The 57,149-nt window shown below is 73.1% G+C and carries 52 protein-coding genes and 1 pseudogene (1 of these 53 running past the window's edge); 24 read left to right on the top strand and 29 right to left on the bottom strand.

Going from position 1 to position 57,149, the window contains the following annotated elements; genetic code table 11:
- Positions 1–1,213, bottom strand: the 5' portion of a protein-coding gene (locus GA0070215_RS04865; RefSeq protein ID WP_167361483.1) for a cellulase family glycosylhydrolase. The gene continues 770 nt to the left of window position 1, outside the view; the window shows 1,213 of its 1,983 coding nt (coding positions 1–1,213); its start codon is at positions 1,211–1,213; the stop codon falls past the left edge of the window.
- Positions 1,214–1,555: 342 nt separating this feature from the next.
- Here GA0070215_RS04865 and GA0070215_RS28870 point away from each other — a divergent pair, with 342 nt between their 5' ends.
- Positions 1,556–1,963 (top strand): LacI family DNA-binding transcriptional regulator, encoded by a 408-nt coding sequence (locus GA0070215_RS28870; protein WP_244166861.1) that lies wholly within the window; start codon positions 1,556–1,558, stop codon positions 1,961–1,963.
- A gap of 55 nt (positions 1,964–2,018) precedes the next feature.
- On the opposite strand, the pseudogene GA0070215_RS29790 reads toward GA0070215_RS28870, so the two are convergent.
- Together GA0070215_RS29790 and GA0070215_RS04850 are read right to left on the bottom strand one after the other, a co-directional pair.
- A pseudogene (locus GA0070215_RS29790) lies at positions 2,019–2,195 on the bottom strand (Gfo/Idh/MocA family oxidoreductase); the annotation flags it as partial.
- Positions 2,196–2,482: 287 nt separating this feature from the next.
- On the bottom strand, positions 2,483–2,878 hold the full coding sequence (locus GA0070215_RS04850; RefSeq protein WP_091042267.1) for a hypothetical protein: 396 nt from the start codon (positions 2,876–2,878) through the stop codon (positions 2,483–2,485).
- 209 nt (positions 2,879–3,087) lie between these two features.
- On the opposite strand from GA0070215_RS04850, the gene GA0070215_RS04845 reads away from it, so the two are divergent.
- From GA0070215_RS04845 to GA0070215_RS28630, 11 genes are all read left to right on the top strand, one after another.
- On the top strand, positions 3,088–4,434 hold the full coding sequence (locus GA0070215_RS04845; RefSeq protein ID WP_091042263.1) for an efflux RND transporter periplasmic adaptor subunit: 1,347 nt from the start codon (positions 3,088–3,090) through the stop codon (positions 4,432–4,434).
- Between the two features lie 67 nt (positions 4,435–4,501).
- Complete coding sequence (locus tag GA0070215_RS04840) at positions 4,502–5,221, top strand: response regulator transcription factor (RefSeq protein WP_369754102.1); 720 nt, start codon at positions 4,502–4,504, stop codon at positions 5,219–5,221.
- Positions 5,214–6,779, top strand: a complete 1,566-nt coding sequence (locus GA0070215_RS04835; protein ID WP_208600287.1) for a sensor histidine kinase — start codon at positions 5,214–5,216, stop codon at positions 6,777–6,779. The genes GA0070215_RS04840 and GA0070215_RS04835 overlap by 8 nt, the downstream gene beginning before the upstream one ends.
- A gap of 75 nt (positions 6,780–6,854) precedes the next feature.
- Positions 6,855–8,012 (top strand): efflux RND transporter periplasmic adaptor subunit, encoded by a 1,158-nt coding sequence (locus GA0070215_RS04830; protein WP_091042260.1) that lies wholly within the window; start codon positions 6,855–6,857, stop codon positions 8,010–8,012.
- A complete protein-coding gene (locus GA0070215_RS04825) occupies positions 8,009–8,752 on the top strand; it encodes an ABC transporter ATP-binding protein (RefSeq protein WP_091042257.1) in 744 nt (247 codons plus the stop codon). The genes GA0070215_RS04830 and GA0070215_RS04825 overlap by 4 nt, the downstream gene beginning before the upstream one ends.
- Positions 8,749–9,981 carry an ABC transporter permease gene (locus tag GA0070215_RS04820; RefSeq protein ID WP_091042254.1) on the top strand — a complete coding sequence of 411 codons (1,233 nt, stop codon included), beginning with the start codon at positions 8,749–8,751 and terminating at the stop codon, positions 9,979–9,981. Before GA0070215_RS04825 ends, GA0070215_RS04820 begins: the two co-directional genes overlap by 4 nt.
- Before the next feature lie 10 nt (positions 9,982–9,991).
- A complete protein-coding gene (locus GA0070215_RS04815; protein WP_018788606.1) occupies positions 9,992–10,456 on the top strand; it encodes a hypothetical protein in 465 nt (154 codons plus the stop codon).
- Positions 10,457–10,800: 344 nt separating this feature from the next.
- Positions 10,801–11,787 (top strand): S1C family serine protease, encoded by a 987-nt coding sequence (locus GA0070215_RS04810; RefSeq protein ID WP_244166859.1) that lies wholly within the window; start codon positions 10,801–10,803, stop codon positions 11,785–11,787.
- A gap of 75 nt (positions 11,788–11,862) precedes the next feature.
- Complete coding sequence (locus GA0070215_RS04805) at positions 11,863–13,158, top strand: low temperature requirement protein A (RefSeq protein ID WP_091042247.1); 1,296 nt, start codon at positions 11,863–11,865, stop codon at positions 13,156–13,158.
- 80 nt (positions 13,159–13,238) lie between these two features.
- The gene (locus GA0070215_RS04800; protein WP_018788609.1) at positions 13,239–13,640 is read left to right on the top strand and encodes a hypothetical protein; all 402 of its coding nucleotides are present in this window, start codon (positions 13,239–13,241) and stop codon (positions 13,638–13,640) included.
- A gap of 186 nt (positions 13,641–13,826) precedes the next feature.
- Positions 13,827–15,608: a serine/threonine-protein kinase gene (locus GA0070215_RS28630; RefSeq protein ID WP_091042243.1), complete on the top strand. Its 1,782-nt coding sequence runs from the start codon at positions 13,827–13,829 to the stop codon at positions 15,606–15,608.
- 4 nt (positions 15,609–15,612) lie between these two features.
- On the opposite strand, the gene GA0070215_RS04790 is transcribed toward GA0070215_RS28630, so the two are convergent.
- Positions 15,613–16,707 carry a PP2C family protein-serine/threonine phosphatase gene (locus GA0070215_RS04790; protein ID WP_091042241.1) on the bottom strand — a complete coding sequence of 365 codons (1,095 nt, stop codon included), beginning with the start codon at positions 16,705–16,707 and terminating at the stop codon, positions 15,613–15,615.
- Entirely contained in the window at positions 16,700–17,440 is a 741-nt protein-coding gene (locus GA0070215_RS04785) for a potassium channel family protein (protein WP_091042865.1), read from the bottom strand. The genes GA0070215_RS04790 and GA0070215_RS04785 overlap by 8 nt, the downstream gene beginning before the upstream one ends.
- Positions 17,441–17,510: 70 nt before the next feature.
- Here GA0070215_RS04785 and GA0070215_RS28865 point away from each other — a divergent pair, with 70 nt between their 5' ends.
- The 3 genes from GA0070215_RS28865 to GA0070215_RS04775 all read left to right on the top strand — a co-directional run bounded on the left by GA0070215_RS28865 (position 17,511) and on the right by GA0070215_RS04775 (position 19,493).
- A complete protein-coding gene (locus GA0070215_RS28865) occupies positions 17,511–18,032 on the top strand; it encodes a MarR family winged helix-turn-helix transcriptional regulator (RefSeq protein ID WP_018788614.1) in 522 nt (173 codons plus the stop codon).
- Positions 18,033–18,531: 499 nt separating this feature from the next.
- Complete coding sequence (locus GA0070215_RS28860; protein ID WP_231394892.1) at positions 18,532–18,678, top strand: hypothetical protein; 147 nt, start codon at positions 18,532–18,534, stop codon at positions 18,676–18,678.
- Complete coding sequence (locus tag GA0070215_RS04775; RefSeq protein WP_018788616.1) at positions 18,675–19,493, top strand: formate/nitrite transporter family protein; 819 nt, start codon at positions 18,675–18,677, stop codon at positions 19,491–19,493. The genes GA0070215_RS28860 and GA0070215_RS04775 overlap by 4 nt, the downstream gene beginning before the upstream one ends.
- 42 nt (positions 19,494–19,535) lie before the next feature.
- Here the strand turns inward: GA0070215_RS04775 and GA0070215_RS04770 are convergent, their stop codons facing one another.
- From GA0070215_RS04770 to GA0070215_RS04760, 3 genes are read right to left on the bottom strand one after another with little or no spacing between them, the layout of a single operon-like run.
- Complete coding sequence (locus GA0070215_RS04770) at positions 19,536–20,183, bottom strand: class I SAM-dependent methyltransferase (RefSeq protein WP_018788617.1); 648 nt, start codon at positions 20,181–20,183, stop codon at positions 19,536–19,538.
- On the bottom strand, positions 20,180–20,854 hold the full coding sequence (locus GA0070215_RS04765; protein ID WP_091042238.1) for a TIGR04282 family arsenosugar biosynthesis glycosyltransferase: 675 nt from the start codon (positions 20,852–20,854) through the stop codon (positions 20,180–20,182). Before GA0070215_RS04765 ends, GA0070215_RS04770 begins: the two co-directional genes overlap by 4 nt.
- Positions 20,851–21,525 (bottom strand): glycosyltransferase family 2 protein, encoded by a 675-nt coding sequence (locus GA0070215_RS04760; RefSeq protein ID WP_018788619.1) that lies wholly within the window; start codon positions 21,523–21,525, stop codon positions 20,851–20,853. Before GA0070215_RS04760 ends, GA0070215_RS04765 begins: the two co-directional genes overlap by 4 nt.
- Before the next feature lie 144 nt (positions 21,526–21,669).
- Here GA0070215_RS04760 and GA0070215_RS04755 point away from each other — a divergent pair, with 144 nt between their 5' ends.
- On the top strand, positions 21,670–23,151 hold the full coding sequence (locus tag GA0070215_RS04755; protein WP_091042235.1) for a hypothetical protein: 1,482 nt from the start codon (positions 21,670–21,672) through the stop codon (positions 23,149–23,151).
- A 40-nt stretch (positions 23,152–23,191) separates the two neighbouring features.
- On the opposite strand, the gene GA0070215_RS04750 is transcribed toward GA0070215_RS04755, so the two are convergent.
- Positions 23,192–24,253, bottom strand: coding sequence for an NAD-dependent epimerase/dehydratase family protein (locus GA0070215_RS04750; protein ID WP_091042231.1), 1,062 nt, complete (start codon positions 24,251–24,253; stop codon positions 23,192–23,194).
- Positions 24,254–24,438: 185 nt separating this feature from the next.
- Between GA0070215_RS04750 and GA0070215_RS04745 the strand changes: the two genes are divergently transcribed.
- The 4 genes from GA0070215_RS04745 to GA0070215_RS04730 are packed head-to-tail and all read left to right on the top strand — an operon-like array spanning position 24,439 to position 27,790.
- On the top strand, positions 24,439–25,770 hold the full coding sequence (locus tag GA0070215_RS04745) for a molybdopterin-dependent oxidoreductase (protein ID WP_208600286.1): 1,332 nt from the start codon (positions 24,439–24,441) through the stop codon (positions 25,768–25,770).
- Positions 25,763–26,266 (top strand): hypothetical protein, encoded by a 504-nt coding sequence (locus GA0070215_RS04740; RefSeq protein WP_091042223.1) that lies wholly within the window; start codon positions 25,763–25,765, stop codon positions 26,264–26,266. Before GA0070215_RS04745 ends, GA0070215_RS04740 begins: the two co-directional genes overlap by 8 nt.
- A 46-nt stretch (positions 26,267–26,312) precedes the next feature.
- On the top strand, positions 26,313–26,900 hold the full coding sequence (locus GA0070215_RS04735) for a TlpA family protein disulfide reductase (RefSeq protein ID WP_091042219.1): 588 nt from the start codon (positions 26,313–26,315) through the stop codon (positions 26,898–26,900).
- Between the two features lie 2 nt (positions 26,901–26,902).
- A complete protein-coding gene (locus GA0070215_RS04730) occupies positions 26,903–27,790 on the top strand; it encodes a cytochrome c biogenesis CcdA family protein (RefSeq protein ID WP_018788625.1) in 888 nt (295 codons plus the stop codon).
- Between the two features lie 73 nt (positions 27,791–27,863).
- Here the strand turns inward: GA0070215_RS04730 and GA0070215_RS04725 are convergent, their stop codons facing one another.
- Entirely contained in the window at positions 27,864–29,093 is a 1,230-nt protein-coding gene (locus tag GA0070215_RS04725; RefSeq protein WP_167361482.1) for a trypsin-like serine peptidase, read from the bottom strand.
- Between the two features lie 375 nt (positions 29,094–29,468).
- Positions 29,469–29,714 (bottom strand): nitroreductase/quinone reductase family protein, encoded by a 246-nt coding sequence (locus tag GA0070215_RS04720; RefSeq protein ID WP_244166858.1) that lies wholly within the window; start codon positions 29,712–29,714, stop codon positions 29,469–29,471.
- Between the two features lie 141 nt (positions 29,715–29,855).
- Between GA0070215_RS04720 and GA0070215_RS04715 the strand changes: the two genes are divergently transcribed.
- The gene (locus tag GA0070215_RS04715) at positions 29,856–30,605 is read left to right on the top strand and encodes a maleylpyruvate isomerase family mycothiol-dependent enzyme (protein ID WP_091042212.1); all 750 of its coding nucleotides are present in this window, start codon (positions 29,856–29,858) and stop codon (positions 30,603–30,605) included.
- 57 nt (positions 30,606–30,662) lie between these two features.
- Here GA0070215_RS04715 and GA0070215_RS04710 read toward each other — a convergent pair whose 3' ends face one another.
- Together GA0070215_RS04710 and GA0070215_RS04705 are read right to left on the bottom strand one after the other, a co-directional pair.
- Positions 30,663–31,247: a hypothetical protein gene (locus GA0070215_RS04710; protein WP_091042208.1), complete on the bottom strand. Its 585-nt coding sequence runs from the start codon at positions 31,245–31,247 to the stop codon at positions 30,663–30,665.
- Between the two features lie 140 nt (positions 31,248–31,387).
- Positions 31,388–32,452 carry a lytic polysaccharide monooxygenase auxiliary activity family 9 protein gene (locus GA0070215_RS04705; RefSeq protein ID WP_026268648.1) on the bottom strand — a complete coding sequence of 355 codons (1,065 nt, stop codon included), beginning with the start codon at positions 32,450–32,452 and terminating at the stop codon, positions 31,388–31,390.
- 836 nt (positions 32,453–33,288) lie between these two features.
- On the opposite strand from GA0070215_RS04705, the gene GA0070215_RS04700 reads away from it, so the two are divergent.
- Both GA0070215_RS04700 and GA0070215_RS04695 read left to right on the top strand, forming a co-directional pair.
- Positions 33,289–34,794 carry a TldD/PmbA family protein gene (locus GA0070215_RS04700; protein ID WP_091042203.1) on the top strand — a complete coding sequence of 502 codons (1,506 nt, stop codon included), beginning with the start codon at positions 33,289–33,291 and terminating at the stop codon, positions 34,792–34,794.
- Complete coding sequence (locus tag GA0070215_RS04695; protein ID WP_018788632.1) at positions 34,791–36,164, top strand: metallopeptidase TldD-related protein; 1,374 nt, start codon at positions 34,791–34,793, stop codon at positions 36,162–36,164. The genes GA0070215_RS04700 and GA0070215_RS04695 overlap by 4 nt, the downstream gene beginning before the upstream one ends.
- Positions 36,165–36,185: 21 nt before the next feature.
- On the opposite strand, the gene GA0070215_RS04690 is transcribed toward GA0070215_RS04695, so the two are convergent.
- From GA0070215_RS04690 to GA0070215_RS04610, 16 genes are all read right to left on the bottom strand, one after another.
- Complete coding sequence (locus GA0070215_RS04690) at positions 36,186–36,974, bottom strand: hypothetical protein (protein ID WP_018788633.1); 789 nt, start codon at positions 36,972–36,974, stop codon at positions 36,186–36,188.
- An 11-nt stretch (positions 36,975–36,985) separates the two neighbouring features.
- On the bottom strand, positions 36,986–38,713 hold the full coding sequence (locus tag GA0070215_RS04685) for an ABC transporter substrate-binding protein (protein WP_091042198.1): 1,728 nt from the start codon (positions 38,711–38,713) through the stop codon (positions 36,986–36,988).
- Entirely contained in the window at positions 38,710–40,422 is a 1,713-nt protein-coding gene (locus tag GA0070215_RS04680) for an ABC transporter substrate-binding protein (RefSeq protein ID WP_018788635.1), read from the bottom strand. Before GA0070215_RS04680 ends, GA0070215_RS04685 begins: the two co-directional genes overlap by 4 nt.
- A gap of 49 nt (positions 40,423–40,471) precedes the next feature.
- Complete coding sequence (locus GA0070215_RS04675; protein ID WP_091042195.1) at positions 40,472–41,692, bottom strand: DUF885 domain-containing protein; 1,221 nt, start codon at positions 41,690–41,692, stop codon at positions 40,472–40,474.
- Positions 41,689–43,395 (bottom strand): ABC transporter substrate-binding protein, encoded by a 1,707-nt coding sequence (locus tag GA0070215_RS04670; protein ID WP_091042191.1) that lies wholly within the window; start codon positions 43,393–43,395, stop codon positions 41,689–41,691. The genes GA0070215_RS04675 and GA0070215_RS04670 overlap by 4 nt, the downstream gene beginning before the upstream one ends.
- Positions 43,392–44,729 (bottom strand): aminotransferase class V-fold PLP-dependent enzyme, encoded by a 1,338-nt coding sequence (locus GA0070215_RS04665; protein ID WP_018788638.1) that lies wholly within the window; start codon positions 44,727–44,729, stop codon positions 43,392–43,394. The genes GA0070215_RS04670 and GA0070215_RS04665 overlap by 4 nt, the downstream gene beginning before the upstream one ends.
- A gap of 361 nt (positions 44,730–45,090) precedes the next feature.
- The gene (locus tag GA0070215_RS04655; protein WP_018788640.1) at positions 45,091–45,744 is read right to left on the bottom strand and encodes an NHL repeat-containing protein; all 654 of its coding nucleotides are present in this window, start codon (positions 45,742–45,744) and stop codon (positions 45,091–45,093) included.
- Between the two features lie 65 nt (positions 45,745–45,809).
- The gene (locus tag GA0070215_RS04650; protein ID WP_091042187.1) at positions 45,810–46,712 is read right to left on the bottom strand and encodes a homocysteine S-methyltransferase family protein; all 903 of its coding nucleotides are present in this window, start codon (positions 46,710–46,712) and stop codon (positions 45,810–45,812) included.
- Between the two features lie 38 nt (positions 46,713–46,750).
- Positions 46,751–47,890 carry a trans-sulfuration enzyme family protein gene (locus GA0070215_RS04645; protein ID WP_018788642.1) on the bottom strand — a complete coding sequence of 380 codons (1,140 nt, stop codon included), beginning with the start codon at positions 47,888–47,890 and terminating at the stop codon, positions 46,751–46,753.
- A gap of 22 nt (positions 47,891–47,912) precedes the next feature.
- Positions 47,913–49,190, bottom strand: coding sequence for an aminotransferase class V-fold PLP-dependent enzyme (locus GA0070215_RS04640; protein ID WP_018788643.1), 1,278 nt, complete (start codon positions 49,188–49,190; stop codon positions 47,913–47,915).
- Positions 49,191–49,437: 247 nt separating this feature from the next.
- Positions 49,438–50,136, bottom strand: coding sequence for a winged helix-turn-helix transcriptional regulator (locus tag GA0070215_RS04635; protein ID WP_018788644.1), 699 nt, complete (start codon positions 50,134–50,136; stop codon positions 49,438–49,440).
- Positions 50,137–50,228: 92 nt separating this feature from the next.
- Positions 50,229–51,515 carry an ABC1 kinase family protein gene (locus GA0070215_RS04630; protein WP_091042183.1) on the bottom strand — a complete coding sequence of 429 codons (1,287 nt, stop codon included), beginning with the start codon at positions 51,513–51,515 and terminating at the stop codon, positions 50,229–50,231.
- A gap of 5 nt (positions 51,516–51,520) precedes the next feature.
- Positions 51,521–52,162: an NHL repeat-containing protein gene (locus GA0070215_RS04625; RefSeq protein WP_026268650.1), complete on the bottom strand. Its 642-nt coding sequence runs from the start codon at positions 52,160–52,162 to the stop codon at positions 51,521–51,523.
- Positions 52,162–53,058, bottom strand: coding sequence for a 50S ribosomal protein L11 methyltransferase (locus GA0070215_RS04620; protein ID WP_091042180.1), 897 nt, complete (start codon positions 53,056–53,058; stop codon positions 52,162–52,164). Before GA0070215_RS04620 ends, GA0070215_RS04625 begins: the two co-directional genes overlap by 1 nt.
- 128 nt (positions 53,059–53,186) lie before the next feature.
- Positions 53,187–54,389, bottom strand: coding sequence for a DUF6004 family protein (locus GA0070215_RS04615; protein WP_018788648.1), 1,203 nt, complete (start codon positions 54,387–54,389; stop codon positions 53,187–53,189).
- Positions 54,390–54,595: 206 nt separating this feature from the next.
- Positions 54,596–56,494 carry an AfsR/SARP family transcriptional regulator gene (locus tag GA0070215_RS04610; RefSeq protein WP_091042176.1) on the bottom strand — a complete coding sequence of 633 codons (1,899 nt, stop codon included), beginning with the start codon at positions 56,492–56,494 and terminating at the stop codon, positions 54,596–54,598.
- Positions 56,495–56,822: 328 nt separating this feature from the next.
- Here GA0070215_RS04610 and GA0070215_RS04605 point away from each other — a divergent pair.
- A partial coding sequence (locus tag GA0070215_RS04605; protein WP_036344621.1) for a Clp protease N-terminal domain-containing protein occupies positions 56,823–57,149 on the top strand: 327 nt, incomplete at its 3' end.

The following is a 57,149-nucleotide window of genomic DNA, read 5'->3' as shown; positions in this document are numbered from 1 at the left end:
CGAGCAGCAGGCCGCCGGTGTCGCCGGAGTTGGGATTGAGGCACCAGAAGGTGTGGTGCAGCTTGTACTCGCCCATCAGGTCCCGCAGCGCCTTGAGCCACTTGTCCTGCCGGGCGTCCTGGCCGAGCCGGCCACCCCACTCACCGATCAGCAGCGGCGCGGTGTCGTCCTCGTGCAGGTACAGCCAGTTCGGCCGCCACACGTCGTTCGTCAACGACGTCTTGTCGAAGTCGCCCTGGAACCACGGCTGCTCGTACACCAGCGGTCCGTAGTCGTGCGGCGAGTACACGAGCTGATCCTGGTTCGCGCCGAGGTCGACCGGGAACTCCCTCGCCCCGCGCAGGTTCCCGCCCCACCAGTTGTTGAAGTAGTTCGGGCTCAGGTCGGGGTTGGTCTTCGGCGACTCCCATGTCTTGCCGGGCCGGGGATACGTTTCGATCCCCTCACACAGGATCAGGACCTTCGGGTTGATCGCCAGGATCCGCCGGCCCGCCGTCTCACACGCGTGCTTGAAGTTGTCGACGTCCGTGCTGCCGTCCCACTTCGCCCGCGGGGACTCGTTCGGCTGGCCGTGCGGTTCGTTCTTGATGTCCATCGCGACGATGGTGTCGTTGGTCTTGTACCGGGCGGTGACCCATTCCCAGCCCTGGTAGAACTTCTCCGGGGTGATGGTGCCCTTCCACCACACCGGGTAGATGTGGCCGGAGTTGTCGGCCTCGGCGCTGTGCACGTCGAGCATGACCTTCAGGCCGTACTTCTCGCACAGCTCGAGCCAGTGGTCGAAGATCTGCAGGTTGTTCATCCCGGCCAGCTCCGGGTTGGCCGACAGGTTGACGTTCGGCATCACCGTCTGGCCGGCCTTCCACTCCAGCAGCAACTGGGTAGAGATCGGCACCCGGACGATGTTGATGCCGCGCTCGGCCATCTGCCGGGTGATGGTCTCGATGTTGCCGTTCCACAGGCCGTGGAAGACCCGCTCGGTGGCGTTGAAGCCGAACCAGTTGACCCCGGTGAGCCAGACCTGGTTGCCGGCCTCGTCGACGATCTTGTTGCCTTCGGTGTGCAGCCAGTCCTCGGTGGGTGCCGCGCTGTCGGCCGCCGGTGGCAGTGCCGCTCGGGGCGGGGGCGCCGCCGATACCGTTGCCGGGGCTGACAGCCCGACGACGACACAGGCCGCGAGCGCGACGACGCGCATGGATCTCTTCGCAGACATGCCTTGTCCTTTGGTGGTGGTGTTGGCGGTGCGATTGGGAGCGCTTCCATCGACAATCATACGCAGGATGTGGGTCGCCGCGTCCAGTCGTGTGACGCGCGGGCCGTGCCGTACCGCCGGGCCCGGGACGCCGGGTACCACCGGTCGAGGCCAGTCCTCGCCGGCCGTGCCACGCTTCGGTGATTCCGGCGGAGTCGGGCCACGCCCCGCCACCGGGACGTAAGCGCCCCGCGACGAGACCTGCGTCCCACCCTCTCCAACGCCGGGCTCGTCGCGCCGCGGACGCGCCCGCCTGTCCACGAACGGCGGCCGACCGCCCGGTACCCGACATCGAGCCGGAGCATGATGCGCGCGCAGCCGACCGTCCGACAGCACGGCCTGCGCAAGCCGCCGGTGGTCGCCCTGGTGATCTGCGAGCCGACCGCACGGGTGTTCGCCGACCCGTTCTTCGCGCGACTGGCCGCCGGCACGGAGGAGGAACTGTCCATACCCGGCTTCCCCATGCCGATCCTGACCGCGACGCGGGACGATCTGGCCGGCATCGAAAGCTACCTTCTCACCGGCGGGGCCGACGGCGTCCTCCTGGTCGGCGCGTCCCACCAGCGCCCAGAGGCCCGGGCGGTGGCCGCCTCCCCGGTACCGGTACGCGGTGTCGGCCGACCGGCCGGCCTCGACCCCGCCGGCCGAGTACACGTCGTCGATCAGCCGCTTCACCTCCCGGTCCCACGGCTGCCGGCCAGTTCTCGTTGACCACGAGCGGCACGCCGTGCCGGTGCGCCAGGTCCGCCAGCTCGGCGGCGGCCGCCACGGTCGGCGCGAGCGGCTTCTGGCAGAGCACCGGCAGCCCGCGGTCGACCGCGAGCCGGATCAGCTCGCCGTGGGTGGTCGGCGGCGTGCAGATGTCCAGGAAGTCGGGCCGGACCTCCGCAATCGCCGCTTCGAGGTCGACCCCCGGCCAGCTGACGCCGGCCTCGCGAGCCACCACCGCAACCCGATCCGGAGATGCCGGCCACGTCGTAGCCGAACTGACCGCCGGTACCCTCGGTCGCGGTGACCATGTCCCGCTCCCAACTCGCCGTCGAGCTGCCCAGGCAGGCCGCAGCGGTCAGGCCGGGACGGGTGATCCTTGACATGGAGATCCTTCCGGTACGGGGGTGATCGCCGCCCGGCCGGGTTCTGTCGGCCGGGCGGCTCGCAGACAGACACTCCGCGCCGTCGTGGAAGGTTTCGTCGCCCCGGCACTCATCTGCCCCGGCCCTGCGCCCGGGGTCAGCCCTCGCCGCGCCGGCCGCCCTGCGGACGGGAGCCCTCGCACGCCTGCTGGGCACTCGCCCAGGTGGCGTCGTCGACATCGGCCGGACGGAGCGCCTCCGGCCCGCCGCCCTGGCGGTTCCCGTCGCCCGGCTGACCGGAGGGCCGGGCGGAAGGCCGGGCGGAAGGCCGGGCGGAGGGCCGGGTCGTCGGTCGGGCGCTCGGGTCCGCCTGTCCGCTGCGGCCGGGCCGGGCCGAGGGCAGCTCCTCGGGTACGTCGATGCCCTGCTCGCGCAGGCATGCCGCGTACGCGGCCAGCCCGCCGACCGGCGGCTGGGCCGGCTGCGACTGCTCGGCCACCGGCTTGCCGCCGCAGCCGGCCGCGAGCGCGAGCAGGGTGACGCCGACCGCCACGGTCAGGGCCGGTCGTCGATGGATGCGGGGCATCTGACTCTCCTCGGGTCTCGGGTGCGGACCCACGCCCGCACGACGGGTCAGCAGAGACGACAAACCTCCGGCGCGGCTCCGACGGGCCTGGGAGTCACCTCGGAACACCGGGCTGTGAGGTAACTCCGAGGTACGGCCGAGCCCACTGTCAGGAAATGGGTCGACGATCGCCAGCCATGGGCTTCCACCTGCACGTGTGGCGGGCGATCCGGCGCCGGCCGGTACCCGCCGCCACCACCGCCGTACTGGTCGCGGTCACCGCCGCGGTGGGCGCGGCCGCGTTGTCCGGCGGGGCCGACCGGACCGCGGCCCCGGCGGCGACCGTACGGGTGGAACGGGGAGAGGTGACCTCGGCGGTCGCGGCGACCGGCTCGGTACGACCCTCGGCCGACCGTGGACTCGCGTTCACCGCGGCCGGCACCGTGACCGAGGTCCGGGTCCGTCCAGGGGTCGACGTCACCGTCGGTCAGGTGCTGGCGGTCCTCGACGACGGCGAGGCCCGCGCCGAGGTGACGCGCACGGAGCAGGCCCTGGCCGACGCGCGGGCCGCGCTCGACGACCTCGAGGCCGAGGAGGAGCCGGACACCCCCGCCTGCGCCACGTCGCCCGCCGCGGCCGCGCCGGGCGGCGGCGCGGGAGGTGCGGCTGCCGCCGCCGCGACGGGCGACACCGTCCGGACGACGTCCCCGGGCGACACGGGATCACCCAACCCGGGAACCGGCTCCGAACAGCCCTCGCACTCCCCCGCGCCGTCGGCCGACCCGGCTCCCACGGGATCGCCGGGCTCCCCCGCCGAGCCGTCGCCGGGCGGCACCAGGAACGGGCCGGTGGCCACTGCGACGGCTCCGGCTCCGGCGGATCCGGGCTGCCTGGCGCAGCCCGGTGGTTCGAGGCCGGGCGGCGCCGACGCGGGTGCCGACCCGCTGCTGCGGGCGCACCAGCAGGTGACCGCCGCGCAGCTGGCCCTCGCCGAGGCGGAGGACCGGCTGGCCGGTACGACAATCACCGCGCCGGTCGACGGCCGGGTGCTGTCGGTGGCCGGGCCGGTGGGAGCCCGGGTGTCAGCGGGTGCGCGCTTCGTCGAACTGGCGGTCGTCGACGGGATGCAGGTCACGGCGACCTTTCCGGAGGCCGACGCCGGGCGGATCGCGGTGGGGCAGACCGCCACGGTGACCCCGGCCGGGCGGTCCGGGACCGACCTGGCGGCCGAGGTGGTCCAGTTGGACCCGGTGGGCGCCAACGACGGTCAGGTGGTCCGGTTCGGGGTCCGGCTCGCGCTGGACGACGCTCCGGACGACCTGCTGATCGGGCAGAGCGCCGCCGTGCGGATCCGGATCGCCACCGTCACCGACGTGCTGCGCGTACCGGCCGGCGCGGTCCGGGTGCGTTCGGATGGATCAGCCACCGTCCTGCTCGCCGGGGCGGCCGAACCGCGCGCCGTCGTGACCGGTGTCCGGGGGGACCAGTTCGTGGAGATCAGGTCCGGTCTCGCCGAGGGCGACCTGGTCCTCGCCACCGGATGATCCCGCTCAGCTCGGGGACAGGTCGCTCCCAGCTCGCTCCGAGGTTGCCCGGATAGACCTGGCAACCGTGTCCGATCGCCGTACCCGTGTGCTCGTCGTCGACGACGAGGAGAACATCCGTGCCCTGTTGTCGGCGACGCTGCGACTGGTCGAGTTCGACGTCCGGGTGGCCGGCGGCGGCCATGAGGCGTTGACCATGGCCGAGGAGTTCGACCCGGACCTGGTGGTGCTCGACGTGATGCTGCCCGACCTCGACGGCTTCCAGGTCGCCCGGCGGCTGCGCGGTGCGGGCGCCGGGGTGCCGGTTCTGTTCCTCACCGCGCGGGGCACTGTGGAGGACCGCATCTCCGGGCTGACCGTCGGGGCGGACGACTACGTGACCAAGCCGTTCAGCCTGGAGGAGGTGGTGCTGCGGATCCGGGCGATCCTGCGCCGCAGCCGCGCCGACGACGCGCCGGCACCGGACGGCGTGCTGCGCTACGCCGACCTGGAGCTGGACGAGGACGCCCACGAGGTACGCCGGGCCGGCCGGGTGGTCGAGCTGTCGCCGACGGAGTTCAACCTGCTGCGGTACCTGATGGTCAACGCCGGCCGGGTGGTCAGCAAGGCGCAGATCCTCGACCGGGTGTGGAACTACGACTTCGGCGGCGACGGACGCATCGTCGAGTCGTACATCTACTACCTGCGCAGGAAGATCGACGTACAGGCACCGCCGCTGGTGCACACCGTACGCGGCGTCGGCTACACGCTGCGGTTGCCGCGTCCGGGACCGGACGACGGTGGGTAGCCGCCGCGCCGCCCGGCGGCGGTTGCGCCGGTGGGGACGCTGGACCCTGCGGTCCCGGCTGGTCGTGGTGGTGGCGGCGCTGACCGCGCTCGCGCTGGTCCTGGCGAACGCGGCCGGGCTGGTGCTGCTGCGCCGGACCCTCACCGACCGGATCGACGAGCAGCTCAGCACGGTCAGCCGGCCCTTCACCCGGGACGCCGCCCCGTCCTACGACCCGCACGAGCGCACCCGGGTGCTGCCGCGCGCCCGGCTCGGGCCGGAGCAGGTGGTGCTGCTGTACGGCCCGGACGGCAACCTGCAGGACGTCCGGCGCTCCGACGAGTCGGCCACGGTGCCGATGGTCGAGCCGTACGACAGGCTGGTCGCCCGGGCCGCCGGCACCCGCCCGTACACCGTCGGGGCCGCCGACGACGCGGCCGCCTGGCGGGTCCTGGTGGTCGAGCGCGGCGACGACCGGGGCATCGCGGTGCTGGCGGTGTCGCTGCGCGAGGTCGAGGAGACCACCGACCTTCTGCTGCTGATCGACGCGGTCGTGATCGTGGTCGTCCTGCTGCTGCTGGCGTCGCTCGCCGCGGTGGTGGTCCGGCTCGGACTCCGGCCGCTGACCCGGATGGAGCAGATCACGGCCCAGATCACCGGGGGAAACCTGTCCCGCCGGGTGCCCGACGCCGATCCGCACACCGAGCCCGGCCGGCTCGGCGGGGCGCTCAATCTTATGCTGGACCGGATCTCCACCGAGGTCGCCGCGCGCCGTGAGTCGGAGCGGCGGCTGCGGCAGTTCATCGCTGACGCCTCGCACGAGCTGCGGACGCCGCTGACCTCCATCCGTGGGTTCGCCGAGCTGTACCGCCGGGGCGGCACCCCACCGGGCCCGGAGCTGGACGGAACGATGGCCCGGATCGAGGCCGAGGCCGCGCGGATGGGTCTGCTCGTCGAAGACCTCCTGCTGCTCGCCCAGCTCGACCACGAACGCCCTCTGCGGGAACAGCCGGTCGACCTGCTGGGCGTCGCCGCCGACAGCGTCCGCGACGCGCACGCCCGCGCGCCCCGACGCCGGATCCGCCTGGCCGCCCTCGACGGCGACGGGTTCGAACCGGTGATGGTCACCGGCGACGAGCACCGGCTGCGCCAGGTGGTCGCCAACCTGCTCAACAACGCCCTGCAGCACACACCACCGCAGGCCCGCGTGACGGTCCGCACCGGGCTGCTGCGCCGTGCACCGGCCGGACCGCCGCCCGTCGCGGCCGTGGGAGATCCGCTGCCCGCCGCAACGCCGGCCGCGGTGCTGGAGGTGACCGACGACGGGCCCGGCCTCGCGGCCGACCAGGCCGTACGGGTCTTCGAGCGGCTCTACCGCGCCGATCCGAGCCGGACCCGCGGCAGCGGCGGGTCCGGCCTCGGCCTGTCCATCGTGGCGGCCCTCGTGCGGGGACACGGGGGCCGGGTCGAACTGCTCACCGCCCCCGGCCGGGGGGCCACCTTCCGGGTCCTGCTGCCCTCGGTCCCCGATGCCGACCGCGGCGAGCTGGTCGACCTGCTGCGCACCACGCACAGCTGACCCGCCGCCCGACTCCCAGCCGGCTCCGAGGTGGCGCCGGGTCCGCTCCGAGCCGCCACCTGAAGGCTGTCGGGCATGCGTCTGCGACGACTCATCCCTGCCCGCGGCCCGTCCCTGCTCGTCAACACCGGCCTCGCCGCAGCGGTGCTGCTCGCCGGCGGCTGGGCGCACACCGCGTTCAGCGCACCGGAGACCGCGACCACCGGCGAGGCCCGGACGGTGCCGGTCAGCCGTGCGACGGTGACGTCCGCGGTCTCCGTACCCGGATCGGTGCGCAGCGCGACGACCGCGAGCGCGACCTTCGCCACCGCCGGGACGATCACGGAGATCGCCGTCGCCGTCGGCGACCCGGTGAAGAAGGGCCAGGTGCTGGCCCGGGTCGACGCCTCGGCCGCGAAGCGGGAGCTCGCGGCGGCGGACGCCGACCTCGATGCGGCGCGGGACGCGGCGGACCGGGCGGCGGAGACGGAGGGTTCCACCACCCAGGCGGAGGCGGCGGTGACCCAGGCGGAGCTGAAGGTCGCCGCTGCGCGGGAGAAGGTCGACGGCACCACCCTGACCGCGCCGATCGCGGGCACCGTGGTCGCCGTCAACGGCAGCGTCGGGGACTCCGGCACTTCGGCGGGCGGCGCGGCCACCGGCGGCGGCACCTCCGGGGCCGCAAGCACGCCGTCCGGTACGGGAGGCGAGGGACTCGTGCAGATCGCCGACCTGACCCGGCTGGAGGTCTCCGCCGCCGTCCCCGAGGCCGACGCGACCCGGCTCAAGGCGGGCATGCCCGCCACGGTCAGCTGGAACGCGCTGCCCGGCACCACCGCGCAGGCGACGCTCGCCGCGATCGACCCGAACGCCACCACCGCCAACGACGTGGTGACCTACGGCGTCACCCTGAGCCTGAAGGACCGTCCCGACGCCGCCCGGCCCGGCCAGAGCGTGCAGGTCACCGTCACCCTCGACACGGCCGAGAACGTCGTCGCGGTGTCGGCTCTCGCGGTCACCGGCGCCGGCAACCGGAACACCGTGACCGTCCTGGACAACGGCGACCCGGTCGTCCGCCCTGTGGAGGTGGGCCTGCGGGGCGACCAACTCGTCGAGATCACCTCCGGCCTGACCGAGGGCGACCGGGTCCTGCTGCCCAGCACCGGCGACGCCGAGACGAGCACCGGTGGCGGCGGGCGCGGCGGACCGGCGGGCGGCGGCCTGACCGGTGGCGGCGGACGGGGCAACCGATGACCCTCCACCTGGTCGGCCACCACCACCGCACCGCCGCGGCCCGGACCCGTCCGGTGCTCGACGTCAAGGACCTGACCAAGGTGTACGGGCAGGGCGAGGCGACCGTGCACGCCCTGCGTGGGGTGTCGCTGACCGTCGCAGCCGGGGACTACGTGGCCATCATGGGATCCTCGGGATCCGGCAAGTCGACGCTGATGAACATCCTCGGCTGCCTCGACGTGCCCAGCACCGGCACCTACCACCTGGACGGGGTCGACGTCAGCCGGCTCGACGACGCCCGGCTGGCTCTCGTCCGCAACCGGCGTATCGGTTTCGTCTTCCAGTCGTTCAACCTCATCCCCCGCACCTCGGCGGTGGCCAACGTCGAGCTGCCCCTGGCGTACGCCGGCATCAAGCCCGCCGAGCGACGCCGACGGGCTCTCGCGGCCCTGGACATGGTGGGACTGGCCGGCCGGGCCGACCACGAACCGAACCAGCTCTCCGGTGGTCAGCAGCAACGCGTCGCCGTCGCCCGCGCCCTGGTCACCGAGCCCGCGCTGATCCTCGCCGACGAACCCACCGGAAACCTGGACAGCCGTTCCACCGAGGAGGTGCTGGGCATCCTCGACCAGCTGCACGCCGCCGGCCGCACCATCGTCATGATCACCCATGAGACGGAGGTTGCCGCCCGGGCACGTCGGTTGGTCACCCTCTTCGACGGACGGATCACCACCGACGTACGACAGGACGGTGCCCGGTGAGCCTGCTGGAGATCCTCCGCTTCGCCGGCCGCGGTGTCGCCGCCAACAAGCTGCGCTCCGCGCTGACCATGCTCGGCATCCTCATCGGCGTCGCCGCGGTCATCCTGCTGGTCGCCGTCGGCAACGGCTCCGCCCAGGCCGTCAACCGCAGCATCGAGGCGCTGGGCACCAACACCATCACCGTGTCCAGCACCGCCCGCGGCGGGACGACGCCGTCGGCACTCACGGTCGACATCGCGCAGTCCCTGCACGACCCGGCACTCGCCCCCGACGTACGGGCGGTCTCACCGGTGGTCAGCAGCGCCCCGACGATGACCCACGCCGGCACCGAGTACCCGGTGGCGCAGTTCCTCGGCACCCACCCGACCTACTTCGGGTCGTCGAACAGCCCGCTCGCCGCCGGCGCCGCCTTCACCGACCAGGACGTGGCCCAGGGGCGGCGGGTGGTCGTGCTCGGGCGGACCGTCGCCACCGAACTGTTCGCCGACACCGACCCGGTCGGCCAGCAGGTCACCGTCGGCGGCGCCCTGTTCACAGTCGTCGGGGTCCTCGCCGAGAAGAGTTCGGCATCAGGCTTCGCCGACCCCGACGACCTCGCCGTCGCCCCGCTCACCGCCGTGCAGCAGACCATCACCGGGTACGGCCCGGTCAACTCCATCCTCGTCGAGGCCACCGGCCCGGACCGCGTCAACGCCGCCCAGCAACAGGTCACCCAGATCCTCAACCAGCGCCTCGACCTGCCGGCCGGCACCACCGCCACCGGCCGGGGAGGGGCCGGCGCGGACGCCGCACCGTACCGGATCCAGAACGCCGCCCAACTCCTCGCCACCCGCACCGAGACCGCGCAGACCTTCACCGTCCTGCTCGGCACCGTCGCCGGCATCAGCCTGCTCGTCGGCGGCATCGGCATCACCAACATCATGCTGGTGACCGTCACCGAGCGGACCCGGGAGATCGGCATCCGCAAGGCGCTCGGCGCACCCCGGCGCACCATCCTCACCCAGTTCCTCGCCGAGGCGACGATGCTCAGCGTCCTCGGCGGCGGCCTCGGCGTGGCCGCCGCACTCATCGGCAGCCGCTTCACCATCGTCGGCGTGCAACCGGTGATCGTGCCCAGCTCCGTCGCCCTGGCCCTGGGAGTCTCCGTCGCGATCGGGCTGTTCTTCGGCAGTGTCCCCGCCAGCCGCGCCGCCGGCCTGCGACCCATCGACGCACTCCGCTACGAATGACAGGTGAAGCATGACGACCGACCTCGACACCGCACTCGCCGCCGGACCCCGCCCCTGGCGGAGCCCGGCCACCCCGTGGCTCATGGCGGCGCTGCTGCTCGTCGGCGGCTTCGCCGGCGGCGCCCAGGCGCAACTGGCATACGGGCCGGACTCCGAGCCCGCACCGACGGGACGCGGAGCAGCGGTCGACGGACCCGCCGGTGGGGCCCGCGGCGGCGGGGCCCGTGGCGGTGGCGCCGCTCCCCCGGCCGCCACCGCCACCCCGGCCACCACCGGCACCGTCACCGGCATCGACGGGACCGTCGTCAAGATTCGGCGCGAGTCCGGTGAAACGGTCACCGTGCGGACGGACGACAGCACGCAGGTCCAGCTGCCCGCCGCACTCAAGGACCTCCGGCCCGGCGACACCGTCGCGGTGACGGGAGACGGGCAGGGCGGCGAGCTCACGGCCGCCACGATCGTCCGGCAGGAATAGTCGGTTGTCTGGGAAGCGGCGGTCTGTTCTGGAGGTGGTGCTGGCCGCGTACTCGGTGGCGGTGCCGGCACGCTCGGCGCGTTCTTCCCCAGCCGGCAACGCCACGGGCGGACGCGCGGAAGCGCCGCGCACAGCTACACGGGTGACCGGTGGCAATACGACAGTGCCATGACGATCGACGGTCAGCACCGTGACAACCGGCCGAACCGATCCCTCCCGGCGTTTGTCCCTGCAGGCTGCGGGTAGCGGCCGCGAGAGGCGCCGGAGAGCCCGTCGCCACTCAGGTTCTCCGGGAGGGCAGAGACGTGGAACGTCGACGGCGCCACGCGACGATCATCGGCAGCGTGGCACTCCTGGCCGTGACAGTCGGTTGCACGGCGGACGGCGATGCCACGGCGACACCTGCCGGCCAGTCGACGGTCTCGGCTGCGCCGGCCGCAGCCGGCCTGCCACAGGTGGTCGCACGGCTGCAACCCTCCGTCGTCACCGTCCGGACCGGTCAGGGCCTCGGCTCGGGTGTGGTCTTCCGCGACGGCGGGCTGGTTCTGACCAACGAGCACGTGGTGGGCGATCAGAGGGAGGTCGAGCTGGCGCTCGCCGACGGAACCCGGGTGCCCGCCCGGGTGGTGGCCGCCGACGCCGTCACCGACCTCGCCGTCCTGCGGGCGGAACGCACCGACCTGCCGCCCGCGCCGCTGCGCGCCGAACTGCCGGCGCCAGGTGAACCGGTGGTGGCACTCGGCAGCCCGCTCGGCTTCCTCAACAGCGTCACGGCCGGCATCGTCTCCGGCGTCGGCCGGGAGATTCCCGGCTCGGCGAGTCAGGGCAACGCCCTGGTCGACCTGATCCAGACCGACGCCGCCATCTCCCCCGGCAACTCCGGCGGCGCGCTCGCCGACTACTCCGGCCGGGTGGTCGGGATCAACGACGCGTACCTCCCGCCGCAGACCGGGGCGGTGTCCATCGGGTTCGCGATTCCCGTCGCCACGGCGGTCGACATCGCGGACGACCTGCTGGACGACGGCAAGGTCACCCAGCCGTACCTCGGGGTGGCCGTGACCCGGCTGACGGCGGAGATCGCCCGGTCCCTCGGTGCCGCCACCGACCGGGGGGTGCTCGTCCGGGCCGTCGCCGGCGACGGCCCGGCGGCGGCCGCCGGTCTGCGGCCCGGAGACATCATCACCGGTCTGGCCGGCGACCGCACCGAGACGCTGGAGGGGTTCCTCGGGGCCCTACGTGGCGTCGAGCCCGGTCAACGCCTGCCGGTCACCTACCTGCGCGGGTCCGACAGGCGCAGCACGACTGTCACGCCGACCGCTGCCACCCGCTGACCCCTCGCCAAGCGATGTCGGTGGTGCTACGCCGAAACCGGGGCGGCCTCACCGAGGCCCGGGAAGACTGAAGCGGTGGGTACTTCCGTTCTCGTGCGCAGGTCGCGGTGGCTGACGCCGGTCGTGCCGGGGACGCGGGTCACCCGGCTGGAGTTGTTCTTCGACCTCATCTTCGTCTTCGCGTTCCTCAACGTGACCGGTCTTGTCTCCACCCACCCGACCCCGAGGTCGGTCGTCGCCGGGTTGCTCGTGCTGACGCTGCTCTGGTGGTGCTGGACGGTGCTGGCGGCCCTGGGCAACCTCGTCCGCCTCGACAAGGGGATCCTGCCCGTGTTCGGGCTCGGCATCGCCGTCGCCACGTTCGTGCTGGCGATCACCATCCCGCAGGCATTCGAGAACCAGCGGGACGACCTGGCCGGGCCCACCGTGTTCGCGGTCACGTACCTGGTCCTGCGCGGACTCACGATGGGCGCGTTCCTCTTCGCCTTGACCGGCACCGGCCGGGCCCGGCGGCAACTGGCGCTCGTCTCCGCGCCGCCACTGGTGGCGGCCGTCCTGGTCGTCCTCGCCGCCACGGCGGCGTGGTGGGCGCCGCCGGGCGTACGCGTCGACGCCCGGTTCGGCCTGTGGGCGGCCGCGCTCCTGGCCGAGTACTCGGTCGGCCTGATCCTGCCCTACTCCAGGTGGGCGGTGGCTTCGGCCGGGCACTGGGCCGAACGCCACTCCCTGATCGTCCTGATCGCGCTCGGCGAGGCGGTCATCTCGCTGGGCGTCGGACCGGGCCGGTTCGAACGTCTCGCGCTGTCCGGGCCGGTGATCGCCGGGTCGGCCGTCGGCATCCTGCTGCTCGCGACCTTGTGGTGGCTGCACTTCGACACCCTCGCGCCCAGCGTCGAGCAGGCCATGCACGGCATTCGGGACATCCGGCGGATCTCGCTGGCCCGGGACGTCTTCACCTATCTCCACCTGCTAATGATCATGAGCATCATCAGCCTCGCGCTCGGCCTGAAGTTTATCCTCGAAGAGGTGGCCGAGGCCGTCGTCGAGCCGCTGAGCTGGGCCGGGGTCGTCGCCCTCTACGGCGGGGCCGCACTGTTCCTGCTGACCGAGGTCGCCGTGGTCGCGCGCACCTTCCGCCGGGTGCGGCCCACCAGGCTGGCCACCGCCGCCGTCGTCGGTCTGCTGGCCTGGCCGGCGACGCTCGTCACGCCTCTCGCCGCGTTGGGCGCGCTGGCGGTGGTCCTGCTCGCCCTCGTCCTGGTCGACCGGTTCACCGGCGCCGCCGCCCGCCGGAGGATCAAGGCGTCCCTGCGAGACGAGGAGGAGGTCGCCGAGCGCGCGGTCAGCCAGTGGCGGCAGCAGCACTTCTGACGGTTCACCATCGACCGCCTCTTTCAGCCGACGAAGGCGACAGACTCCGCCCACGGACCGGTTGCCGGGCACGCAACCTGGTGACCGGGCGCGCGCTCGCCGGCGACGACGGCGAGTACGCCGTCCGGGGCCTGCTCCTCGCATACCCGGGTGTCGACGGCTACCCGGCCGGCGGCGACGCGCCCTTGCACGCCGTGCTCTACAACGACTCCAAGAGCCCCGTCACGGTCACCGTGACCAGCGAGGACGCCCGGGAGGTCGTCCTGGTCGCGACGAACCGCGACCTGCCTGCGACCGCCACGCCCGACCGCCCGCCGGCCTCCGGTCACCGAGTCCCGGCGTACCCGCCGTCGGGTCGCGGCAGCCGGCCCGCGTCGACCTCCCTCCGCTGGGCTTCCTGCGGTTCACCGAGCAGCCCGGCCGCTCCTTCGCGCTCCTCGGACTGGACCGGTCGCTGCGCTCGGGGCAGAACGCCACGGTGACCTTCGACGTCGGCAACGGCCGGCGGATCACCGGCCCGGCGGCTGACCGTCCTCGTCGCTCCGGCGGGCCGGCCGTCGGGCGCCGCGCCGTCCCCCGTTCCGTTTTCCCTGCTGAAGACCCGGGTAGGAGGTCAAGGTACGCCGCAGAGATCGAGACGGCCGAACCGACCGTCGAGGAGGTGGACGATGCGGGTGTTGGCGGGCCGCTATCGCCTGGTGCGGCAGGTCGGACGGGGCGGCTCGGCTGTCGTCTGGCAGGCGGTGGACCAGTTGCTCGACCGGACGGTCGCGGTCAAGCTGCTCGCCCCCGGCACGGCGGAGGACAGCGGATGGCGCGAGGCGGTGCGCCGCGAGGCGCGAGCCGCGGCGCGGCTGGACCACCCGAACGTCGCGGCGGTCTACGACTACGGTGAGGCCCGGTTGTCGGGGCTGCGCCGGGTGCCCTTCCTGGTGCTGCAGTACGTCGACGGCGAGACGCTCGCCGACCGGTTGCGCCGGTCCGGGCCGGCGGGGTGGCCCGCCGGTGGCCGGATCTGCGCGGAGGTGGCGGCCGGGCTGGCCGCGATCCACGAGGCAGGGCTGGTCCACCGCGACGTCAAGCCCGGCAACGTGCTGCTCGCCCCCGAGGGAGCGAAGCTGGTCGACCTCGGTGTGGCGCTCGCTGTGGGCTCCGACACCGTCGACAGCCGGGGCGAGATCCGCGGCACCCCGTCGTACATGGCTCCCGAGCAACTGCGCGGCGAGCCGGCCGCTCCCGCATGTGACGTCTTCGCCCTCGGTCTCCTGCTCACCGAATGCCTCACCGGACGACCGCCGGCTCGCCCGGACCGGGCCGACCGCGACGATCACGGCGCGGCCCTGCGGATCGACGGGGTACCCGAGGCGGTGGAGGATCTGCGCCGCCGTTGCCTGGCACCCGATCCCACCGGACGGCCGAGCGCGGACGCCCTGGCGCGGTCGCTCGCCTCCGCTGCCCGCCCCGAGTCGGTGCGGCTGCGGCCGCCTGTCACTGCCCGTCCCGATCCCCGACCCACCACCCCTGCGACGGCCGGAAGCACTCGCCGGACGAACGTCCGGCGGGCGGCGCTGGTCGGCGGCCTCCCGGCGGTCCTGGCGGCGGCGGCGTTCGTCGCGCAGCTTCCCGGCTCCGGCCCGACCCAGGACGCCTACGGCGCGTCGGAGGCGTCACCGACCGCGACCGCCGGCTGCACGGTCACCTACGCGGCCGAGCGGCGGCAGGGAACCTTCGACGCCGAACTCACCGTCGAGGTGGCCGGCGGGCAGCCGACCGGACGGCCCGTCCTGGTGTTCCGGCTGTCGCCCGGCCAGCGCCTGGCCGCCCCGCTGGACCGGTGGCAGTCGGGGCGAACGGTACGGCTCCCGGTCGCGCTGGAGACCTCGTCGCGAATCCGGGTGCCGCTGCGCGGCACCTATGCCGAGCAGGCCCGATCCGGCCCGGACCGCTTCACGCTCGGCGGCGTGCCCTGCCGGAGATCCTCGGCGCTGGTCACCATCGCGGGCGAGGACGGGGAGGCGGCGACCCCGGCGACGCGTCGCGTGCCGTCTGCCCGGCCCGATGATCCGGCGCCCCGATCCACCGGTGCCGGCACCGCGCCCGCGACGACACCACCGGACGCGGCCGGGGACGAGCCGGCGGGGGAACCGTCGCCCTCGGCCGGAGAACCGACCGGCCGCCCCTCGCCTTCGCGGCCGGCGCCGACGGGCCCCAGCCGCGAACCGACAGCCGACCCGACCGGCTCCACCGGCTCCCCCACGAGCCCGTCCGTCTCACCGTCGGCCCCGTCGAGCCCGTCGAGCCCGTCGGCCCCGTCGAGCCCGTCGGCCCCGTCGGCGTCGTCGAGCCCGTCGGCGCCGTCGAGCCCGGACGCGGGGTCGACACCCGTCGCCACCGCCTCGACCACCCCGGCCGACGTTCCCACGTCGGTCGACGCCGACGTGCCGGCCTGACCTCTCACCGGGCGGTCCCGTCGTCGCCGTCGTCCGGCAGCCGCTCCATCAGCAGCAGCGCGAGATCGTCGCGGGGTTCGCCGTCGGCATGCGCCCGCATCGCGCGCCGTACCGCGTCGAGCGCCTTCGGCAGCAGGGGAGCGGACAGCGGGCGGTCGAGCATCCGAAGCGGGAAGAACCGGCCGACGTCGTCGCGTGCCTCGATCAGGCCGTCGGTGTAGAGCAGGAGGCGGTCACCGGTCGCCCAGGTGTGGTGGGCCGGCGGGGTGCGGCGGCCGCCCAGCCCGAGCGGCCGGTCCGGCTCTTTCTCGCCGAGCAGGACGGGCGGGTGCCCGGGGCGGCGCCGCAACGGCATGGGATGCCCGCAACTGGTCACCCACAGGTCCGGCCCACGGACCTCCAGCAGGACAGCCGTGACGAAGGTGACCCCGTAGGCGGGCCTCGGCTCCCGCGCGACCAGGGCGTCGAGATCCGCGGCGATCTCCTCCAGCCGGTCGCGCACGATCGCGGACTGCCGGAACGCACCGATCACCGCCGAGGCGAGCTGCACGGCCGGTAGTCCCTTGCCGCACACGTCGCCGATGATGACGCGCAACCGGTCCGGTCCCGGTACCACCTCGTAGAGGTCACCGCCCACCCCCGCGCCGCGCTGCGCGGAGACGTACCGGGCTTCCAGTGCGACGTCGCCGATCCGGGGTGGGACCTCCCGCAGGATCGCCTTCTGGGTGACCCGCACGATCTCGCTCATCCGCCGGATCCGCTCCTCGCGCAATGTGCGCGCCCGGGCCACGTACAGTGCCGTGACGCTGACCGCGATGACCACCGCCACCCGCAGGACGTGGTCGAGGCTGCCCAGGGTCTGGCTGGGCAGGCCGGCCAGCACGGCGGCGACGGTCGCCGCGGTGGACGCGACGGCGGTACGTCTCGGCGTGTCCACCGCAGCGGCCAGCAGCGGGGCCAGGGCCAGGAAACCGATGAGTACGGCATGCGCGGCGGCCGCCACGTCGACCAGTAGTACGACGCCGATGAAGGCCAGCGCCGCGGGCAGTCCGAGCCACGGCCGGTGGCCGGACTCGCCGGAACGGTCCGGGTCAGTCATCGACGTCGAGCGGTTCCGGCTCGGCGCGGCGCCCCGGTTCCAGCCTCGCCCGCAGCGCGGCGATCTCGTCCCGCAGAGCCGCGACGTCGGCGGCCGTGGCCGGCTGTGGACGGTCCCGGTCGGCGACCCGCTCGACGATCCAGGTCGCGAGCGACCCGGTCACGAAACCGATCAGGCCGATCCCGCCGACCATGAGGCCGAGCGCGACCAGCCGGCCCGCAGTGGTCACCGGGAAGAGGTCTCCGTACCCGACGGTCGTGATCGTCACCACGGCCCACCAGAGGGCGTCGGCGAACGAGGTGATCGAGGCGTCCGGCGCGCCCCGTTCCGCGTCCAGCACCGCCAGGGCCGACACGAGCACCAGCAACACGGTCGTGGCACCGACGTACAGGGCGAGCCGGCCGCGGGCCCACTCGGTCGTACGCCGGGTCAGGTTCAGCACGACGGTGACCAGCCGGAGCGCTCGCAGCGGGCGCAGGAACGGCAGCACCAGTACGGTCAGGTCGAACAGGTGGGTGCGCAGGAACCGCAGCCGGTCGGCGGCGAGTGCGAACCGGACCAGCAGGTCGGCCCAGAAGAGCAGCCAGATGACCAGACCGGTGGCCTCGCAGACGACGACCCACCGGTCGGGAAGTTGCGGCACGAGGATGGGCCACGCGTACGCCGCCAGGAAAACCACTGACAGCAACGTCAGCGGGCCGGCGGTGAGCCGTTCCCAGCGCCCGACAGCCATCTCTCGGGAGCCGTCCCGCCAGCCGAACACCTCTCCACCACCTTCCCTGCATCCATGCAACCATTCCGTGGTGGAACTGTACGTGCCGGACGAGGCGCAGGCGACGGACCCCGACTCGGCGCTCGTCGACGGACTCGCCGCGCTGAGCCGGGTCATGGTCGGCCTCACCGCGCGCACCCTGGCCGGCCTCGGCACGGAGCTGACCCTCTCCCAGCACCGCGCGATGGTGCTGCTCGCCGCCCGCGGGCCGTTACGAACGGTGGATCTCGCCACCGCGATCGATGTCCACCCGTCGACCGTCACCCGCACCTGCGACCGGCTGGTCCGGCGCGGCCTGGTGGCCCGGCGGCAGGGCACCACCGACCGGCGGGTGGCCTGGCTGACGCTCACCGAGGCCGGCCGCGACCTGGTCGGCGAGGTGGTCCGCGGGCGGGCCGGCCGGATCCGGGAACTCGTTCGCGCCGCGGAACCGGTAAGCGCCGCGACCGCTGTGGAACTCATCGGCGCGCTGGTGGCAGCGGCCGGCGAGCCGACCGAGGACCAGTGGTGGCGGCGGTGGGCGGGCAGCGCCCACCGCGAGGCCGGCAGCTGAGCCGCCCATGCCGCTCCGCCGCGCCCGACTGCGGCCCCGGCCCAGGTGGCGGCCGGAACTTCGCCAGTCGAGCACCGTCAACGCTTCCTCCTCCAACAGCTCGTAGCCGTACTCCCGGCAGATGTTCGACGCCTGCCCGGCGTACGCCTTCGCCTCGTCGGCTGCGGTCGCGCCGCGTATCCGGCAGGCCCGGGCGAGGCCGATCAGCGCCTGCGCCTCGGCGTGCCAGGCCCTGTCCCCCGGGCCAGGGCGAGGACCTGCCGCAGATGGACGCTCGCCAGGGACACCGGGGCGGGTCGTGCCGGCGGGTCAACCCACCCCTCGGCGTGGCCGTGTCCGGCGGCGCGGGCAATACAGCCGCGGCACCGCCGCTCCCCCAGGAGCGGCCCGGCGCATCCCCGTGCCGGGCTTCGCGAACCGGCGCCGCCGGGCTTCAGCGGTCACGTACCGTGACCAATGGACCCCGGTCGCCGCCGACGACGGCCCAGAGGAGGAATCCGTGCCAGGTCCGGTGACACCGTCCAGAGACGGAAGCTGCCTCGACCGCCCCGTGATCGAGGACGACCCGGACGGCGACCACGCGGCGATCCGGGCCGGCAACCCGCCGCCGCGCGGGCACCGGCAAGGCGACCACGGCGAGCAGTGAAAGAGGAACAGCGACCGCGGCAGGCCGGAGCGGATTCGTCCGCCGGCTCCGAGCCGGAGGTCACCGAGGCGTTCAGCCGCCTGGTTGAGGAGGGAACCATCCGGCTGACCCGCCCGTGGCCGGCGCTGATCGTCACCGGACTGCTCGGCGGGGTCGACGTGGGCACCGGCGTGCTGGCCTACCTGCTGGTGCTGGAGGCGACCGGGCAGACCCTGCTCGCCGGGCTCGCCTTCGGCATCGGCTTCGTGGCGCTCCTGCTCGCCCGCAGCGAGCTGTTCACCGAGAACTTCCTGGTGCCGGTGACCGCCGTGGCCGCCGGACGCACAAGCGTGCGCTCGCTGCTCCGGCTGTGGGGCGTCACGCTGGCCGGCAACCTGGTCGGTGGCTGGCTGGTGGCCTGGCTCATCATCCGCGGCCTGCCCCGGCTACGACCCGCCGCCGTCGAGACCGGCACGCACTACGCCGCGCTCGGCGTCAATCTCCGTTCGTTCGTCCTGGCCGTGCTCGCCGGTCTGGTGATCACGCTGATGACCAGGATGCAGCACGCCACCGAGAGTCTCGGCGTGCGCCTCGTACCGGCCCTGCTGTTCGGCGCGTTACTCACCGGCGGGCAGCTCTTCCACAGCGTCCTCGACTCGATCATGATGTTCGCCGCGCTCATCGCCGGGCCGGCGCCGTTCGGCTACCTCGCCTGGCTCGGCGCTCTCTGCTGGTCGGTGCTCGGCAACCTCGTCGGCGGCGTCGGCCTCGTCACCGTCCTCCGGCTCGCCCGGGTGCCGCGCGAACTCGCCAAGGAGCGATCCCGGCAGCGGTGATCAGCCCGGCCACCCGGACGACCGGTGTCCACCCGCTGGAGGTCACGGCGCGGCGGGACGGTCCACCCGGGTCAACTCGGCGAACCAGCGACCGCCCGACCGGAACACCTCGCCGACCCTCAGTCCCGCCGCCGCGGCGACACCTGACATCGCATCCGGGTCCAGCCACGCCCAGCGGAAGGGGGAACTCCGGTGTCGTCCGGTCTCCACGTGGGCCTGCCCCTGCCAGGCACCGGCGCCGGGCGGTTCCAGCTCGACCAGCACCGTGCCGGACGGGCACAGCAGCGAGCCGCACCGCCGCAGCAGCGCGACCGGGTCGCCCCCGATGCCGATGTTCCCGTCGAGCAGCACCGTGTGTTCCCACCGGCCCTCGGCCGGCAGCGGGCCGAACAGGTCGGCGTGCACGGCGACCGCGCCGCGCGACCGGGTCAGCGCCACCGCCCACGGCGACACGTCCACCCCCACAGCGCTCAGCCCGGCCCTGGTCAACGCCACCGACAGCCGGCCCGGACCGCACCCCAGGTCGAGGGTGGGACCGGCACAGCGGGCCACCACCGTCGCCTCCGCGGCGGTGGCCTGCCGATGCCACCGCTCCACCGGCAGGCGACGGCTGGGCCCGTCCGCAGGCACCAGCCAGTGCACGTCTCCGGCGGGGTCGCGTAGCGCGGCGGCGAATCCGTCCCCGTTCACGCGCGTACCACCATGTCACGGCGCACGGCCTCGACCTGGCGGGCGAACCGGCCGTCCGGAACCGCCGCTGCCACGGCGTGCGCGTCGGACCAGTCGTCCACGTCCCGCAGCACGGGCAGCGGCACGGGGCGTAACCCGCGTCCGGTCAGCGCGGACCATGTCGATCGGCCCGTGACCGGCGTCGACATCGGCACCGCCCGTAGCGTCACCGCCTGCCGCGGGTCGCGTAGCCCGAGCGCCCACCAGCCGCCGTCGTGGGCGAAGCCGAGCGCCGCGTCGGCGTCTTCGAGCCGGCGCACGGCGGCGGCCAGCGACGCCGGGGTCAGTTGCGGGGTGTCCATCCCGATCTGCAGCACCCAGCGGCCGGGGAACGTCTCGGCGACGTCGAGGTGGGCGTGCGCGAGCCGGTCGGCGAGGTTTGTGCCGCGCTGCGGCAGGACCGGCCAACCGGCGACGGCGGCGGTCAGCTCCACGCCGTCCACGGCTTCCGCGAGATGCCCGGCCAACGCCAGAACCGGCGTCACCCCCGGTGTCCCCCGGACGGCGTCCACTGTGTCGAGCAGCGCGGCGGCGGCCAGCCGGGCGGCCTGGGCGGGAGTCGCCGGCGGGCACAGCCGGGTCTTCACCAGGCCGGGCACGGGCGCCTTGGCCATCACCAGTACGACGGTCACCGGGACTTCCGGACGGTACGCAACACAACGGCGAAGTCCCGGGTGGCCCGAAGGGTGCCCCGTACCGAGCCGGAGACCTTGGAACGGGTGCCGGCAGCGCGCGGCGCGTAGGTGACGTCCACCTCGCGGATGCGCCAGCCCGCCGCGGCGGCTCGGATCAGCAGTTCCAGCGGATAGCCGAAGGCCCGGTCGGTGACCCCGAGGGCGAGCAGTGCCTCCCGGCGGGCCACCCGGATCGGGCTGAGGTCGCGCAGCGGCATGCCCCGGTGCCGCAGCAGCGCGGCGACCAGCGCCGTGCCCGCGCGGGCGTGCCAGGGCCACACTCCGGCACCGACCGGCCGGCGTCGGCCGACGGCCAGATCAGCGACCCCGTCGGCGACGAGGGCGACCAGAGCGGGCAACTCACGGGGAGCGAAGGAGCCGTCGGCGTCCAGCACGCAGACCAGTTCCGTGTCGGCGGCCTCGATCCCGGTGTGCACGGCCGCTCCGTACCCCCGCCGTGGCTCGTGCACCACCCGCGCCCCGTGCCGGGCGGCCACCTCGGGTGAGCCGTCGCGCGACCCGTTGTCGACGACGATCGCCCGGTACCCGGGCGGCAGCGCGGTCAGCACGGCGGGCAGGGCAGCGGCCTCGTCGAGGCACGGCAGCACCACGTCGATCTGTGTCGGCATACCGCCGACGCTAGGGCCGGCCCAGGCGGTCCGCGCTCGATTCAACCTTACGGAACACTTACCGTGCCGACACTTCTTACCGTCCGGTGACGTACCGGCGAAGCGGCTGACAGCGGAGGAACCGAGCCGTACCGTCCGGTCGACATGAGACCCGGTGCCACCGTTTCCCGCTCGCCCCTCCATCACCGCCTCCCGGATCGACACCGGGGGGACCTGCTGGTGCTGGGCGTCGAGGCGACGCTGCTGGTCACCGCCGTGGCGGTGGGCGCGATGCTCAACCGCGCCGGGGTGGGCCTGCACGCCGACGCCGCGCCGCTCTACGCCACCTGGAGACCTCACCTGGGCTGGGGCACACCGGCCGCGTTGGCGATCGCCGTCGCGGTGGTCGGGCCCGGAACGCAGTGGGCCCGCACCGCCCGCTGGGGTGCCCTGCTGGCCGCCGGCTACCTGACGGCGGTCGGCTGGACGCTCGCCCTGGCCCTGGTGGACGGCTGGTCGGAGGGGCTGACGACACGGCTCACCCCGCAGGCGGAGTATCTGCACGAGGTGCCCCGGGTCACCGACGTCGGGCGGATGCTGGCCGGTTTCGCGGACCGCATCCTGGACTTCCAGCCGGACTCGTGGTCCACCCACACCGCCGGCCATCCACCAGGTGCCCTGCTGGTGTTCGTCGCACTCGACCGGGTCGGTTTGGGCGGTGGCACGGCGGCCGCGATGGCCTGCGTCCTGGTCGGGGCGAGCGTCGTGGTGTCCGTGCCGATCGCCCTGCGGGCACTGGGCGCCGGAGGGGCCGCCCGCGCCTCGTTGCCGTTCCTGGTGCTGCTGCCCGGAGCGGTCTGGGTGGGTGCCTCCGCCGACGGCATCTTCACCGGGGTGGTGGCCGCCGGCCTCGCACTGCTGGCCGTGCGGGGAACCGCGACCGCGTTGGCGGGCGGCGTACTGCTCGGCTTCGCGCTGTACCTGTCCTACGGTTTCGTGCTCGTCGCGCCCCTGGCTCTCGTCGTGCTCGCGCTGCGTCCAGGAGGTCGGGTCGCCGCGCTGCTCGCCGGTGCGACCGGTGTGGCCACTGTGGCATCGGTGTTCACAGTCGCGGGTTTCCACTGGTGGCAGGGGTACGACCGGGTGGTCGAGCGCTACTACCAGGGCTGGGCGGCCGACCGTCCGTACGCCTACTGGGTCTGGGCCAACCTGGCGGCGCTGCTGCTGTCTGCCGGGCCGGTCGTCGGGCCGGCACTGCGCCGCACTCTGCACGCGGCCCGCCGGGCCTGGCGGGCGTGGGACGGTTCCCCGGCACCGGCCGCGTCGACGCCGGGGGCCGGCGGACCAGGACCGGTCGGTGACCCGCTGACCCTCGTCGCGGTGCGGAACCGGCGGCTCGGCGTGCTCGCGCGACGGGCCGGGGCGCTGGGGCCCGCCGTCCTGCTACCGGCCGCCGCGGTGCTGGCGGTGCTGGCGGCCGACCTGTCGGGCATGAGCAAGGCGGAGGTGGAACGGATCTGGCTACCGTTCACGGTCTGGCTGCTCGTCGCCGTGGCGCATCTACCCGCCGCGACGCACCGCTGGTGGCTGGCCGGGCAGGCGCTCACCGCCCTCGCCGTCAATCACCTCGTGTTCACCGTCTCGTGAGCCTGCCCCTGCCGCCGGGGGCGGGCCGGGGGCGGGCCGTTCAGACCGACACGGCGGCGCGTTCCCGCAGCGGATCCGTGGCGAAGGCGGCCACCCCGTCGGCGAAGCCGACCCGGGCGGTGAAGCCGAGCAGGTCGCGTGCGCGGCGGGGATCGGCGACCACGTGCCGCACGTCGGCCGGCCGGGCGCCGCCGACGACCACCGGCGCCGGCCCGTCCATCGCCGCCGCCAAGGTGGTGGCGAGATCGCCGACGGTGTGCGGCTGGCCGGAACAGACGTTCACCGGCACCAGGCCGTCCGGAGCCGGAGTGGTCAGCGCCAGCACGTTCGCGCGCGCCACGTCGGAGACGTGCACGAAGTCGCGCCGCTGCAAGCCGTCCTCGTAGAGCCGCGGCGGCCGGCCGTGCGCCAGCGCCGACCGGAAGATCGACGCGACTCCGGCGTACGGCGTGTCGCGCGGCATCCGGGGGCCGTACACGTTGTGGTAGCGCAGTGCCCAGACCCCGGCCCCGGTCTGCCGGCTCCACGCGGCGGCCAGATTCTCCTGGGCCAGTTTGCTGGCCGCGTAGGTGCTGCGTGGTTCGAGCGGAGCGTCCTCCGGCACGAGCGCGCTGGTGAGTGCACCGGCGCAGGCCGGACAGGTGGGGTCGTACCGGCCGACGGCGAGATCGGCCGCGCGGCGTGGGCCCGGCCGGACGACGCCGTGCCGGGCGCACGTGTATCGCCCTTCGCCGTAGACGACCATGGAACTGGCCAGCACCAGGCGAGACACGCCGGCCCGGTGCATCGCTGCCAGCAGCACCGCCGTGCCGTAGTCGTTGTGGCTGACGTAGTCGGGGGCATCCGACGGGTCCAGCCCGTGCCCGACCATCGCCGCCTGGTGACACACGGCGTCGACGCCCGCCAGCAGGTCGTCGAGCAGGTGCGGATCGCGGATGTCGCCGACGACCGGATCATGGCGGCGGAACCACTCGGGCGGCTCACTCCCGTGCGCCTGGGGCAACAACGCGTCCAGGCACACCACCCGATGCCCCTGCGCGACGAGCAGGTCCGCGACCTGCGATCCGATGAACCCGGCGGCGCCGGTGACGAGTACCCGCATTGCGTCACGCTAGGTCAGCGGAGGGGCCGCCGGGGCTCGTTCGGCTCCGACGTCAGCACTTCGTAAGGGGACGGCCGGTAAGCCTTCGGTAATGCGGCAAAGCCCGCCCGAGGGTTCCGCTGCCGGTTAGCGTCCTGCACGAAGCCCGTCGCGTCCGGTCCGACGCCCTGCCGACTGGAGGAACCGTGCCAGCCGACCCGCCGTCTGCCGAACCGCCTGCCGCGTACCCGGCGCGGTTGTGGCGCACGTTGGAGCGGCATCGCCCTCCCGGAGCCGACGCCTCCGCCGACGCGTGGCGCAGTCCGGTGCGTGGCCCCTGGCTGACGTCCGTGTTCGGCGTCGTCCTGCTCGCCACGCTCCCGCTGGTGATCATCACCGGCTTTCTGGACTGGATCGCGTACGGCCCCCGACTCGGCCAGGCATTTCCCAGCGACGTGGGCTGGCTGCACCCTCCCGTCTTCGACTGGCCGACCCGTCCCGCCTGGCTGTTCCGGCTCACCCAGGGACTGCACGTGACGCTCGGCATCGTGTTGGTACCAGTGGTCGTGGCGAAACTCTGGTCAGTGGTACCCAAGCTGTTCGACTGGCCGCCGGCCCGCTCCGTGGCCCAGGTGCTCGAACGGCTCTCCCTGCTGCTCCTGGTGGGCGGAATCCTCTTCGAGACGGCCACCGGGCTGCTCAACATCCAGTACGCCTACCTGTTCGGATTCGACTTCTACACCGCGCACTGGTACGGCGCCTGGGTCTTCACCGCCGCCCTCGTCGCGCACGTGCTGATCAAGCTTCCTCGTACGATCTCCACGCTGCGCGGCCCGCGCCTCATGCGTACGACCACGGAGGAGACCGTGCCGGAGCCGGCGGATCCGGACGGGCTGGTGGCCCGCCGGCCCGGTCCGGCGACGATGAGCCGGCGTGGCGTCCTCGCCCTGACCGGAGGCGGCGCCCTGCTGCTGGCGGCGCTGACCGTCGGGCAGAGCCTGGACGGGGTGCTGCGCCGGACCGCGCTGCTGCTACCGCGGGGCCGGCAGCACGACGACGGACCGAACGGTTTCCCGGTCAACCGGACCGCCGCCGCGGCCGGTATCCGGCCCGCCGACACCGGTACCCAGTGGCGGCTGACGGTGCGCGCCGGCAGCCGCACGGTGGAGGTGGACCGCGACGGCCTGCTCGCGATGGCGCAGCACACAGCGGACCTGCCGATCGCCTGCGTCGAGGGCTGGTCGACGACGCAGACCTGGACGGGGGTGCGGCTACGGGACCTCGCGGCGCTGGTCGACGCACCCGGCAACGCCGTGGCGCGGGTCGAGTCGCTGGAACGGGGCGGCCTGTTCCGTCAGGCCCGGTTGCAGGTCAACCAGGTCCGCCACCCCGACTCGCTGCTCGCCCTGAGAGTCAACGGCGTCGACCTCTCGGCCGACCACGGCTATCCCGCCCGCGTCATCGTGCCGGCTCTGCCGGGCGTGCACTGCACGAAGTGGGTCCGTGACATCACCTTCGAGGAGCAGCCCGATGACTGAGTTCCGGCGTGGCTACGGCGCCGCACCCTGGCACCTGGTGCTCCTGCTGGGTTGCTTCGCGGTGACCGGCTGGGTGGCTCTGCGGCTGTCCGCGGAACCGGCCGCCGGGCGGATGCTGCTCTGGTTCGTCGGTGCGGTAATCGCCCACGACCTGCTCCTGTTCCCGTTCTACGCGCTGGTCGACCGGGCGCTGCGCGCCGCGCTGGGCGGCCCCGGGCGCCGATCGGCGCTGAATCACGTGCGGGTGCCCGCGCTCGCCTCCGGGCTGCTCCTGCTCGTCTATCTTCCCGGCATCCTCGGGCTGGGCGGTGCCACGTACACGGCGGCGACCGGTCTGACCCCGCAGCCGCTGCTGGTCCGCTGGCTGCTGGCCAGCGCGGCGTTCTTCGCGGTCAGCGCCGCGCTCTACGCGCTGCGCCTCCGTCGTGGCACACCTCGTCCGCAGCGACGCCGGACGTCAGGACGAGCAGCCCGTCGACCACCGGCGGAGACGTAAGAATCAGGTAATCCTGCTCGACCAGGGGCCGGGCTAATATCCGCTCATGCCCGGTCCTCGTAACGCTTTTCTGCCCGGTGCGGCCGCCTTGACCGCGGTCGTTATCGCCCTCGCCGCCTGCGGCGCCGCCGAGCCGCCCGCGGGGCGCGACGGTACGAGCGCCGGGCCGGACGTGACAGTGCAACCGACCACTGTCGCCCCGACCGCGGGCGGCGCGACGGACGCGCCGGTCCCGGAGACGCTCGCGTTCACCGGGCGGACCATCGACGGCGGGGCGTTCTCGGGCAGCAGTCTCGCCGGCAAGCCCGCGGTGCTGTGGTTCTGGGCGGCCTGGTGCAGCCGCTGCCGCGGCGTCGCCGACGAGGTCGCCGCCGTGCAGCGGGAGAACGCCGGCCGGGTCAACGTGGTCGGCGTGGCCGGGCTCGGCAGCGGTGACGAGGCGATGCGGCGGTTCGCCGAGGAGACCGGCATCGAGGGCTTCCCCCACCTGGCCGACGACGGCGGCCAGGTGTGGCGCCGCTTCAAGGTGACCAGCCAGGAGCAGTACGTGCTACTCGACTCCGCCGGCACCGTCGTGCACTCGGGACCGCTGTCCCAGGCGGACCTGCGCAAGCGGGTCGCCGGACTGAACTGACCATGCCGGACACCCCGTACGGCCTCGCTGTCGCCGCCGGGCTGCTCGCCGCGGTCAATCCGTGCGGCTTCGCGATGCTGCCCGCGTACCTGTCGATGCTGGTGCTCGGTGACGAGCCGGCGGCCGGACGGTCCCCGCTCGCACCGATCGGCCGGGCGGTCGCGCTGACCGGCGCGATGACGCTCGGGTTCGTCGCGGTGTTCGGTGCGTTCGGGTTGCTCGCCGCTCCCGCGGCGGACGCGGTCGCCCGCCACCTGCCCCGGGTGTCGATACTTATCGGCCTCGCCCTGCTGGCGGCCGGTGGCTGGCTGCTGGCCGGTCGCCAACTACCGGCCTTCGTGCCGAGCGTCGCGACCGGACCGGCGGTCCGCCGGCGGTTCGGCTCGATGGTGTTGTTCGGCATGGCCTACGCGGTAGCCTCGCTCGGCTGCACCATCGGTCCTTTCCTGGCCGTGGTGGTGGCCGGCTTCCGCGCCGGGTCGGCGATCTCCGGAATCGGCCTGTTCGTGGCGTACGCGGTGGGCATGGGGCTCGCGGTAGGGGCCGCGGCGCTGGCGGCCGCGCTGGCCCGCGATTCACTGGTACGCCGTACCCGGCGGGCCGCCCCGCTGCTCGGGCGCGTCGCCGGCCTGCTGCTGATGGTCACCGGCGGATACGTGGCCTGGTACGGCTGGTACGAGGTGCGAGTCCTCAGCGGCCGAGGTGACCCGGACGACCCGATCATCGACGCGGCCGGCACCGTTCAGACAGCGCTGAGCGGCTGGCTGGCAGGGCTGGGTCCGGGTGTCGTCGCCGCGGCGGCGCTGGCGCTGCTCGCCCTGGCGACCGGGGTGACACTGACGCGCCGGCGCCGAGCACCGGCCCCGCAGGACCGTCGCCCGTCCGACTGAGGATCGGGCCGGTCGTCGTCGTGCCGATGGCTCGCCCGCCGCGTGCGGCCGACGAGCCACCGGGACACGTCCGTCAGCCGTTGTCGATCAGGCTGGCGATCTCGTTGTAGATGAGGTGTGCCTTCGCCCCCTGGTTGGACGGGCACCCACCGAGGTGGTGCAAAGCGATGACGCGGTGATTGGCGTCGAGCACCGGGGAGCCCGAGTTGCCGCCCGAGGTGTCGCAGCTGTAGCTGATGTTCCAGGTGTTGTAGTTCGCGTTACGCACCGTGCAGACAGCGCCGTTCTGGGTGTCCTCGTAGATCGACAGTCGCTTCGGGCTGCCGTCACCGTGCCCGGGCACGTACATCCGGGTGCCGGTGCTGGTCGCGGTCGTCCTGAGGTAGAGCGTGCCGAATCCCTGGATCGCGGCGAAGTTGTTCACCGAGTAGAGCGCGTAGTCCAGCTGGCCCGAGCCACCGCTGCTCACCCGGTAGAGGGTCGCACCGCTCACCTTCGTGCCCGGGCCGGGGTTGTTGCCGCCGCAGGTGGCGCACTGGTAGTTGAACTGCGCCTCGCTGGCGCTGACCGTGGACTGGGTCGAGAAGCAGTGCTTGTTGGTCAGCATCCGGTTGGTGTTCCCGACCCGCCAGGTGGTGCACAGTCCGCCACCACCGATGAGCAGTCGTGCCACCGCCCGGCCACGGGCGTACTCGGTGGGGTGGGTGCTCTGGTAGCAGGCCACGTCCCGGCGGGCGTCGGTGCTGCAGACGGACGTGGTCGAGAAGTTGTGCGCGGCGATCTCGGCCTGGTCGTAGCCGCGCCAGAACCGGTCGACGTCGACGACCGTGCGAGCGGGTCGCGCGCTGTGCAGCGTCACCACGGCGGTGTCCCCCGTCACGGACATCGCCCAGAAACCCGGACCGCCGTCGGTGGTGTAGTCCGAGCCGGTCCTCCGGTCGAGGCTCCGGCCGTACCGATAGCTCTCCCGGCCGTCCGGGCTGGACACCGTGACGTGGTCTCCCTCGTTCAGCCGCAGGGAGCGGAAGTGGACCTTGATGTAGGTGGCACCGGGGTGCCGGATGACCTGACGCGCGCCCGGCCGGCCGGCGGCGCGGACGGCGTCGATAGTGCGCAGCTCACCCACGGTGGTGACGCCCTCGGCGGAGAACTGGTCCGCCTCCGGCGCCCGGACCGACGCCGGCGCCACCGGCCGGGCCGGATCCGCCCCGGCGGCGGGCGCCGGCAGCAGGCTCGCCCCGAGCACCCACACGCCGAGCGCAATCGCCGCGTGCCGCGCGCCGTGCCGCAACATGTCTCTCATCCGCACTCCTTCCCGAGGAACGGCGGATGCCGTCCCGACGGGCTCCTCGCCGGAGCCATTGATAGAAGCATATCGATTGCTTGCGGGATACGGAACCGCCGGATCGGCGACCGGTCAGCCCTTGCGCCACGTCCGGTCGTCGTGCGCGGTGGAGGTCGGCGACGTCGGTGCTGGACCGGGGTGCCGAAGGCGCCGAGCGCACCGGACGAGGGCGCCGCAGAGCGGGCGCGAGAGCGGGCGCGAGAGCGGGCCGGCCACCAGGCCGCCCGGCGTGGGCAGGCCGCGGTCGCCGCCCCGGACGCGTGCGGTGCGCCTACATCGGGAGTCGGACCCGAGGCCGGCGATCCGCCAACCGGTCTGCCGGCTCGGGCTGCGTCACGAGTCGTCGCGCAACCAGGTCACGGACCGAGGCATCAGAACCACCACAGCGGTTCCGGACGACCGCAGTGCGGCGTAGCCGTGCAGATTCTTGTCGATCTCGCGCCAGCGGGCCCACAGCCGCGATCGTTCGTCGCCCGTCGCCGCACGACCACGCACCGGCCGGGGCCCGCCGACCAGGCCGACGGTCGCGTCCGGGTGCGCCTGCAGGTTCTTGGCAGGGCCTGGGTGCGGCTCGGCCACTCCTGCACCGTATCGACCGCTGTCACGCCGGTTGCACCACGGACCGTTGCCGGGACCTGGCCCGAAAGGGGTGCCAGATGAACCATCCACGGCACGATGCCGGCCTGGCGGAGGGCGGGTGGCGCGTGGAACGCTCACGTCATGCGCATCGCCGAGCACATTGCCGCGCTGGAAGAGGACGGCCTCCGGCTGGCAGAGGCGGCGGGCCGGGCTGGTCTGGACGCACACGTGCCCACCTGCCCCGGCTGGCAGGTCCGCGACCTGCTGCACCACGTCAGCGGGGTACACCGCTGGGCCAGGGCCCACGTGACCACGGGACGCCGCCTGCCTTACGCCACTCGGGAAGAGGCGGAGTTCTTCGCGGCAGTCGACGACGACGAGTTGCTGGACCGGTTCCGGGAAGGCCACCGCGCACTCGTGGATGCGCTGGCAGCGGCTGACGAGAACGTCGAGTGCTGGACGTTTCTGCCCGCACCCTCGCCGTTGGCGTTCTGGGCACGTCGCCAGGCTCACGAGACCGCCGTACACCGCGCCGATGCCGACTCGGCGCTCTCCACGGTCCCGTCCTGGGATCCGCCCTTCGCCGCCGACGGCATCGACGAACTGCTCATCGGCTTCTTCGGCCGGCCCGGTGGGCGTCTGGTGGCCGATCCACCCCTCAGCATGGCCCTGGTGCCCACCGATGTCGACGCGAGATGGACCACCTACATCGAGCCGGCCGGGCACCGCCTGGTCGCCGGTGAGATGCCGGCCCAACTGACCGTCACGGGACCTGCATCCGAGCTCTACCTGTTGCTGTGGAACCGGGGTGGGACCGAACGCCTTGAGCTACGCGGGGACGCGGCCGTCCTGGAGCTGTGGCGGACACGGGCCGCTGTCACCTGGAGCTGACGCGGCCGTCCCGGCAAGGTCACCCGTGGTTCCGCGGGTGTCGGCCGCTCGGCGTGGTCAGAGGCCGGCGGCGTCGTCGTAGCGGCGCCGCAGGTCGGCCATCTCCGATGTGGGCAATGCCTCCCTGAGGGCCAGTTCCTCGTACCTGTCGGGGAACATCTCCCGTAGCCGGTCGACGAACCTGACGTCGGCGGTCGCCTCGACCACCTCGATGCCGGGAGGATCGGTGGTCATGTCCATGAGCACCGGGCCGACGAGTTTGACCGCCCCGTCCCAGTGACGCTTCTGTTCGGCGACACCGCAGAGGTGGAAGCCGTAGATCGTCCGGACCTCGGACAGTGTGCTGGCCCCGCTGGGCTCGTGGCCGTAGACATGGACTCCGCAGATGACCTTCGGCACGGCCTGCTCTCCGGCTGTCACCTGCGGGGCGGGGTGCGCGGCGTGATGGTGATGTGCCGGGTCCGCCTGCTCGAGGGTCGTACGCATCCGGGCCAGGATCTCCTCGCGGAGGACCGCCGTACCCGTCCTCGTGCTGGTCGAGGTGACGACGGCGGCCACACCGATCGACGCGGCCAGCAGGCACACCTCGATCCACACGAAGCGACTGCGGTACCAGCCGCTGACGCCCAACCGGGAAATCATGATCGATCTTCACCTCGTCGCGGTTGCTGATGGTGGCGGCGGGCAGCGGACGACGCACTGCCGGCACAGCGATGCCCGCGGCGCGCAGGCCCCGCCGACGGTGGGGTGGCGCGTGCCGCGCCACCCCACCGCAGATGCTGTTACCGAGCGGTGCAGGTGAGGGTCGGTGTGGAGTTGGTGCCGTTCCAGGAGGCGTTGAAGCCGAAGCTGGTGGTGGCGTTGGCACTCAGGGAACCGTTGTAGGCGACGTTCGACGCGGTGACCGACGAACCGTTCGAGGTGACCGTCGCGTTCCAGGAGTTCGTGATGCTCTGGCCGTTGGGCCAGTTCCATGCCACCGTCCATCCGGAGATGGCGGCGTTGCCGGCCCGGACGGTGACCTCGGCGCCGAATCCACCGGACCACTCGTTCGTCTTGCGGAAGGTGGCGGTGCAGGCACCGTTTCCGGCCGGCGGCGGCGTTGTGGGCGGCGCAGTCGTCGGCGGCGCGGTCGTCGGCGGCGGCGTGGTGGGCGGCGGCGTCGTCGGCGGGTTGCCGCCGCCACCGAAGATCACGTCACTGCAGAGGTAGTACGGCTGGTCGAGGTGGGCCGCCTGCCAGATGGTGTAGACGACGTGCCGCCCGGTGCGGTTGCCCGCGTTCACCTGCGCCTCGTAGAGCCCGGTGGTCGGGTAGCTGCCGGTGCGGAGCACCAGGTCGAGGCTGTTCCAGGTGAGGGGCTGGGTGGTCGGGTCGAAACCCTGCTTGGTGATGTAGATCAACATGTAGTCGGCGCCGTGCCGAGCACCGTCGGTCAGCGTCAGGGTGAAGTTGTTCGGCATCGGCTTCGCGGTCCACGCGCCGACCGCGTCGAGCGAGGCGTACAGGCCACCCTGGGTGCGACCGCCGCTGCACAGCTGTCCGTTCGGCACGGCGGCCTGGTGGTTGCCGCCGACGTTCTCGCGGTACAGGCCGTTCCAGTTCCACATGGTGTTCGGGTTGGCCTGCCACGCCTGCCAGCACATCGGGTCGGTCTGGGCCATGGTGGGGTTGAGGTGGTCGGATCCCCAGCGCTCGTAACATCCGTAGTTGCGTGACGGCGGATTGGTGACCGATCCGTGCGCCGAGGCCGGACCGGCCTGGTTGACGACGACCATCGTGAACGAGGCGACGAGAACTGCGACCGCGGCCAGTCCCAGACGGCGTGCTGTCCGTGAGATTTTCATGATGCTCCAGTGGATGCGCCGACGCCCAGTGGCCCTCGCTGGGTGCCCACCCCGGAGAAGGTGACGCCGATCGATTCAAGCCGTCCGAAAGGTGGACGGCACTGCTGCCCAGCAGCGCTTGGCGACTCCCGGCCACGACCCTAGCAGAGACGGCTGTCAATGTAAACTGATGCCGTCGCACCCGCACGCCCGCCCGTGGTTCGAGGGTCACGGCTTCCACCAGCCGGGCGGCGCTCTACCGGACGGTCACGACCCACCGGATCAGACCGCGGGGACCGCGCGCACCTCCCGCTCCGCCGTGGCTCCCCGCTCGCCGTGCGAGGTGGCCCGGCCGGATTCGAGGACGTGGTAACGGGGCACATGACATGAGAGCGGGGGGTCGGGCCGTGCGATCGTTCAGGTATTCACGATTCGCACATCGGACGGCAACCATGGCGGTTCTCGCACACAGCATCAGGAGCATCGACGACGACGTCGTCCGCATGCTGCGCGCCGGCGCAGGCACGACATACCTGCACACCGCTCGGGGGCGGGGAGTCTCACTGCGACCGATTCCCGCGCGGGAACAGATCACGCAGACACCCCGGGAGCGAGACGGCGCACTGTCACGCCTCGACATCCCGGCCCGTGCCCGGAACACGGTCCCGTTGAGCACCTGCCGGTGACGGTCTTCTTCCCGATTGCTCTGTTGCGCGGTGACTGTGCTGGTCGGCCGTCCGGCCGTCGCACGGCCCCTGTGCACCACCGGCACGCCGCACTAGTCTCCTCACGGCAACCCCCTGGGCCGCCAGGCCACCGGCGATGATGGCGGCACCTCACGGCGACCGGAGGCGCGTGTGCCCGACGAGATCGATGACTCCTTCCTCGCTCTCCCGCTGGCCCGCCTGGCCGACGCCGCCCTGTCCCGGGCTCGGGACCGGGGCGCGCGGTACGCCGCGCTGCGGGTCCAGCGGGTCCGCTCCGGGCGGACGGTCGTGTACGACGGGGCGCTGCGGGCGAGCGAGGAGGAGACCGAGACCGGTCTCGCGGTACGGGTGCTGCACCGGGGCGCGTGGGGTTTCGCCGCCGTGCCGGAGCTGACGCCGGAGTCGGCGGCACGCGCCTGCGACGACGCGCTGGCGCTGGCCCGAGCCTGCGCCGACGTGGGCGGGATGCCGGTGGCGCTCGCGCCCGAGCCCGCGTACGCGGCGGTGACCTGGACCTCGCCGTACCGGATCAACCCCTTCGACGTGCCGGACAGCGAGCGGGCGGAGCTGCTGAGCCACTGGTGCGCCCGGCTGCTGGCGCACGACTCGGTGGCGCACGTGCTGGCCCGCGCCTCCGCCGCACAGGAGAACACGTACTACGCCGACCTGGGCGGCACGAGCGTCACCCAGCAGCGGGTCCGGGTACACCCGCAGGTGCTGGCGGTGGGCCGGCACCCGCGCGACGGCGGCACCCAGACCCTGCGCACCGTCGCCCCGCCGGTGGCCCGCGGCTGGGAGTACCTGCACGGCGAGGGCTGGGACTGGGCCGGTGAACTCGCCGGGCTGCCGGCGCACCTGGCCGAGAAGGTGCAGGCGCCACCGGCGCGACCTGGCCGCTACGACCTGGTGATCGACCCGTCGCAGCTCTGGCTCACCATCCACGAGTCGGTCGGGCACGCCACCGAGTACGACCGGGCGCTGGGCCAGGAGATGTCGTATGCGGGCGGCACCTTCGCCACCCCCGAGTCGGCCGGGCGGCTGCGGTACGGCTCGGCGTTGATGACGGTTGACGCCGACCGGTCGGCCGCGCACGGGCTGGCCACCGTCGGGTTCGACGACGAGGGCGTGGCCGCGCAGTCCTGGCCACTGATCGAGGAGGGTGTGCTCGTCGGCTTCCAGCACGACCGGGCCTCGGCCGCGCAGGCCGGCCTGCCGCGTTCCTCCGGGTGCGCGTACGCCGAGTCGTACCGGCACACGCCGATGGCCCGGATGCCGAACGTGTCGCTGCGCCCGGCGGTGGACGGGCCGGACACGGCGGCCCTGATCGCGGGCGTGACCGACGGCTTCTACCTGGCCGGCTCGGACAGCTGGTCGATCGACATGCGACGGCGGCAGTTCCAGTTCACCGCCCAGCGCTGGCACCGCATCCGCAACGGGCGGTTGGCCGGGCAGGTGTCCGGTGCCGCGTACCAGGCGGAGACCACGGCGTTCTGGTCGTCGCTGTGCGGGCTGGGCGGGGAGGGCACCTGGCTGCTCTCCGGCGCCGACATGTGTGGCAAGGGGCAGCCGGTGCAGGCGAGCGCGGCCAGCCACGGCTGCCCGGCTGCGGTGTTCCGTGGCATCGACGTCGTCGACACCGGAGGGCGGGACGGGTGAGGGGGATCCAGGACGTCCTGGAAGCGGCGCTGCGGCACCGGCGCGACGCCGACGAGCTGATGCTGATCGCCGACGAGACGGCCGCCGCGCACGTGCGCTGGGCGGGCAACGCGCTGACCACAAACGGCAGCGTCCGGGCCCGCCGGGTGACGGCGGTGGCGGTACGGCACGCCGCCGCCGGCGTACACGTCGGGCTGGTCGGTCACGGCGGCGCGCTCGGCGACGACCTGCCCGACCTGGTCCGCGCGGCCGAGCGGGCCGCCCGCGACGCGCCGCCCGCAGCCGACGCGGCGTCGCTGCCCGCGCCGTGGCGGACGCCGTCCTGGGCGGAGCCGCCCGGCGGCACCTCGGCCGACGCGTTCCGTGAGGTGCTGCCCGGCCTGGCCGACGCGTTCGCGGCGGCCGGGCGGCGGCAGCTCTACGGCTACGCCGAGCACCGCGTGGTCACCACCTGTCTCGCCGCGTCGACCGGCGCCCGCCTCCGGCACCTGCAGTCCAGCGGCCTGTTCGACCTCAGCGTGCGTGACGGCGACGAGTCGGCCTGGGCCGGTGTGACAGCGCCGGACCTGGTGAAGCTGGACGTGCCGGCACTCGCTGCCGAACTGTCGGCGACGGTGGGGCGGCCCGGCTGCCGGGTCGAGCTACCACCGGGGCGTTACGAGGTGCTGCTCACCCCGAGTTGCGTCGCCGACCTGATGCTGCACCTCTACCTGGCCGCCGGGGCACGCGGCGCCCTGGACGGGCGCACCGCGTTCAGCCGCCCGGACGGCCGGCTGCCGATCGGTGAGCGCCTCACCGCGCTGCCGCTGACGCTGCGCAGCGACCCGGACCATCCGCTGCTGCCCTGCGCCCCGTTCACCGTCGGCCGGGGCACCGACGACCTGACCGCCGTAGTGGACAGTGGACTGCCGCTGCGGCCGACCCGGTGGATCGACAAGGGCGTGCTGACCGCTCTCGTACAGACCCGGCACACCGCCGCGCAGACCGGTGCGCCGCTGACCCCGATGGTGGACAACCTGGTGCTGGAGGGCGGACCGGACGCGCCGTCGCTGCCCGAGATGGTGCGCTCCACCCGGCGCGGCCTGCTGCTCACCTCGCTGTGGTACCTGCGCGACGTCGACCCGGCGTCGCTGCTGCTGACCGGCCTCACCCGCGACGGCGTGCACCTGGTCGAGGACGGCGAGATCGTCGGTACGGTGCACAACTTCCGGTTCAACGAGAGCCCGCTGTCGCTGCTGGCCCGGGCCACCGAGGTCGGCCTGCCGGTGCCGGCGCTGCCCCGCGAGTGGGGTGACTACTTCACCCGGATGGTGACGCCGCCGCTGCGGGTGCCCGACTTCCTCATGTCAGCGGTGAGCCCGGCGACCTGAGCGGCGACGCGGTCGGGCCGATCAGGACGGCGGCCCGAACAGCGCGGCGAACCGGTCCAGCGTGCGCCGGTCGTACACGAGCTGTTTCTGCGGCGGGTACGGACGCCGGGCCGGCGGCACGTACCCGGCCTCGCCGCGCCGGGGCAGCGTCCCGTCCGGGCGGCGCAGGTGCGGGCCGTGGAAGAACCAGCAGAGCTGGCCGACCAGCTCAGCAAAGACCAGCGGGTGCAGGTCGGCCGGGTACATCGCGAGGTGGCAGCGGGTGGCCCGGAACTCGCCGCGCGGCCCGAACGTGTTACCGAACAGGACGTGACCGAAGACGTCGTGCACGGCCCGGAAGATGTCGTTGTGCAGCAACTCTTCCCCACCGGCCCGGACCTCGGCGGAGGCGCGCAGCGGATGCTCGCCGTCCCCGCCGGCCGGTCCGTGCCCGTGGCGGGTGAGGAACACGTGCAGCAGACCGGTGGCGCGGACCCGTGCGACCAGGTCCCGCGAGTCCCGGTACGGCTGCCCCGGCCCGGTCCAGGGCAGCACCCGGATGCCCGCCTCGCCGATCAGTCGGAACTGCCGCAGGTTCTCCTGGGCCAGCCGGGCGTACGCGTGGGCCGTGCCGGTCGGGTCGGTCACCATCGGTGCGGCGTCGTAGCGGTCGGCCACCTCCCGGCAGAACTCCTCGTCGACGCGCAGCGGCTCGGCGGCCAGCCGGTCCAGCCGGGCGGCGGGCACCCCCGCGCGCGCCGCCGCCCGGTCGGCGTGAGCCTGGGCCAACGCGCCGAGACGTACGGTGAGTGCCTGGTCGTCGCCGCTCATCGATCCGAGCGTCAGTCCTCCCCCAGCCACAAGTTGGTCAGGTCGCCGTTGAGCACCGGGTACGGCAGCCAGTTACGCACCCGGTGCCCGCGCAGCCAGTACTGGTGGGCGAAGAGGATCGGCACCACGGCGCAGTCGCGCAGCACCTCCCGCTCGGCGGCCCGCCAGTGCGCGTTGGCTGTCGTCTCGTCGGCGCAGCTCAGGGCCGCGTCGATGTGCTCGTTGACGACCGGGTTGTGGTAGTGGCCGAAGTTGGACCCCCAGTCGTCGTTGTCGGAGACGCCGGAGCTGTCGAAGAGTGCCTGGAGGTAGACCCGGGCGTTGTTGCCGTGCCAGTCCGGCTCCCAGCCGGACAGCGCCACGTCCCAGCGGCCGTCGCGGGCCCCGTCGGCCCGGCCGAGGTACGTGCCGAACAGCTCGGTGATGCCGGCCGGGACGAGATCGAGGGTGATCCCGGCCCGGGCGCACGCGGTCCGGACCACCCGCGCGGTCTCCGGGTGGATGTCCCGGTCGCGGTAGACCAGCTTCAACGTGATCCCGTCGGGGTAGCCGGCGTCGGCGAGCAGCCGACGGGCCCGCTCCGGGTCGCCGGTGCCATCGTTCGCGGCGTACGGGGCGAACGGCCGGTGCGCGCGGCACAGCGGCGGCAGGATCTGCTCGGCGATGTCGTTGAGGCGCGGCCCGCCCCAGACCTCGACCACAGTGGTCTTGTCGATCGCGTACTGCAACGCCTCCCGGACCTCCCGGCGGGCCAGCGCCCCGCCCTCGTTCGGGCTGAGCACGTTGATCACCAGGTACGGGCTGAACAGCCCGGCCGGACAGACCTCCAGCCGCGGGTCCCGGGCCGCGAACATCTCCGGCAGCCGCTCGGTCAGCGGCTGGATGTCCCACATCATGTCGGCGTCGCCGCCGATCACCATGTCGTGGCAGGTCTTCTCGTCCAGCCCCTGCCGAACCTCGATGCGGTCCACATGGGCGGCCCGGACCGGGTCGGTGGCCGGATCCCAGGTGCGGCTGCGCTCCAGCGTGATCAGCCGGTCCGGCGCGTAGCGGGTGATCCGGTACGGCCCGATGGAGCCGATCCGCTGGTCCAACTCGGCGCTGCCGGGCACGAACCAGAGGTACTCCTCCGGCGCCGGGGAGGCGAACGGCAACGCCAGGATGTTGAGGAAGTCGGGGGTGGGACGGAGGGTGGTCAGCTCCAGCGTCCGGTCGTCGAGCACCCGCAGCCCGGGCACCTCGGCGGCCTCCAGGTAGGGCGCCACCACGTCGAGGTCGCGGGGCAGGGTGAGCAGGTCGTCGCGGAACGCGGCGAGCCCCTCGACCGTGCTCAGGTAGTAGGGCAGTCCGGGGCTGGGCGCCATCGGGTGGGCCAGCCGCTTGATGCCGCGTACCACGTCGGGGGCGGTGAGCGGCCGGGGCCCGTTCGGCAGGTCCCAGCGCAGCCCGTCGCGCAGCGTGAACCGGTAGCGCCGGCCCTCGGCGTCGTACGGTCCGTCCGCCGCCACGGCCAGGTCCGGCACCAGGTCGCCGGCGCGCGTGTGGTCGTGGGTGGCCGGGTACGTGACCAGTTGCCGGGTGTACGCCCGGATGATCCCCCGGGTGACGGTGTGGTAAGCCAGCGCCGGGTCGAGGTGATCGACGTCGCCCGCGCCGACCAGGGTGAGTGTTCCGCCGCGGCGCGGCCCGGCCACGCCGGAGGTCAGCCCGGTGACCGTCGGAGTGCCAGATGCTGTCATTCGGACTCCTCCAGCCAGAGGTTCGACAGGTCGAACCAGCGGTCCACGGTGGGCATGGCGATCGCGTTGCGGACCCGCCGGCCCTTGCGGTGCGGGATGGTCGGGGCGTGCACGAGGATCGGCACGATAGCGGCGTCCCGCATGACGTGCAGGTCGACCTGGTGCCACAGCTCGGTGGCGCGGGCCCGGTCGGTGGCACCGAGCGCCTCCTCGATCAACCGGTCGACCTCCGGGTTGCTGTATCCGCCGTAGTTGCTGGTGCCACGCGACGTGTTGGTCTGGAACATCGGCTGCACATAGGTGCGCCCATTCGGCCCGAACCAGTCGGGCGTCCAGGACGGCGCGGAGATGTCCCACGCCCCGGCGCGGGCGTTGGCCGGGTCGCGCAGGAACTGGTAGTACTCGGCGTGGCCGAGGGCGACCAGCCGGACGCTGATGCCGCCCTTCTCCAGGTCGGTGGCGTAGGAGCGGGCCACCTCCGGGTTGGCGTCCACGTCCCGGTGCACAGCGGTGAGGGTGAGCCCGTCCGGGTAGCCCGCCTCTGCCAGCAGCGCCCGGCAGCGCTCCGGGTCGCCCCGGTCGCCCGGCGTCGGATAGAGGTTGAAGTCGACGTGCCCGTCGTTGCCGGGCGGGATCGCGGTATGCCCGGGCAGCATCACCGTCCCGGCCTCCAGGTCGTGGTAGATCTCCGCGATCGCCGCCTTGTTGATGGCGTACGCGATGGCCTGGCGCACCCTGAGTTTGCTCGTCGCCCGGTCGGCGTTCGGGCTGAGCATGTTGAACACCAGGTACGGGTTGAGCGCGTAGCCGAGGTCGTTGCCCGGGTCGGTGGGCGGCACGTCGTACGGCTCGGTGATCGGCGACGCCCAGGACAGGTCGGCGCGGCCGCTGTCGATCATCTCTCCCACCTGCTGCGGGGTGGCGACCTCCATGGTCACCTCGACCCCGTCCAGGTACTGCTGGCGCACCGGGTCGGACGCCCTGCGCCACATCGGGTTGCGTTCCAGCCGCACCGACTCGCCGTGGACGTACTCGACGACCCGGTACGGCCCGTTGGCGCGCACCCGCCGCCGGAACTCCGCGCTGTCCGGCAGCACCTCGTCGTACTCGACCGGGGCGGCGGAGGCGAAGTGCAGCGCCAGGATGTGCAGGAAGTCCACCGCCGGTCGGACCAGCTCGAAGACGATGGTCCGGTCGTCCGCGGCCCGGACACCGGCGATCTCGTGGCTGTTCTGGAAGTCGGCCAGCTCGGCGGCGGTCGGCTCGGCCGAGGTGATCGCCGCGGCGTACGCGTCACAGTACTCGGCCATTCCCCGGATGGTGCTGGTGAAGTAGCCGATCCCGCCGGCCCGCAGCACCGGGTTGGCCATCCGCTTGAAGCCGCGGACGAAGTCACCGGCCGTCACCTCGCGGGGCGGGTCGGTGTCCCAGTACACGCCGGGGCGCAACCGGACGGTGTAGCGGGTGTGGCCGTCGCTGATGCCGCCGTTGGCCGGCGTCGGCACCGCCTCGGCCACATCGGGCACCGGGGTGATGGCCGACGGGTCGCGCAGGTCGGCCACCGGCCGGTAGGTGAAGAGCTGGCGGGCGAAGAGCCTGATGATCTGCCCGCCGAGCATGTAGTAGGCGCAGGCCGGGTCCAGATGGTCCATGCTGCCCGGCCCGTAGAGCCGCAGGGTTCCCCCGTACCGGGGCTGACCGCCGTTCATCGACACACCTTTCGTCGCTCTGGTCGCTGCTGCCCGTGCCCGCTCGTGCTCAGGTGGGTGCGAGCGCGGTCCGCGCCACGCCGGCCCGCAACTGCGACGGCAGCAGCGGCTCCCGCAGCAGCGTGGTGAAGCGGTCGGCGACGTCGCTGCCCGGGTCGCCGGCGGCCAACCAGTCGTCGACCAGGCGGCCCCCTTCGGAGTAGGTGACCGAGTACGCGCGCCACAACGGGTCGGCGAGGAACCTGACCATCTGCTCGGCGCGCTCGGGTGGCAGCAGCATCCACCGCCGCAGGTACGCGAGCGCCTCCGCCCGGTCGCCGCCCTCGTCGTGCAGCAGCAGCGCGGCGTCCACCCTGGCCGGTAGGAGGCGCAATACGAGGCCACGCATCCGCTCCACCCGCTCGCCTTCGACGTGGACGCCCTCCCCGGCGAGGATGCGCGCGGTCCACTCCCCCCAGCCGGGGCCGGGCACCGCGTCCACGGCCGCCTCGGCCATGCCCTCGGCGACCAGGCACCGGGGCGTGTGGACGAGGGCGATGGTGTGCTCGTCCTGGCCGCCGCCCCGGACCAGACCGGCCTCCTTGAGGCAGTGTTCGGTGTGGTGCCCGGGGTACGACTCGTGCGCCACGATGATCGGCAGCGCGGCCACCGACCGGCCGCTCGCCGCGTTCAGCGCCACGGTGGAGCGGAAGCCGCCCAGGTAGCGGTTGTAGGCGTTCCACGGCGCGTCCCGGACCACCGTGTACTCGACGCGTTCGGTGTCGGGGAGGCCGAACAGGTCCCGGGTCCGCTCGCGCAGCGCGTCGGAGACCGCCTGCACGCAACGCTGCAGCCGCTCCGGCGGGACGGTGTTGCGCCGGTAGAACTCCTCCACCCGGTCCACGAGCGGTCCCGGGCCGGGCAGCAGCGCGTCGATCTCGTCGTGCACCACCGCGTACCGCTCCGGCGGGGTGCGGCCCACCTCGACGTCGAAGTAGGCGCGCACCTCGTCCTGGAAGGACATCGGGGCGCCGGCGACACGGTCGGCGACCACGCGCAGCGCGGTGAGCTGGGCGGCGAGGTACCGACGGCGGGCCGGTTCGAGGTCGCTGCCGGGAAGCTCGGTGAGCGTCCGGGTAGCCTGGCGAGACAGCTCCCGTGGGTCGGCCGGCGGTTCGGCGGCGGCCTGGTCGCGCAGCTCCGGGTCACCGTAGTAGCAGTCGACGAGCCCGTCGACATGCCGGCCCAGGCGCAGGCCGAGCAGCAGGTAGTCGCGTACCAGAGGATTCACCCGTCCACCTCCGGGCGGACGGCGGTCAGGTCCACGGCGTACCCCTGCGCCGGCAGCGGCCGGAGCCCGTCAACTCGGTCCGGTTGCCTCGGCGTGACCACCGGCGCACGGTGCAGGATCGGCACCACAGCCACGTCGGCGACCGCGCGTTCCGCCGCTGCCTGCCAGGCGGCGTCGGCCCGCCACGGCTCGGCCGCGTCCAGCGCCCGCTCGATCAGCGCGTCCACCTCGGGCGAGGCGTAGCCACCGTGGTTGGCGCCGCCGGGTACCGGGGTGGCCTGCAGCATGGCCTGCGCGAACACCCGCCCGTTGTGTTCCAGCCAGTCGGGCACCCGCGCGGCCACCGCGAGCTGCCAGCCGCCGGTCGTGCCGGGCCGGCGCAGCGCCTCGGCGTAGGCGGCGTCGGCGAGCCCCACCGCGCGGGTCGGGATACCGGCCCGGATGAGACCGGCCGCGCAGGCGTGCGCCACTTCGGGTCCGAGGCCGGAGTGCGGGTGGATCAGGACCAGCGGGGGGTTGTCGGCGTGCCCGGCCGAGGCCAGCAGGTCGCGGGCCCGCGCCGGGTCTCCGGCGCCCTCCGGTGTCGGGTACGGGTCGGCGGTGCCGTACCCGGCGTTACCGGGCGGGATCAGCGAGCCCGCCACCCGTACCGGCACGCCGGGGCGGTGGCGCCGGTACAGGTCCGCCACCGCGGTCCTGTCCACGGCGAGCGCCGCGGCCTGCCGTACCCGGAGGTCGGCCCAGACCGGGTCGCGCAGGTTGAGCACGAGGTACGGATCGAGCACCCAGCCGAGCCCGCCGTCGACCGGCTCGGCGGCCGGCAGCCCGCCGACGGCGGGCGCGGCGGACACCTCGGCCGGCCCGGCCGGGCCGTCGGCGCGGCCGGTGCCGTCGCTCAGGCGCAGCTCGACGCGGTCGGCCTCGGCCCGCCGGTACGGGTCGACGGCCGGCTCCCAGGCCGGATTGCGGACCAGCTCGACCCACTCGCCGGGCCGGTGCCGCCGTACCCGGTACGGGCCGTTGACGCGCAGGTGGGCGGTGGCCTCGGGGCTGCCGGGAACGAACGCGTCGTGCTCGACCGGCACGGCGGACGCCGCGGGCAGGGCGAGCATCTGCACGAAGTCCAGCGCGGGCCGGGCCAACTCGATGACGAGCGTCTCGTCGTCGAGCGCGAAGACGCCGGGGATCTCGTGCGCGTTCTGGTACGCGGCGAGCGTGGCCGCGTCGGCGGCCCGGCGGGTGGTCGCCGCCGCCCACGCGGTGGCGAAGCCGGCCATGCCGCGCACGGTGGTGGCGAAGTAGGCGAGCGACGGCGAGGGCCGGACCGGGTTGCACATCCGCTTGAAGCCGCGGACCACGTCGTACGCGGTGACCGGACGCCGGTCGGGGGTGTCCCAGCGGACGCCGGGGCGCATGTGGAACACGTAGCTGCGGTGGCTGGCACCGAGCCCGGCGTTCCAGGTGGAGGGGACGTCGAGGGCGAGGTCGGGCACCGGGGTGACGGCCTGCCAGTCGCGGACGTCCCGGGCGGTCTGCCAGGTGACGAGCTGGCGGGTGTGCAGCCGGACGAACGGGGCCGCCGACGCCGGGGCGCAGCTCGGGTCCAGCGGGGCGGCGTCGGTGGGCGCGGCCACCCGCAGCGTGCCGCCGCGGCGGGGCGGTACGGCGTGCGCCGGCTCCGGCCGGTAGGGGGCGACGGTCATGACAGCTCCCGTACCAGGTCGGCGATCGCGTCGACGGCCTGGTCGACCTCGTCGGCGGTGTTGTACAGGTGGGTGCAGATGCGGGCGGCGTAGTGCTGGTGCGGCGAGCCGGCGATGTCGAACTCGGTCCACCGGGTCCAGATCCGGTGCCGGTTCTCCAGTTCGTCGACGAGGCGGGCGAACTTGGTGATGTTCCAGCCGTCCGACGGGTCGGGGAACGGGTTGAAGGCCACTACCGGCGCGGTGAGCCGGCCGTCGGTGAGCGGCGAGTACAGGGACTCGACGCCGAACCGCTCGGCGATCCGCGCGCGGGTGTGGTCACCGAGCGCCACCGCGTGCCGCTCGATCCGGTCCCGGCCGATCCGGTCCCACAGCTCGCACGCCTTCGCCAGCGCGGCGCCCCGGGCGATGCTGGCGCTGCCGGCGCTCTGCAGGTAGTCACCCATGTTGTAGCTCTCCACCCGGGTGGTGGTACGCGGCGGCGGGGCGCCCATCATCGGGTACCAGGTGGAGATGACCGGCCAGAAGGTCGGCAGCGGCAGCGGGTTGTGCTCGGGGTGGACCTTGTTGCGGACGTAGAGCAGCCCGGTGCCGAGCGGCCCGCACTGGAACTTGGAGCCGGAGCAGGTGACGAAGTCCGGTCCGAGCGCCCGCAGGTCGGTGTCGAACAGGCCGGGCAGCAGCGCGCCGTCGACCACGGTGGTCAGGCCATGCCGCTGGGCCAGGTCGCAGAGCTGGCGTACCGGCATCCGGGTGCCGGTGAACAGCGTGACGGCGGCGAACGCCAGCACCTTCGTCCGCGGCGTGATCGCCCGGGCGAACAGGTCGACGATCTCCTCGGCGGTCACGTCCGGGCCGACCGGCGGGGTGAGCACGGTGAGTGTGATCCGGTGCCGGTTGCGCAGCAGGTTGAAGTTGGACAGCACCGAGTAACACTCGTGGCTGGTGGTGACGACCTCGTCGCCCTCGTGCAGGTCGAGCCCGTTGATGACCCGGGCCACGCCCTCGGTGGCGTTGTGGCAGATCACCATCTCGTCCTGGTCGACGCCGAACGCCCGGCCGATGGCGGCGCGGTGCTCGGGGTACATGCCGGGCGGGTAGACGTTGCGCAGCCCGCCGTTCCACTCCCGGGTCACCCGGTCGTTGACGTCCAGCACCTCGTACGGCATCACGCCGATGGTGCCGGTGTTGAGGTGGACCGCGTCGGGCTCCATCGCGAACAGCGACCGCAGCTCCGCGAAGGAGGCGGTGCGCAGCGGGTCGGCCGGTGCGGGCGGTCCGCCGGTGCGGGAGGTCGTCGTGGTCGCGGGGTCGTCGGTCACGCTGACGCGCATGGCGTCCCTCCTGTCAGGAGCTGGCACCCGCCAGCGAACTTACCATATGATTCTCAAGTAAAGAGCTGTCCTGCTGCCCGCCCGTCCGACCGCGCCGGGCTTTCCGGCGCGTCACCTCCGCAGAGCAGGGAGAAGCGATGAACGCGTGCCACACCGGCGGTTGGCCGGACACCGAGGCCCCACACCGAACGGAACGGTCCGCCGCGTCCGGCTGCTCGTGCGGCTGCGCCGACCGCTGCCGGCCACCGGCGCCCGACACCCGTGGTGACCGGGACCGCAGGCAGGACCAGTTCGACGCCCGGGACCGGGTGCCCTGACGCCGGGCGGGTGGGGGCGGCCGGTACCGCCCCCACCGGAGCCGTCAACCGCCGAGCACGTCCGGCAGCCGTACCGCCTTGAACCGCCGGTCGGCGAAGTCGCAGTACCAGACCAGCTCGCTGTCCCAGGCCAGCCCGGTCGGATGCCCCGGCAGCCGGACCGTGGAGAGCATCCGGCCCGACCCGGCGTCCACCGCGTGCAGCAGGCCGTCCTCGAACTCGGCGTAGAGCACGTGCCCCTCGGCGTACGTGAGGCCAGAGGGCGACCCCACCACCTGGTGTTCCCGCTGCACAGTCATGGTCTCGAAGTCCCGCAGCTGGATCACAGCGGGCGCACGCAGGCACAGCCACACGCCCTCCGGCCCGGTCTCCATGCCGGTGACCCGGCCGTTGGAGGGCCGCACCGGCTTCGACCCGACGGTCCGGCCGGTGACCGGGTCGATCAGCAGGATCCGCTTCGGGCGGCCGCCGATCTGGCACAGTTTCCCGTCCGCGTACCCCAGATCGGCCCGTACGTCCGGGTACGCGAAGGACCGGCGCACCGAGCCGTCCGCCGGGTCGATCGCGAAGATCCGCGCGGCGTCCTGGTCGGAGTGCCAGAGCCAGGTGCCGTCCCAGGTCAGGCCGCACATGTAGCCGGCCGGGCCGGGCAGGCTGCGCACCACCTCGACCGGCGGTGCGATCGTCGAGCCGCTCACCGTCTCGTTCTCCCTTCGTCTTGCCGACCCGGCCCGCGCCGGGCCGGCGGACGTGCTGGCGGCGGTCAGTCGGCGGCCGCCACCGAGGCGTTCAACCGGGCCGCCAGCGCGGCGATGTGCTCCGGCGACGCGCCGCAGCACCCACCCGTCACGGCGAGCCGGTACTCCACCGCCCACCGGGCGACCAGGTCGCCGAACTCCTCCGGGTCGAGCAGCGGTCGCGGGCCGGGCACGCCGTCGCGGCGGTCCTCCAGGTTCGGGTACGCGCCGAGCGGGCCGTCGTCGGCGTCGCACAGCGCCCGCAGGCAGCGCTCGGTCGCCTCCGGGGCGGTGCAGTTCACCAGCACCAGCTCGGCCCCGGCGGCGCGCACCGCGCGGGCGGCGTCCACCAGGGAGTCGCCGGACAGCAGCCGGGCCCGGTCGTCGCAGACGAAGCCGACCCAGGCCCGGGCGCCCACCTCGCGCACCTGCTCCACCGCGATCCGTGCCTCGCGGGCGGTGTTCATGGTCTCCACGAGCACCAGCTCCACCCCGGCCCGGACCAGCTCCACGGCCAGCCAGCGGTGCTCCTCGCGCAGTTCGTCGTCGGCCGGCACCAGGTCCGGCCGGTAGCAGTCCTCGACCGGGGCCATCGAGGCGGCGATCCGGGTACCTGGTGCGCCGGCCGCGTTGCGGGCGGCGAGCGCGACGCCGACGGCGGCGTGCACCATCCAGCCGAGCCCGGCGTCCTCCAGGCCGGCGCGGCGCAGCGCCCGCAGGTTGCAGCGCAACGTGTTCGCGGTGAGCACCTGCGCCCCGGCGGTCAGGAACCGCTCGTGAACGTCACGCAGCACGCGCCGCCGGCTGTCCGCCAGCAGCGCCGCGGTGCCCCACCACGGGGCCTGGTACGGCAGCTCGGCGCGCTGCAACTCGGTGGCGAGCCCTCCGTCGAGCACCACCGGGGCGCCGCCGATCGTGAATGCGGACATGTCTCCTCCTTCGCGGGGCGGGAACGGCCGTCAGCGGGTCAGGCACCGTCGCGCAGCGCGGTGACCAGGTCCTCGACGAGGTCGGCCGGATCCTCGATGCCGGGTGAGATACGGATCAGCCGGTCGGTCAGCCCGAGCCGCCGGCGCACCTCGGGCGGCACCGGGCGGTGGGTCATCAGCGCCGGGCACTCGATCAGGGACCGGACCCCGCCGAGGCTGACCGCCGCGGTGAACAGGCGCACCCGGTCGAGCAGCTTGGCCGGGTCGCCGCGGTACTCGAAGGCGGCGAGCGCGCCGGGCGCTGTCATCTGCCGGGCCGCGACCGCGTGCTGCGGATGCGCGGGCAGGCCTGGATAGCTGACCCGGTCGACGCTCGGCTCGGCCAGCAGCACCGCCACGACCGCCCGGGTGTTCTCGACCTGCCGGGCGGTGCGCAACGACAGCGTCTTCAGGCCCCGGTGGGTGAGGTAGCAGTCGAACCCGCCGGGCGCGTTGCCGGCCACCGTGCGGTACGCCAGGAACCGCCGGTGCAGCTCCTCGTCCTGGTAGACCAGCGCGCCGCCGAGCACGTCGAGATGCCCGGCGACGGACTTGGTGGTGCTGTAGAGCGTGATGTCGGCACCGTGCGCCAGCGGTCGTTGCAGCACCGGCCCGGCGAGCGTGTTGTCCACCACGACGAGGGCGCCGTGCCGGTGCGCGAGGTCGGCCACCGCGGCGATGTCGGCGACCTTGAGCAGCGGGTTCGTGGGCGTCTCCAGCCACACCATGGCCAGTTCCCGGCCGCACCCGGCGAGTGCCCGGTCCCGTTCGGCCGGGTCGGCGAGATCCACCTGCCGTACCGTCACACCGCGTTCCGCGGCGGCGGCGAGCAGCTGGTGGGTGCCGCCGTACACGTCGTCGGAGGCGAGCACGAGCCGGCCCGCGGGCACCACCGACAACGCCGACGTCGCGGCGGCCTGGCCGCTGGTGTAGACGGTGGCGTGGCGGGCGTCCTCCAGCGCGGCGAGGCACTCCTCCAGCGCCTCCCGGTTGGGCTGCTCGCCCCGGGCGTAGAAGTAGCGCGGCGGGTCCTGGGCGGTGCGGTCGTACGTGGTGCTGAGGTGGATGGGCGGCACGACGGCGCCGGTGCCGGGGACGGGTTGCTGGCCGACGTGCACCAGCCGGGTGTCGAACCTCATGACGCTCCCCTCCGGGCGCTGCTCAGAGGAACCGGACGTCGGGGTGGTCGGTGGTCCAGGGTCCGGGCTTCACGCCGGTGAGCAGTTCGCCGACGAGGTCGATCTCGGCGGTGGTGTTGTAGACGCCGAAGGAGAGCCGGACCGTGCCGAGCAGCCCCAGCTCGTCGAGGAACGTGCTGGCGCAGTGCACGCCGCAGCGCACCGCCACGCCGTGCCGGTCCAGGTGCGCCCCGACGTCGTACGGGTGGATGCCCTCGACCACGAACGAGACGATCCCGCTGGGGTCCGCGACCGGGTCACCGACCACATGCACCCGGTCGACAGCCGTGAGCACGTCGACGGCGTGCCCGACCAGTGCCCGGTCGTGCCGGCGGATCGCGTCCCGGCCGAGGTCGCGCAGGTAGTCCAGGGCGGCGGCCAGGCCGACCGCGCCGGCCACGTGCGGCGTACCGGCCTCCCACCGCGCCGGCCCGTCGAGGTAGCGGACCGGCTGGTCGGCCGCGACGCCCTTCACGGTGCCGCCGCCCACCTGGTATGGGGGCAGCCCGGCGAGCCGGTCCCGGCGGCCGTGCAGCACGCCGACGCCCATCGGCCCGTACGCCTTGTGCCCGGAGAAGCAGTAGAAGTCGGCGTCGATCTCGCGCACGTCGACCGGACGGTGCGGCACGGCCTGAGCGCCGTCGACCAGCACGAGCGCCCCGACCCGGCGGGCGGCGGCGGTCATCTCCCGGACCGGGTTGACGGTGCCGAGCACGTTCGACACGTGGCTGACCGCGACCAGGACGGTGTCCGGGCCGAGAGCGTCGGCGAACCGGGCGGCGGAGACCCGGCCGTCGGGTCCGGCGGGCACCACTGTCAGCGTGGCGCCCGTCCGGTCGCACAGCCGGCGCCAGGGCAGCAGGTTGCTGTTGTGCTCCATGCCGGTCACCACCACCTGCCGGCCCGGCCCGGCGACGCGCGGGCCGGCGGTGTCGGCGACGAGGTTCACCGCGGAGGTGGTGCCGGCGGTGAAGAGCACCTCTTCCGGGTGCGCCGCGCCGATCGCCCGCCCGACGCGCTCGCGGGCCTGCTCGTACCGCTCGGTGGACGCGAGGCCGAGCCGGTGGTAGCCGCGCCCGACGTTGCTGTTGGCCCCGGTGTAGTAGTCGGTGATCGCGTCCAGCACGACGCGAGGCTTCTGCGTGGTGGCGGCGTTGTCCAGGTAGGCGACGAGGTCACCGGCCCGGCGGGCCAGCAGTGGGAAGTCTTCTCGTACCGCCTTGGGCAGCGCCTCCGGGCGATGTCGCACCGTGTCCGTCATGCCGGCTCCTGTCGCTTGACGGCCGGTCGTCGGTGCCGGCGCACGCGCCGCGCGGGGTCGCCCCACGACGCGCACGGGCGCGACTGGCGCTCTGGCGACGGAGGAGCGGACCGGTAGTCCCCGTGGGACCACAGTGCTCGGAAGGTGCCGCACGGGCGCGGCGTGCCGGACGACGACGGGCCCCGACGAACGCCGAGGCTAGTTCAGAATAATATAGCGATCGAGTCCCGTCACCCCCTGGCGCGGGTCAGTGACCGGAGGCCGCCTGGGATGCCGCACCGGCGTCCAGGCCGAGCAGCTCGCAGCAGCGCAGCACGGCGTCGATGTCGCCCTCCAGCTTGAGCTGGCCGCCGACCATCGCCATCAGCGGCGTGACCCGACCCGCGCCGATACGGACGAACGTGGCGGCGTCGGTGGTCGCCACCATCGCCGGGTCTTCGGACGGCCCCTTCGCCACGCACGGCACCCCGCCGGCGACGTCGATGCGGAAGACCTCGTCGTCCACCTGGAACTGGTAGCTCTCGTCGACCGGGGAGACCCTGTCCCACCGGAACATCGCCTCCACGGCGAGGAAACCCCAATGCGGGCGGACCGTGTCCTCGGCGTTCAGGTCGCCGACGAACTCCAGGCCCCAGTGCGCCAGGCCGAGCACCATCGGTCGCAGCGCCTGCCCGGTCGGGGTCAGCTCGTAGGAGAGCCGGCCGCCGGTGCCGTGCACGTCGACCTGCCGCAGCACGCCGGAGTCGACGAGGAACTTGAGCCGGTCGGCGAGCAGGTTCGTGCCGATGCCGGGCAGGTCGGCCAGCAACTCGCTGTAACGCCGGGGACCCATCAGCAGCTCACGGACGATCAGCAGCGTCCAACGCTCACCCAGCACGTCGAGCGCGGACGCGAGCCCGCAGTACTGGTGATAGGAGCGCTTGCCAGCAAGGCCAGTCTGTGCCATCCCGCTATCGTATATTTAAGTCGCCTGTTTGCGCAGGTGGGGGCACACGGTCGAGGCGACCGGCCAGGCCCGGCCGACCGTTCGGACGGGTGTCACGCGGCGGCCCGGCGGCCGAAGAGCCCGCGCATCAGCACCGGCTTGGCCAGCTCCTGGAAGTCGAGATCCGGATCCAGCTCGCGCACCGTCCCCTCGATCACGAGCAGCGAGAGCAGCGGGAAGATGAGCTCCGGCGCGGCGTGCACGCCGTATCGGCGTTGCAGGTCGAACATCTCGGCGGCGAACGCGATCAGGCTGAACTCCCGGGCCGGCAGCCCGTGGCTGCGCTCCACCAGGTCGGCCATTCTGTCCAGGAAGGTGTCCACGTCGGCGTCCGGGCCCAGACCGGTGCCGCTACGGACCACGATCTCGGCACAGTACCGGCCGCGTCCGATCGACATGTTCATGAAGAACTCGGCGAAGAGCCGGCGCAACTCCTCGGTGAGCTGCACGCTGAATCCGGCGTCGAGCACCACCACCTGGGCGCCCCGGGTGAAGTAGAGGTTGCCCGGGTGCATGTCGCAGTGGACGAACCCGTCAACGAAGAGCATGTGGTAGATCGTGGTCATCGCGGAGGCGGCGAACCGCTTGCGCACGGCCGCCGACATCGAGCGCGCTACGTCCACGTCGAGGTCGGGCACGAACTCCATGACCAGGCAGCGCGGCCGGCAGGCGTCGTCGCGGACAGCGGGCACCCGGACCCGGGGCACCACCGCCAGATTCTCCCTCAACCGGCGAAGGTTCTCCGCCTCCCGGGCGAAGTCGAGCTGGCCGAACACGGCGTCGCACATGTTCTCGACCACCTCCCGCACCGGGACACCGCGGAACACGGACAGCCGGGCCATCACCCGGGCGCCACGCCGCATCAGAGCGAGGTCGAGCGCCATCGTCGACTCGATGCCGGGGCGGCGCAGCTTGAGCGCCACATCGGCGCCGTCGGGCATCCGGCCGCGGTAGACGCAGGCCACGCTGCCGCTGGCCACCGGCGTCAGGTCGACCTCCGCGAACTCGGCGGGCGTCCCGCTGCCGTACGCGTCGGCGAGCGCCCGGCTGGTCTGCTCGGGCGTCATCGGGTCGACCCGCTCCTGGAGCACCGACAGCTCGTCACAGAGCGCGGACGGGAGCACATCGCGCCGGGTGCCGAGCACCTGCCCGGCCTTGACGAACGCCGGGCCGAGCCGCATCAGCAGGGTGGTGAGGCGGCGGTACAGCAGTCGGCGGGCCGCCGGGCGGTCGCCCCGCGCAGCCTTCACCAGCGCGGGTGGCAGCACCGGCAGCAGGTGTGCCGCGCCGACCAGGCCGATCCGGGTCGAACGGGCCAGTAGCGCGCGTGTCGTCGCCATCGGCGTCAACCCTTCGTGATGCCCGGCACCTCGATCGCCCGGAGTTGCAGGGTGGTGAAGTCGCAGTACCAGATGCGGCGGCCGTCCCAGGTGATGCCGGTCGGGTTGCCCGCCACCGAATAGGCGGCCACCTCCCGGCGGGCCGCGACGTCGTACAGGTTGATGGTGGCCGCGTGGTGGTCGGCGTAGACGAGGTAGCTGTCGGAGACGGTCAGGCCGGCGATCGGCTGCCGGACCGGGAAGGTGTCGATCAGCCCGAAGCCGTCCGGGTCGCGCAGGTCGACCTGGCGCAGATCCTCGTAGCCCAGCCAGAGCCCGTGCCGGGTCGCCTCCAGCCCGCACAGCACGTTGCCGGGGCGCGGGTTGCCGAACTCGCCGAGCAGCTCGCCGTCCTCGGGATCGACCAGCCGCAGCACGCGGTCGTCGCCCGCGACCTGGAGCAGCCGCCCGCCGATGGTGGTCAGGTCGGTGCGCACGCCGGGGCAGTCGAGCCGGCGGACCACCTTGCCGCTGATCGGGTCCAGCGAGGCGATCTGGCTGGAGACCGCCTCGGAGAACCAGAGGCACTCCGCGGACCAGGTCAGGCCGCAGAGCTTGAGCGCGCCACGGACGGGAATGTCGCGGACGGTACCCACTGCGAAGGGCATCAGGACCTCCTCTGCCGGGACAGGCCGCACTCCAGCCGCCAGCCGGTCACGGCGCGGACGTCGCGCCGGGCCGGGCGTCGCAGGGCGACGGACAGCTCGTCACCCTCGGCCACGCCGGTGTGCCGCAGGGGCCACACCCAGACCGCCCAGTTGCAACCGGGGTACGACGGAAAGTTCGTCAGCGTGACGTCGTCGGTGAAGTCGGCGGTGAAGAAGCCGAGCACGGCATGCAGCCGCCCCGGCGCGGTGACCGGCAGCCGCTGCCGCAGCGTCTGCCGGGACGGCGACCGGCCGTCGAGCGGCTGGTCGAGCACCACTGTGGGCTCGGTCAGCAGCGTCGGAGGTCGCTGGAAGAAGTGCAGCTGGGCCGCAGGGGCCACCAGCTCCTGCACCGGGTCGAGACGGTAGCCGAAGAAGTCGGTGCCCCACATCCCCCAGCCCTCGGCGGCGAACTCGGCGGCCGCCAGCCAGGTCCGCAGCCGCCGGGGCACCACCCGGCCGCCGGGGCGCAGGTGCCGACGGGCGAGCACGTGCAGCACCTCGGCCATCTCCTCCTCCGGACCGAGGTTGCCCATCATCTCCGAGACCAGCACGTCCGCCTGGCGCGGCAGCCGGACCGTGCGGGCGTCGCCGGTGACCAGGGTGAGCTGTCCCTTGAGGTCGTTGGCCTCGATGATGCGGGCCGCCGCCGCGGCGGTGGCCGGGTCGGCCTCGATCGCGTACACGTGCTCGGCGCCGTGCCGCAGCGCCAGCAGGGAGAGCACGAGCAGCCCCGCACCCACGTCGACCACCACGTCGCCGGGGGTGACGGCCTCCTCCAGCGCCCTGTCGTACGCCCGCAGCCGAGGCGCGTCGCCGAGCATCATCTGGTGCATGAGCAGCAGTCGCTGGTCCACGCGGTACCCCCTGAGCGCGCGTCCCTCCCGACCGCCGTAGCGGCCGGGAGGGACATCGTGACGGTACGTTGCTATTGGTTTTACCAGTAGAACCCTCAGCCAGCAGGCCCGTCAAGCGGACCCGTCGGTCAGGCGTTCACCGCGGCGTGCTCGCCGACCAGCGCGTCCCGCATCACCAGGTTGACGCCGGTGAGGCGGGCCTTCGGCTGCTCGTCCACGGTCACCAGGGCGGTGTCCGAGCCGTCCAGCTTGAGCTCGGTACCCGTGGCCTCCATGCCGCGCATCTTGCCGTTGACGTGCACGGAGTTGGCGGCGTAGAGCGTCTCGTGCGGCGTGACCAGCTCGAACTCGGCGTCGATGTGCAGGTCGCCGGGGAACTTGAGCCGGCTCAGGCTGTCCTCGTTGCCCTCGCCCAGCGTGCCGCCGGAGACCCGCGGCCAGCTGGCCCGCAGCATGACCCGGCCACCCAGCTCCGGGCTGTGCCCGACGACCGCGACGCGAGCCAGCTGGGCGAGCACGCCCGGACCCTCGTCGTGCTTGTCCGGGCCGAAGAGCAGCACCTCGGCGCCGGCCGCCTTGCGGTAGTCCCCGGCCAGGTCGATCCGCACCGTCCTGCCGTTGACCTCGACCTCGATCTGCCCCTCCAGCGAGGTCTGCATGATCATGGACGGGTCCACCAGCATGGACATGCACGGGCCGGCGCTGGGCGCGAAGAACAGGTTCGGCGTGATGCCGACCGGCTGGTTCTCGTCGTTGGCCGGGTACCACGCCTCCGGCAGCGTGGTGCCCTTGACGACGTTCGGCGCGGCCATCACGTCGAAGGGACCGTCACCGCGCGGCTTGCCCAGGTAGGGGCCGGTCAGCGGCTTCTTGAACGGCGGGACGCTGTCGACCACGCCGTAGATGTCGATCACGTTGCGGTGGGCGAGCCGCAGCGTGCTCGACTCCAGGATGCCGAAGCGGCGGATGTAGAACTCGGCCGGGAAGTTCTTGCCCGGCACGATCTGCCGCACGTGCCCGCTGTTGGGCAGGAACGGGTTGGACAGAACCTGGATCCGGTCGTCCAACTCGTAGCTGAACCCCTTGATGCCCACCTCGGGCGCACTGATCAGCTCGGTGCCGAACTGCGCGTAGCCGTTCTCGTCGACCTTGTGCTCGAAGCCCGGCATGGGCCACTTGTTGAGCTGCACGAAGCCGGACAGGTTGATCGTCTCGCGGCGGCCCGAGTAGTAGTCCTCGCCGAAGACCACGGTGGCCGCGGCGAGGATGTGCGGGCGGATTGGCTTGGGTTCGAGGTTCAGGGACTCGTAGGTCTCTCTGGTGGAGCTCAAGCCAGACACCTCCAATGTCTGTCGGCAGGGGTCAGCGGCGGTCTGAGGGCCGCTGGTGGACCGGACCCGACCGGTCCCGCCGAACTTCAAGCTATGTGTTTTTAAAGCATACTGTCAATGCCTGAGACATCGTCAGGTGTCACCGGATCTCCGGAACACGACGGCCCGCTCCCCGGCGGGGAACGGGCCGTCGTCGCGACCAACGGTCAGTCCGGCCCGGCCCAGGCCGGCAGCAGCGGGCGGGTGAACGGCAGGGGCAGCTCCGCGGCGGGCCCCGTCGCGGCTCCGCCGGGGCCCACCTCCAGCGCCAGCCTCCGCAGCAGGCCGAGCATCCGGTACCGCCCGCCGCTGGTCCCGACCGGCATTACCAGGGACTTGTCCACGAGGGCGGCGAGCACCACCCCGACGTCGGTGGGGCCGGACGGATGGGGCCGCCAGAACCGCCGGGCGGCAGCCAGGTCGAACACCCCCGGCAGCAACGCGATGCGATGGAAGAGACACCGCTCGACGACGTCGAGGCGCGCGACGCTGCGGTCGAGCATCGCGCGCAACGACGTGTGGCGTGGCCCCGGGCCGGCCGCGGGTGGGCGCAGTCCCTCCAGCGGCCCCTCCAGCTTGCGCAGAACCCCGTCCAGGCTGTCGGTGGACAGGCAGGCCGCCGCCATCTGCAACGCGAGCGGCAGCCCGTCGAGTCGGCGGCAGATCTCCACGGCGACATCCGCGTCCCGCCGGTCCAGGTGAAACCCTGGACGGGCCTGGGCCGCCCGTTCGGCGAGCAGCGCGACGGCCGGGTTGGACAGGACCGAGGGCCATTCACCCAGCTGCGGCACCGGGAGCGGATGCAGGCGCTGGACCCGCTCGTACGGCAGCCCGAGCGGCTGGCACGAACTGGTCAGCACCGCCACGTTCGGGCCGGCGAGCAAGAGCCGGTCGGCGACCACCGCGCACGCGTCGACCAGGTGCTCGGCATTGTCCAGCACCACCAGCGTGGGCTGGTCGCGCAGCAGGTCTACCGGATCCTCGGCGCCGTTGCCCCCGAGCATCCGGGCGAGCCGCCGCTCCAGTTGCCGCCGGTCGCTCAGGTCGAGCGTGTCCACGGTCAGGACTCCGCCGGTGAAGACGTGGGCGGCCTGGTGCGCGGTGCGCAGGGTGACCGCCGACTTGCCGCAGCCGGGTGCGCCGGTGACGGTCACCGCGCGGTACTTCGTCAGCAGGGCCGCCAGGTCGGCGATGTCCCCGGCCCGCCAGTGCAGCGGCCCGGAGATCGGCCCGCAGTCGGGCCGCCGCCGTGCGGCGGGAACCGCGGGTGCCGGGCGGGGCACCGGCGGCCGCCCGGGTGGGCGTACCAGCGCCCGGTGCACCGCCCGCAGCTCCTCCCCCGGGTCGACGCCCAGTTCGGTACGGAGTCGCTCGGTGATGTCCGCGTACCGGCGAAGCGCCACGCTCCGGTGCCCGCTGCTGCCGAGCACCGCCAGGTAGTCGGCCTGGATCACCTCGTGCAGCGGCTCCAGCCGGGCCAGCCGGGTGGCGGTGTCGAGCACCGCGGCGGCGCGGCCCAGCCGCAGGCCCAGACCGATGTAGCTGTGCGCGGTCGCCACCCACGCGGCACCCAGCGCCTCCACCTCGATGTTGTCGTGCAGCAGCGAGCGCAGCTCACCGAGGGTCGGGCTGCGCCACAGGTCCAGCGCCTTCCCGAGCAGGTCGAACGCCTCCTCGCGACCGCCCTCACCGATCCACTTCTCGGCCCGGGCGACGTACCGGCGGAACCGGGCGACGTCCGTCTCGACGGTTTCCGCGCGCAACGAGTAACCGGACACGGTCGACGCGATGACCCGCACACGCCGCCGCGGCGGATGCCCCGGCTCCAGGACCTGGCGCAGCCGGGCCACATACGTGTGCACGAGCGAGCGGGCGCTGGGTGGGACCGCGCCACCCCAGACCGCCTCCTCGACCTCGCCCACCGGAACGCTGTCGCCGAGCCGCAACGCCAGCAGGGAGAGGATCGCCCGCTGCTTGGCCGGGCCGGGCTCCAACCGATGTCCCTTCCGCTGCACGTGCAACGGCCCCAGCAGATCCACCCGGTAGCAGGCGCGAGTGTCCGTCATCTATCCCCCAGGCTCAGCGTGAGCCCGAGACTGACACATCAGGTTACCGCTTTGCCACAGTCAGCTATCACGCCCGCAACTCGCCGGACCATTCAGCGTCACCCGCCTGAGCAGCCTGATCGGCACCCCGACGTGCGCCGAAGGCCGCCGACCGGAGGGTCGACGACCAGAGAGTTCTTTTTCATATGGCGAACCTATTGATGGAAGTTGCGAGCTGTGCTGGTGATGCCGTCGCCTGGACGACCAATCCACCCCCACGATAGACAAGACGCTATATGAAATCTTAGTATTCCTGTGGTCAGACGACTCAAACGAGGAGCACGAGGGCATGTTCGAGCGGTTCACCGACCGAGCGCGACGGGTTGTCGTCCTGGCCCAGGAAGAGGCCCGGATGCTCAACCACAACTACATCGGTACGGAACACATCCTGCTGGGCCTGATCCATGAGGGTGAGGGTGTTGCGGCTAAGGCCCTGGAGAGTCTTGGTATCTCTTTGGAGGGCGTGCGTCAGCAGGTTGAGGAGATCATCGGTCAGGGTCAGCAGGCGCCGAGCGGGCATATCCCGTTCACGCCGCGGGCCAAGAAGGTGTTGGAGTTGTCGCTGCGTGAGGCGTTGCAGCTGGGCCACAACTACATCGGTACCGAGCACATTCTG

It is taken from the genome of Micromonospora marina (genome assembly GCF_900091565.1).
Taxonomy (GTDB): Bacteria; Actinomycetota; Actinomycetes; order Mycobacteriales; family Micromonosporaceae; genus Micromonospora; species Micromonospora marina.
This window is presented reverse-complemented; position numbering and strand designations above follow the sequence as displayed.

Coding starts and splice junctions, on each gene's coding strand:
- GA0070215_RS28870 (WP_244166861.1), top strand. CDS start 1,556: ATGATGCGCGCGCAGCCGACCGTCCGACAGCACGGCCTGCGCAAGCCG.
- GA0070215_RS04845 (WP_091042263.1), top strand. CDS start 3,088: ATGGGCTTCCACCTGCACGTGTGGCGGGCGATCCGGCGCCGGCCGGTA.
- GA0070215_RS04830 (WP_091042260.1), top strand. CDS start 6,855: ATGCGTCTGCGACGACTCATCCCTGCCCGCGGCCCGTCCCTGCTCGTC.
- GA0070215_RS04825 (WP_091042257.1), top strand. CDS start 8,009: ATGACCCTCCACCTGGTCGGCCACCACCACCGCACCGCCGCGGCCCGG.
- GA0070215_RS04815 (WP_018788606.1), top strand. CDS start 9,992: ATGACGACCGACCTCGACACCGCACTCGCCGCCGGACCCCGCCCCTGG.
- GA0070215_RS28630 (WP_091042243.1), top strand. CDS start 13,827: ATGCGGGTGTTGGCGGGCCGCTATCGCCTGGTGCGGCAGGTCGGACGG.
- GA0070215_RS04790 (WP_091042241.1), bottom strand. CDS start 16,707: ATGACTGACCCGGACCGTTCCGGCGAGTCCGGCCACCGGCCGTGGCTC.
- GA0070215_RS04785 (WP_091042865.1), bottom strand. CDS start 17,440: ATGGCTGTCGGGCGCTGGGAACGGCTCACCGCCGGCCCGCTGACGTTG.
- GA0070215_RS04760 (WP_018788619.1), bottom strand. CDS start 21,525: ATGCCGACACAGATCGACGTGGTGCTGCCGTGCCTCGACGAGGCCGCT.
- GA0070215_RS04755 (WP_091042235.1), top strand. CDS start 21,670: ATGAGACCCGGTGCCACCGTTTCCCGCTCGCCCCTCCATCACCGCCTC.
- GA0070215_RS04750 (WP_091042231.1), bottom strand. CDS start 24,253: ATGCGGGTACTCGTCACCGGCGCCGCCGGGTTCATCGGATCGCAGGTC.
- GA0070215_RS04740 (WP_091042223.1), top strand. CDS start 25,763: ATGACTGAGTTCCGGCGTGGCTACGGCGCCGCACCCTGGCACCTGGTG.
- GA0070215_RS04735 (WP_091042219.1), top strand. CDS start 26,313: ATGCCCGGTCCTCGTAACGCTTTTCTGCCCGGTGCGGCCGCCTTGACC.
- GA0070215_RS04730 (WP_018788625.1), top strand. CDS start 26,903: ATGCCGGACACCCCGTACGGCCTCGCTGTCGCCGCCGGGCTGCTCGCC.
- GA0070215_RS04725 (WP_167361482.1), bottom strand. CDS start 29,093: ATGAGAGACATGTTGCGGCACGGCGCGCGGCACGCGGCGATTGCGCTC.
- GA0070215_RS04715 (WP_091042212.1), top strand. CDS start 29,856: ATGCGCATCGCCGAGCACATTGCCGCGCTGGAAGAGGACGGCCTCCGG.
- GA0070215_RS04710 (WP_091042208.1), bottom strand. CDS start 31,247: ATGATTTCCCGGTTGGGCGTCAGCGGCTGGTACCGCAGTCGCTTCGTG.
- GA0070215_RS04705 (WP_026268648.1), bottom strand. CDS start 32,452: ATGAAAATCTCACGGACAGCACGCCGTCTGGGACTGGCCGCGGTCGCA.
- GA0070215_RS04690 (WP_018788633.1), bottom strand. CDS start 36,974: ATGAGCGGCGACGACCAGGCACTCACCGTACGTCTCGGCGCGTTGGCC.
- GA0070215_RS04685 (WP_091042198.1), bottom strand. CDS start 38,713: ATGACAGCATCTGGCACTCCGACGGTCACCGGGCTGACCTCCGGCGTG.
- GA0070215_RS04680 (WP_018788635.1), bottom strand. CDS start 40,422: ATGAACGGCGGTCAGCCCCGGTACGGGGGAACCCTGCGGCTCTACGGG.
- GA0070215_RS04670 (WP_091042191.1), bottom strand. CDS start 43,395: ATGACCGTCGCCCCCTACCGGCCGGAGCCGGCGCACGCCGTACCGCCC.
- GA0070215_RS04665 (WP_018788638.1), bottom strand. CDS start 44,729: ATGCGCGTCAGCGTGACCGACGACCCCGCGACCACGACGACCTCCCGC.
- GA0070215_RS04650 (WP_091042187.1), bottom strand. CDS start 46,712: ATGTCCGCATTCACGATCGGCGGCGCCCCGGTGGTGCTCGACGGAGGG.
- GA0070215_RS04645 (WP_018788642.1), bottom strand. CDS start 47,890: ATGAGGTTCGACACCCGGCTGGTGCACGTCGGCCAGCAACCCGTCCCC.
- GA0070215_RS04640 (WP_018788643.1), bottom strand. CDS start 49,190: ATGACGGACACGGTGCGACATCGCCCGGAGGCGCTGCCCAAGGCGGTA.
- GA0070215_RS04635 (WP_018788644.1), bottom strand. CDS start 50,136: ATGGCACAGACTGGCCTTGCTGGCAAGCGCTCCTATCACCAGTACTGC.
- GA0070215_RS04630 (WP_091042183.1), bottom strand. CDS start 51,515: ATGGCGACGACACGCGCGCTACTGGCCCGTTCGACCCGGATCGGCCTG.
- GA0070215_RS04625 (WP_026268650.1), bottom strand. CDS start 52,162: ATGCCCTTCGCAGTGGGTACCGTCCGCGACATTCCCGTCCGTGGCGCG.
- GA0070215_RS04610 (WP_091042176.1), bottom strand. CDS start 56,494: ATGACGGACACTCGCGCCTGCTACCGGGTGGATCTGCTGGGGCCGTTG.